This window comes from Microbulbifer sp. MKSA007 (assembly GCA_032615215.1).
Classification (GTDB): Bacteria; Pseudomonadota; Gammaproteobacteria; order Pseudomonadales; family Cellvibrionaceae; genus Microbulbifer.
In genome coordinates, this window is the sequence record CP128433.1 from 2,442,302 (window position 1) to 2,499,972 (window position 57,671).

Genomic DNA, 57,671 nt, shown 5'->3' on the forward strand with positions numbered 1-57,671 from the left:
TGGCGAAAGCATTGCGTATCAGCAGGGGTTTCTGCTGCCAGTATTCACGCATAAAAACTTCGATGGGCATGTCGCCAAGATGGGTAAGGGGGCTGGCCACGGTAACTCTCACTGTCAGAAGGCTGGGGTTGTATCTGGATATTCTGAGATTCGAAAACTATCCAGCGTACTTTTGTATTTCTTAAAAGATGACCAGCCGCACTGGGTGCGGCTGGTAGCTGGGCTCGGTTAAATTTTGCGAGCCTGTTCCACGGCATTACCGATATAGGATGCCGGAGTCATTTCCAGCAGATCGCTTTTGGCCTCTGCGGGAATCTCCAGGTTCTCGATAAATACTTTCAGGGTTTCACGGGTGATGCCCTGGCCACGGGTAAGGGCCTTCAGTTTTTCGTAAGGCTCTTCAATGTTGTAGCGACGCATAACCGTTTGGATCGGTTCTGCCAACACTTCCCATGAATTATCCAGGTCTTCCGCCAGGCGCTCGCGGTTGATTTCCAGTTTGCCCAGGCCTTTCATGGTGGCGGCATAGGCAATGGCGGAGTAGCCCGCACCCACCCCCATATTGCGCAGCACGGTGGAGTCTGTCAGGTCGCGCTGCCAGCGGGATACTGGAAGTTTGGCGGCCAGGTGCTGGAATACGGCGTTGGCGATACCCAGGTTGCCTTCGGAGTTTTCGAAGTCAATGGGGTTAACTTTGTGCGGCATGGTGGAGGAGCCAACTTCACCGGCTACGACTTTTTGCTTGAAGTAACCCAGGGAGATGTAGCCCCATACATCGCGGTCAAAATCGATCAGGATGGTGTTAAAGCGGGCAACAGCGTCGAACAGCTCAGCAATGTAGTCGTGGGGCTCGATCTGGGTGGTGTAGGGGTTCCAGCTAAGGCCCAGAGAAGAAATGAATTCTTCAGCATTTTGCTCCCAATCAATATTGGGATAGGCAGACAGGTGAGCGTTGTAATTACCTACCGCACCGTTAATTTTACCCAGCAACGGTACCGCTTTAATCAGGGCTACCTGGCGGCGCAGGCGCGCGGCCACGTTGGCAAGTTCTTTACCAACAGTAGACGGGCTGGCAGTCTGGCCGTGAGTACGGGACAGCATGGGGACGTCGGCAAACTCCTGGGCCAGGCCTGCGATAGCGTCAATCAGGGCTTCCATCGCAGGCAACATGACGTTGTCGCGGCCGGCGCGAAGCATCAGGGCGTGGGATAGGTTATTGATGTCCTCAGAGGTGCAGGCAAAGTGTACGAATTCACTCACTTTTGCCAGCTGGGCATTGCTGCTGATTTTATCCTTGAGGAAGTATTCAACCGCTTTTACATCGTGGTTCGTGGTGCGCTCGATTTCCTTGATGCGCTCAGCATCTTCCAGGGAGAAGTCGGCCACAATGCTGTCGAGCAGCTTGTTGGCAGCTTCGTCGAACTGCTCAACTTCGGCGATCTCTTTATGTGCGGAAAGTTTTTGCAGCCAGCGTACTTCCACTTCAACGCGGGCGCGGATCAGGCCGTATTCACTGAAAATTTCACGCAGGGGGGCAGTCTTGCTCTCGTAGCGACCATCAATAGGGGATACCGCTGTGAGTGCGGAAAGCTCAACTGTCATAGTAAATCTCCGGGATTAGTGTTCTATAGATTCGATATGTGCGATCAATTCGTTGGTCGCATTCAAAAGCTTTTTGCGCTGGAACAGAAGGTGCAGGCGACGCCCACCCAGCTGTCGCCATAGGGTTGCCGAGCGGATGCCGGCAAATAGCATGGAGCGAATTTGATTGGCGATACGCTGCTGTTGCAGGTAATTGAAGTCACCCAGTACTTGAATCCGGAAGCGGAAGGTACCTAGCGTATCGCTGTAGATGCTGGCGAGGTTGGAAAATACATTCTCGTGAGTCAGCTCGAAGTGCTCTGCTTGAGTCTTGGCCTTATCCAATCGGCTGCCAATGATTGATAGCAGGTCATTATTCTTGCTGAGTTGTCGCTGCAGGTAGATCACCGAGAGGGCGTAGCGTAGACCGTCGGTATATTCCGGGTGTTGCCGGGTCTTTAGTATTTGCTGCGATACTTTTAAGCCGGGCAGCAGCTTGTCTGCACCGGCGAATATATCTTCAGTGCGATCAGGGTTTAGTTGGAAGAGGCTATATACCCCGGTTTCCAGCTGTTCCTGCGGTGCAGAGCCTGTTTTGGCCAGGCGCTCCACCAGTGTTGCGGATTGGAATATTCCTGCCAGTGCCAGTGCCTGATCCCGCCAGTTATTCAAAATTACTCCTTAATCTTTCTTGTATTTTTCCGGTACTGCGGCGCCAACTCCCGTGGCTTTCTCGATCACCGCACCACCTAGACAGGTTTCTCCATCGTACAGTACCAGAGATTGTCCCGGTGTGATTGCGCGTTGTGGCTCGTCGAACTCTACAACCAAATCGCCATTGTCCTGCAGGTGCACGGTGCAATCCTGATCTGGTTGGCGATAGCGGGTCTTGGCCTGGCAGCGGAAAGTTTTGTCCGGTGCTGCGCCATTAATCCAGTGGGTTTGTGTTGCTTCCAGCCCCGTTGCATAAAGCAGGGGGTGGTGTGCTCCCTGGGCCACAATCAATACATTGCGCTCCAGGTTTTTTCCGACAACATACCAGGGCTGTTCGCCTGCACCTTTGACGCCACCAATACCGAGCCCCTGGCGCTGGCCAATGGTGTGGTACATCAGGCCCGCGTGGCGCCCCATGACTTCACCCTCTGGGGTTTCCATATCGCCGGGCTGGGCGGGCAGGTACTGCTCGAGGAAATCCTTGAAGCGGCGCTCGCCGATAAAGCAGATGCCGGTGCTGTCTTTCTTGTTGTGGGTGATAAAGCCGTTTTCTTCAGCTATACGGCGAACCTCGGGCTTCTCCAACTCTCCTAAAGGAAAGAGCGAGCGGGCAAATTCGGCTTCCCCCACCGCGTGCAGGAAGTAGCTCTGGTCTTTGTTGCCGTCGAGGCCCTTCAATAAATAGGTGCGGCCATCGATATCGCGGCGACGGGTATAGTGCCCGGTGGCTATTGCATCGGCACCCAGCACTTCGGCGTACTCAAGAAAGACCTTAAATTTGATTTCCCGGTTACACAGGATGTCCGGGTTGGGAGTGCGCCCGGCTTTATACTCTGCCAGGAAGTACTCGAATACGTGATCCCAGTACTCGGCAGCAAAATTGGCGGTGTGCAACTTGATGCCCAACTTCTTACAAACTGCCTGGGCATCCGCCAGGTCCGCCTTGGCGGTGCAGTATTCTGTGCCGTCGTCTTCATCCCAGTTTTTCATAAACAGGCCTTCCACTTGATAGCCCTGCTGGATCAGCAGGTGTGCGGCTACAGAGGAATCCACACCGCCGGACATACCGACGATGACGCGCTTTGGCTGTTTGTTGTGGGTGGAATCAGGCATAAGAAGGACAGTCACTACTTCACTGGTATGAAAGGGGGCGAATTTTACCTGCGAACGCCCCATTTGACCAAGACCGCTTTGATCTTCCGTTATAGATTATCGCTTTCGGCGCGGTCGATTGCGGTTGTTTGCCGGCTTTGTTCGGGGCTTGGGAGCGCTAAAAACCTCCTCCGTTCGATACTCGCCAGGCTTTAATGAGTCGAGCTTCCAGCTGCCTATCGCCACCCGGATTAGCCGCAGGGTAGGGAAGCCTACCGCCGCAGTCATCCGCCTTACCTGGCGATTCCGCCCCTCAGAGATAGTCAGCTCCAGCCAGCTGGTTGGGATCGATTTGCGCTCGCGAATTGGCGGTGTGCGGGGCCAAGGCTCCATATCAGGCAGGCGCTTGGCCTTGGCAGGTGCGGTTCGGCCATCCTTCAGGTCGACCCCTTGCCTGAGCATATAAAGGGCATCATCAGTAATGTCACCCTCCACCTGGGCCCAATAGGTCTTGGGCATCTTCCGCTTGGGGTGACTGATTTGATGTTGTAGCGCTCCATCATCAGTCAGTAGTAGTAATCCTTCAGAATCGTAGTCCAGGCGGCCCGCCGCGTAGAATCCCTTGTGCTGGATAAAGTTAGCCAAAGTGGCGCGATCCTGATCATCTGTAAATTGGCTTAATACGCCAAAAGGCTTGTTGAGGAGAATAATCTTTGCCATAAGAAAAATTGAGTATTGTAATCCAACTACAAAAATTAGCCGAGGCTGCTATAATCCCGCCGTTTTTCATCCCCGCCCTAAGGTCCCGGGGGAGCGGTGCAAGCAACGCTGGACCTAAAAAGTCATAGAATTTTGGGAGTTTACGCAATATGGGTCATATCCAAGTGCCGGCAGACGGCGAAAAAGTTACAGTCAATTCCGACGGTTCGCTGAATGTTCCGAATCGCCCGGTTATTCCTTTCATCGAGGGTGACGGCATCGGTGTGGATATCACCCCGGTAATGCGCAAGGTGATCGACGCGTCTGTAGAAAAAGCTTTCGGCGGCGAAAAGAAAATCGAGTGGATGGAAATCTACTGCGGTGAGAAAGCGGCAGAGACTTACGCTGGCGACTGGTTCCCGGCTGAAACTCTGGAAGCGATCAAAGACTACGTTGTTAGCATCAAAGGCCCCCTGACCACTCCAGTAGGCGGCGGCTTCCGTTCCTTGAACGTAGCCCTGCGTCAGGAGTTGGATCTGTACGTATGTCAGCGCCCGGTGCGCTGGTTCAGCGGTGTACCTTCTCCGGTTAAAGAGCCGAACAAGGTAGACATGGTTATCTTCCGTGAAAACTCCGAAGATATCTACGCTGGTATCGAGTGGAAAGCTGACACTGACGAAGCTAAGAAAGTTATCAAGTTCCTGCAGGACGAGATGGGTGTTAAGAAGATCCGTTTCCCTGAGAACTGTGGTATCGGTGTTAAGCCGGTTTCTGCAGAAGGTACCAAGCGTCTCGTGCGCAAGGCCATCCAGTACGCTGTGGATCAGGATCGCGATTCTGTAACCCTGGTACACAAAGGCAACATCATGAAGTTCACCGAAGGTGCCTTCGCTGATTGGGGTTACGAGCTGGCTCGCGACGAGTTTGGCGCTCAGCCGCTGGACGGCGGCCCCTGGCACAGCTTCAAGAACCCGAAGACTGGCAAGGAAATCGTTGTTAAGGACGTAATTGCTGACGCTATGCTGCAGCAGATCCTGCTGCGTCCGGCTGAGTACGACGTAATTGCTACCCTGAACCTGAACGGCGACTACCTGTCTGACGCACTGGCTGCACAGGTTGGTGGTATTGGTATCGCTCCGGGCGCAAACCTGTCCGACGACGTTGCCCTGTTCGAAGCAACCCACGGTACTGCGCCTAAGTACGCTGGCCAGGACAAGGTTAACCCGGGCTCCCTAATTCTTTCCGCTGAGATGATGCTGCGTCACCTGGGCTGGAACGAAGCTGCTGACCTGGTAATCAAGGGTATGGAAGGTGCTATCGAAGCCAAAACTGTAACCTACGATTTCGAGCGTCTGATGGACGGTGCTGAGCTGAAGTCCTGTTCTGCGTTTGGTGACGAAGTTATCAAGCACATGGCTTAAGCTACATCCGTGAGGCTGGGCTGGCTTTAAGTTGGCCCGAGTCCCATGAAAAAAGCCCTTCACATTGGTGAAGGGCTTTTTTATTGTCTGTTTGCTGGACTCGCTTAGCCGACAGCTTCCGCTTCCTTCTCCCGCGACTTTTCTGTGTGTACTGCATCAGATTCGCTTTTGCTCGAAGTGTTGGGTGAAGTGGTTTCGGAGGTCAATGCGGAGATATTTGCAGCGTGGTAGCCCTTGTCTCCTCGAATAATATCGAAGGTGACTTGCTGGCCGGCCTTCAGGGTTCGGTAGCCTTCCATCTGAATTGCGGAATAGTGCGCGAACAGATCCTCCCCTCCCTCATCTGCAAGAATAAACCCATATCCCTTAGCGTTGTTGAACCACTTTACAGTACCGGTAGGCATAACGATTCCCTCTAATTGCCTGAGTGGCCCCTGGCCACCTTACAGAGTTTTTATATTTATTTGACCTGCTGGTTAGTCGGCTGCGATCCTATCTGCGACTAACGTTTGATGTAGCGGTCACTACCTCTTGTAGTCAACAGCTGGGGGATTGTCAAGGTTCCCCGCTGACCGCTGTGTCAAAGGTCAAATAAGGTTACAATGTCACGTCATTGAAGGTTGCATTGGGTGCAATTTTCAGGCTCGATAGAATTCATTGATAATTGTTATGAGTACTTCGCGAATCATTAAACTAAGCTCCAGTGACTCCGATGGAGACAACCCGTACTTCGATGATTTCGATGGTGGGTTGGCCCTTGAGGAGGCGCCGCCGCAGCTGAAGCGGCCGCCGATGTATAAAGTCGTTATGCTCAATGATGACTACACCCCCATGGATTTTGTTGTTGAGACTTTGGAGTTGTTTTTTTCAGTAAACCGGGAGCGCGCCACACAGTTAATGTTGCAGGTTCACACACGGGGAAAAGCAGTGTGTGGTGTCTATACTCGGGATATAGCGGAGACAAAGGCCGCACAGGTCAATCAGTTCGCTCAAGAGAATGAGCATCCCCTGTTATGTGAAATTGAAGCGGACGAAAGCAAAGAGGATTGATTCTGACAAAAACTGCTTTGAACAAAGGGTCCCGTCACCTGAAGGGAATCAGCCAGGATATAAACGCCGGCGAAGGGTGCGCGCCTACCAGCGGAGTCGGCGGGAAATATTGGCGATTAGGGTTTGAGGTTTAGATGCTCAGCAAGGACTTAGAGGTAACGCTTAATCTAGCGTTCAAAGGTGCTCGAGCGAAACGGCATGAATTCATGACCGTTGAGCACCTATTGCTGGCGCTCTTGGATAACGAATCCGCAGCAGATGTTCTACATGCGTGCGGGGCGGATTTAAGTGCATTGCGCCGTGAACTCCTGGAGTTTGTGGACTCCACAACACCGTTGATCCCGGAGGCCGATACAGATCGAGAAACCCAGCCGACATTGGGTTTTCAGAGGGTCCTGCAGAGGGCCGTATTCCATGTCCAGTCATCCGGTAAAAAGGAAGTTACAGGGGCTAATGTCCTGGTCGCCATTTTCTGTGAGCAGGAGAGCCAGGCTGTTTACTACTTGAAGCAGCAGAGTGTTGCCCGGATAGACGTAGTTAACTACATCACCCACGGAATTTCCCGCGTTGGCTCCAGTGGTAATAATCACCATCACGGTTCCGATACTGCACCTGAGCAGGTAGATGAGGAAATTAGTGGGGGCGCTGAGCCAGGTGGTTCCGACCCCCTGGAAAGCTATGCCACCAACCTCAATCAAGAGGCAATTCTTGGTCGTATTGATCCGCTTGTGGGGCGTGCACCTGAGGTGGAGCGTGTCACGCAGGTTCTCGCTCGTCGCCGCAAGAACAATCCACTGTTGGTGGGTGAGTCCGGTGTCGGCAAGACGGCAATTGCTGAGGGCTTGGCACGGCGTATTGTCGATGAGGATATCCCCGAACCTTTGAAAGAGAGCACTATTTACTCTCTGGATCTCGGCTCCCTGCTGGCGGGGACCAAGTATCGCGGTGATTTTGAGAAGCGCTTTAAGGCGCTGCTGGCGGAGCTCAAGAAGCGTGAGCACGCCGTACTGTTTATTGATGAGATCCACACCATCATCGGGGCCGGCGCCGCTTCAGGAGGCGTCATGGATGCCTCCAACCTGCTTAAGCCGCTACTTTCCAGCGGTCAATTGCGCTGCATAGGCTCCACTACTTTTACTGAATATCGCGGTATCTTTGAAAAAGATCGCGCGCTGTCGCGCCGTTTTCAAAAGATCGATGTCAGTGAGCCCTCAGTGGAAGAGACCGTGCAAATATTGCAGGGGCTCAGAAGCTGCTTTGAGGATCACCACAAGGTCCGCTTTACCGATGGAGCTTTGGATGCTGCTGCGCAGCTATCCAGTCGTCACATCACCGAGCGATTCCTCCCAGATAAGGCCATTGATGTAATCGATGAGGCGGGAGCCTACCAATCTTTGCTGCCTGAAGAGGACCGCAAAGAGGTTATTGGGGTTTGTGAGATTGAGATGGTTATCGCCAAGATGGCGAGAATACCTGCCAAGAGCGTGTCTGCTTCTGACAAGGAGCAGTTATCACGCCTGGATGACAACCTCAAAATGGTGGTGTTTGGGCAGGACAGCGCGATTGATGCCCTGGGTACTGCGATTAAGCTGAGTCGCGCCGGCCTGGGTTCTGAAGAGAAACCCATCGGCTCCTTCCTATTTTCGGGCCCCACCGGAGTCGGCAAGACAGAGCTCTGCCGCCAATTGGCGAAGGTGATGGGTATCGAGCTGATTCGCTTCGATATGTCTGAGTATATGGAGCGCCATACGGTTTCCCGCCTGATCGGCGCGCCCCCTGGGTATGTAGGTTTTGACCAGGGTGGTTTACTGACAGACTCGGTAACCAAGCACCCTCACAGTGTTGTGCTGCTCGATGAAATTGAGAAAGCACACCCCGAAGTATTCAATCTGCTTTTGCAGGTGATGGATCACGGTACCCTAACTGATAACAACGGCCGCAAAGCGGACTTCCGCAATGTCATCCTGATTATGACAACCAATGCGGGCGCTGAGGTGATGAGCCGTCGTTCAATTGGTTTCTCCCATCAAGATCACTCCACCGATGGAATGGAGGAGATCAAGAAGATGTTTACCCCGGAGTTCCGCAATCGCCTCGATAATATTATTCAATTCCGCTCTCTGCCTCTGGATGTCGTGAAGACGGTGGTGGATAAGTTTATCGTTGAGTTGCAGGCCCAGTTGGATGACTCCAAGGTGACACTGGTTGTAGATGATGAGGCTCGAGAGTGGTTGGCGGTGCGGGGTTATGACGAGAAGATGGGTGCGAGGCCTATGTCCCGTCTGATTCGCGACAAGCTGCGCAAGCCTCTGGCAGAAGCCGTGCTCTTTGGTGAGTTGGCAGAAGAGGGTGGGCGTGTTTGCGTCACTATTGAAGATGATGAGCTGGCGATTAAAACGGCGGTGCCCGCCTAAAGTAAATTAGCTTCAGTCAAGCAATAAAAAAGCCACCGAGAGGTGGCTTTTTTATTTCAGGTCAAATTGCCTTGCGGAATTTGGCCTCTGAGCGAATTAGCGCGCGCGGTACGTAATGCGGCCCTTGCTCAGGTCGTATGGAGTCAGCTCCACTTTCACCTTGTCGCCGGTGAGAATGCGAATGTAGTTTTTACGCATCTTTCCAGAGATATGCGCAATTACCACGTGTCCGTTTTCCAGCTTTACGCGGAAAGTGGTGTTCGGCAGGGTGTCGATCACCTCGCCTTCCATTTCAATATAATCGTCTTTTGCCATGCGGCAGCAACCTTACAATAACTTGATCAGACCTTTACCCCGGAGGCTCTTTGGCCTAGCCGCGGCTTGACGGGCGAGCATTTTGCACGAAAAGGCAAGATAGAGCAAAGGGAGAGTGTGTTGAACTAGAGCGATTTAAGGCTCCAGCGGTTTTCTTTTAACATTTCGATGGGGCGAAATTGGCTTTTATAGGCCATTTTGTGGCACTTCTCAATCCAGTACCCCAGGTAGAGATTAGGTAGTCCCAAGCGCCGGGCCCATTCGATCTGGTAGAGGATGCAGTAACTGCCCAGGCTCCGTTTGTCCTCATCGGGATCGAAGAAAGTATAGATGGCCGATAACCCGGCAGTCAGGATATCTGTTACCGCCACTGCCACCAACTTGCCGCGGGCTCTCAGCTCAATATAGCGAGTAGACCCCCAAGCCTGGCTTAGGAAGCTGCGGTATTGTTCCCGGCTGGGTGGATACATCTCCCCATCGGCGTGGCGCTGCTCGATATAGCGGGCGTAGAGTTCGTAATGCTCATCTGTATCGATGGACTCGATATGGAATATGTCCAGGTCCTTGTTGCGCTTCCAACAGCGTCTCTGGTTGCGGTCAGGGACAAACAGGCTCACAGGCACGCGAGCCGGTATACAGGCGCGACAGGTCGCGCACTGGGGGCGATAGAGGTAGGCACCACTGCGCCGGAACCCCAGCTCTGACAGGCGGTTGTACAGACGCTGATCCACTTCTGTTTGCGGATCGACAAACACCGTTGTTGCCTCCCGATCCGGCAGGTAACCGCAGGGGTGGGGCAGGGTGGCCAATAGGCGCACTGAATCCAGCTGAGAGTATTTACCCATAAGTCCACGAAAGCTTCCAGGGCTGCGGGAAAGGCGGCTGCTTAACGCCGTCTGCCAGCAGTTGTTCGAAATCCTTACGACACATTTCCACCGCCCCAAGGCTGCTGAGATGAGGATTGCTCACCTGGCAGTCGATCAGTGGGCAGCCCCACAATTCTAATTGCCGAACGAGGTGGACAAAAGCGACTTTTGAAGCGTCTGTCTCCCGGTGAAACATCGACTCCCCAAAGAACACTCGCCCCAGCGCAGTACCATAGAGTCCGCCAACGAGTTGACCGTCGCGCCAAACCTCCACTGAGTGGGCAAACCCCTGATGGTGCATGTCGATATAGGCGTCGCACATCTCATCGGTGATCCATGTGCCGGTTTCATCCGCCCGGGGGGCACGGCAGGCCTCAATTACCTCGGGAAAGGCTTGGTCGAAGGTGACCGAAAAGGTTCCTCGGCGCAATACTTTGCGCAAAGTGCGGCCAATACGAAAGTTTTGCGGGATAACCACGCAGCGAGGGGAGGGGCTCCACCACAAGATCGGCTGGTCATCTGAATACCAGGGGAAGACCCCTCTTTGATAGGCTTCAACCAGCCACTCGGGAGTCAGGTCTCCTCCGGCCGCCAGCAAGCCATTGGGGTCATCCAGTGCGAATTCAGTTGGGGGAAAATCAACAACGGTGTGGTCGAGCCACATCAGGCGGCTTTGGGTGTTCCCTGCCACGATCTGACTCCTGTCGGTAGAGGGGGATACCGGGCAGAAAAGCTCTGCCCGGGGATTTGACTTACTTCTCGGCGTCGAGGAAGCGCTCGGCGTCCAGGGCGGCCATACAGCCGGTACCCGCAGAAGTTACCGCCTGGCGGTAAATATGGTCGGATACGTCACCTGCGGCAAATACACCGGGAACAGAAGTCTGAGTGGCATTGCCGTTCAGGCCGCTCTCCACAATGAGGTAACCACCATTCATTTCAAGCTGGCCTTCAAAGATACCGGTATTCGGTTTGTGACCGATAGCAATAAATACACCGGAAACGTCCAGCTCTGTAGTGGTGTCGTCCTGGGTGTTGCGCAGGCGCAGCCCAGTTACACCGTTGTCGTCACCGAGCACTTCGTCCAGGGTGTTGTGCCAGCAGACATTGATATTGCCGTTTTCCACTTTATCCATCAGGCGGTCCTGAAGGATTTTTTCTGCGCGAAGCTCGTCGCGGCGGTGAATCAGGGTCACTTCACTGGCGATATTGGAGAGGTACAAGGCCTCTTCCACGGCGGTGTTGCCACCACCGACAACAGCAACTTTCTGGTCGCGATAGAAGAATCCGTCACAGGTCGCACAGGCGCTGACACCGCGTCCCTGGAAGGCTTCCTCAGAAGGTAGGCCCAGGTACTGAGCTGAGGCGCCAGTGGCGATAATCAGCGAGTCACAGGTGTAAGTTTCGTTGCCTTTCAAGGTGAAAGGGCGCTGTTTCAGATCAACAGATTCGATGTGATCGAAGATGATTTCTGTCTCGAAGCGCTCTGCGTGCTGCTGCATTTGCACCATCAGGTCCGGACCTTGAAGCTCCGGAATACCGCCCGGCCAGTTCTCGACTTCAGTGGTGGTGGTCAGCTGCCCACCCTGTTGCATACCCGTGATAACAACCGGGTTCAGGTTTGCCCGTGCAGCGTAGATAGCCGCGGTGTAGCCGGCAGGGCCTGAGCCGAGGATGATCAGTCGATGATGGTTATTGCTCATGAAGTACTCTTTAAAACTCTCAATTTGCGAAGTTTACCCAATGGGCTGGGAGTCCATATGCCCGTCCATTTTTTGATCAGGCGAGACTATTAAATTGGGCGATATAATAGGCGATATTTACCATTCGGCGAAATAGTTTGCCTTAATTTGTTCGATTGATCCTACCTATTCAACTCTCTTTGACCTTGCTAGAGCTTTGGCTCAAATCGGAGTTTGCGCCAAAGCTGGCCGTAAGAGCTGGAAAAATGTAAAAAAGTTCCAATCTGAGGTAACTGCTGCTGGCTTTGATAGGGGGAGAATGGAGTGTCACAAATTAGAATTACGGATTGTTAGATGTATTGAGTGTGTGAGCGTCATAGAGGCCAGTGACTTCGAGTAAGTGCCCAAACCCTAGTGGGTTGAGGATCGTTATGCGCTATAAAAGAAAGTTCATACCCTTAAACCTGAAGCGAGAGCAGTTGGGGCATCCTAAAACTTTTCTGACCCTTAGTGAGGAGGCCCAGGCTTTCGTAGCCGAAATTATCGACGATAGTTATTCGTTGCGTTTTTCCATTGATCTGGAGCCCGATGGCGATCACCGGGCGAGCTTACATGGCCCACCCCACCTGCTGGATCTATTTACCGCGCTTAACTTGCAAATACGCTGTGAAATTGTCTCTGATGGATATGGTGATACAGGAGGTGGGGCGGTTACTTGCGCGGGTGAGCCAGAAGAACTCGAGAAGTTTGCTATGGCGCTGGGCCTCAGCAATGGTTGTCGAGTTCTCGACTTGATGTGTGGCAGGGGAGTCCTGAGTAGCTACCTGCTTAAGTTTGCCAAAGCTCATGGGGTTATTATTCAATGTAGCTTGTGCGATTCCCACCCTTCGCAGCTTGAAAACCTTGACCCAAATATTCAATTGCTAGCTGCCGATATCACTATAGGTGACGGAAGAAACTTGCCATATCCCAGTGAATTATTTGATGCTGTGGCAATCAGAATGGGCCTGCACGAAGTGCCTTATAAAGATCAGCCCCTGGTTCTCCAGGAGTGTTATCGGGTTTTGAAGCCGGGAGGTCCGCTGTTGGTTTGGGACTTGATGCCGGCGTCTGCCGGGGTCCAAGATTTACTGTGTGCCCAAAAGCGAAAATTGTCAGCGCTGACACACCGTGAATCGTTGCTCTTGGATCGGTTCTTTTTGCGGGAAGACCAGTTGTTACAATTGCTCAGCGATGCAGGCTTTTCGCAAGCAGAGCGGGTATCCAGAACCTATTACCGAGATAGTACTCAAGACAAATTAAAAACAGAGTTGGGCGGGGATCAATACAAATTGGAAATTCTGAATAGTTACCTCCGCGAGAGAGTTACCCAGGCGATTATTGATGAGGTTTGCTGGGAGGATTCAGGGCAGGATATCTCGATGATGATTCCAAATTGCATCTATCGCACGTACAAACCGATAAATTTAGAAGAGAATACTGGCTAGGAAGCGCTCCAGGTTTTTCGATACTGCCGCCAAACAACAAAAAACTACTTGGCGTCAGGGATCGTAAGGCGCAATCTGAAAGCGTAGATTGTAAAATAGCCTGATTGAGTTGCTTTCTTCTGTAAGCAATACAGAATTTTGTCGGGCGGCATGGGGATTCAGGTCCCAGGTAGACATCGCCAAGTTCATGTGGACATAAAAAGTACAGCATTATTGAGGTAAGCCATTGAAGGCCGAAAGCGCAACTGAAAAAAGCCCTGCAGAGAGCAATGCATTGCCAGACTCATTGATCGCCCGACTCGTTCGCGAGGGGGCCCTGATCAGTTTGCTGGCTGGTGCCCTGTTGCTCGCCATTAGCCTGTTAAGCTTTAGCGCAGAAGATCCGGGCTGGTCGCAAACTGGCAGTACCCAACAAGTGCACAATGCCATTGGGCCAGCCGGTGCTTGGCTGGCAGATGTGTGTTTGTCTTTGCTCGGATGGATGGCTTACCTGTTCCCCTTGCTGATTGGTCTGCGGGCCTATCACATTCTTCGCGATCGCAATGCCCGCTTCCATTTGCCGCTATTTGCTTTGAGGATATTTGGCTTGCTGCTGGTTCTTGTCAGCGGGGCGGCAATGGCGACTCTTTGTTTTGATCCCGCAGAAAACCCATTGCCGTTTACCAACGGAGGCATCATCGGCAGTGCGATGGCGTCTGCCCTGGGTTCTAGCCTCGGCTATGTAGGGGCAACCATTTTACTGCTGGCGATATTTGCTATCGGTGTCACTGTTTTTACAGGTTTGTCGTGGCTCAAATTGGCAGAGGCAATCGGCAAGAATGTGCTCGGCTTTTTTGCCTTACTGGGCAGTTTCTATCAACGCTGGCGCCAAAAGCGCAATGAGCGGAGGGTGGCCAGAGAGGCGATTGTCGTGCGCAAGGCGGCTGTGGAGGAAGAGAAACAGCGAGTTGCCAAACGAATTCCCCCGAAGATTGAGCCCACTGCCCCCAAGCCGAAGCAGAGTCCTCGGGCAGCAAAGGAAAAACAGCGAGAGCTTTTCAAGAGTGGCCCGGTTACTGGAACCCTGCCGCCGTTGGGTCTACTCGATCCAGCAGATCAAAACAAGAAGGCCGGCTTCTCCCGGGAATCCCTGGAAGCGCTGTCACGCCTGTTGGAACTTAAGCTGAAAGACTTCGGCGTTGTTGCCGAAGTGGTATCTGTGCTGCCGGGACCGGTAGTAACCCGCTTTGAAATTCAGCCAGCTCCCGGTGTAAAGGTGAGCAAGATTTCCAATCTGGCAAAAGACCTGGCGCGCTCACTGGCGGTGATCAGTGTGCGTGTGGTCGAGGTAATCCCAGGCAAGTCGGTTGTGGGTATCGAAATCCCTAACGAAAATCGACAGATGGTACGCCTCAGTGAAGTGTTGTCGGCAGATGTCTACGATAATGCCAAATCGCCGCTGACTCTGGCGCTCGGTCACGATATTTCCGGTCAGCCGGTGGTGGCCGATCTGGCCAAGATGCCTCACTTGCTGGTAGCGGGTACCACCGGTTCGGGTAAATCCGTGGGTATCAACGTTATGTTGTTGAGCCTGCTGTACAAATCCACGCCCGATGAGGTCCGCCTGATTCTGGTGGACCCAAAAATGCTGGAGCTCTCGGTGTACGAGGGCATTCCGCATTTGTTGACCCCGGTCATCACCGATATGAACGATGCCGCCAATGGTTTGCGTTGGTGTGTTGGAGAAATGGAGCGCCGCTACAAGTTGATGGCAGCAATGGGGGTGAGAAACCTCGCAGGCTTTAACCGCAAAGTGAAAGAGGCGGAAGAGGCCGGGGAGCCGCTGATCGATCCTATCTGGCAGCCAGATCCCGCCTCCAGCGTGCCGGAAGATGAACAAACCGCACCGGCCCTGAAAGCACTGCCTGCCATTGTTGTCGTGATTGATGAATTTGCCGACATGATGATGATCGTCGGTAAAAAGGTCGAACAGCTGATCGCGCGAATCGCACAAAAAGCCCGTGCAGCTGGGATCCACTTACTGCTTGCAACCCAGCGTCCGTCGGTGGATGTTATTACCGGCTTGATTAAAGCTAACGTACCTACTCGAATCGGTTTTCAGGTTTCGTCCAAGGTGGATTCCCGCACAATCCTCGACCAGGGCGGTGCGGAGCAGCTGCTCGGTCATGGTGACATGTTGTACTTACCGCCTGGAAGTGGTGTTCCTGTTCGTGTCCACGGCGCTTTTGTCGACGATCACGAAGTGCATAAAGTTGTCGCCGATTGGGGCCGTCGCGGTGAGCCTGATTATATCGATGGTATTGTCGACGATAGTAATAACAGTATCCCCGTGCCTGGATTACAGTCTGAAGGCGGTGAGGATGAAGATCCTGAAGCCGATGCGCTCTACGACGAAGCCGTAGCTTTCGTCACTAAATCCCGCAAGGCGTCAATTTCCTCTGTGCAGCGTCAGCTGCGGATTGGTTACAATCGCGCGGCTCGAATTATTGACGCCATGGAGGCTGCCGGGGTGATATCTGCGGCGGGCCACAACGGCAATCGAGAGGTGCTGGCACCGCCGCCAGCCTGATAGGAGTTTGGCCCTTGGAGCAGTGGCGGGTTAAGCCTCCGTTCACTTAGTCGGGGTTAATCTTTAAGGAAATCAATACGTTGGGACTCCACTATGAAAAGAATTCTGCAGGGTCTGCTGCTTTCAATCAGTGTTACCGCCAGCGCGGCCTGGGCTGATGCCACCGATGACCTGAGCGATTTACTCAAGCCGTTGGAAGCGATTTCGGGTAATTTCAAACAGACATTGATCGACGAGCGTGGCGAGGTCACACAAAAGAGCAATGGTAGCTTCTCTGTGCAGCGCCCGGGCAAATTGCGCTGGAAAACCGGTGAGCCTTATCCCCAGTTACTGGTGACAAACAACAAGACACTCTGGCTGTACGATCCGGATCTGGAGCAGGTGACAGTTCGCCCAGTGGATGCCCGTATTAAGGATACCCCAGCCCTATTGCTGGGGGGCAAAGTAGAGGAAATACGGGGCTCGTTTAATGTGAGCCAGAAAGAAGGGGTTTATCACCTGACCCCCAAGAACCCCTCGGCCCCTTTTAAAGCCATGGAAATTCGATTTGCCAAAAATGGCTTGCCGTCGGCAATGACCGTGCGCGATGGTATGGGACAAACCACTGAAATTCAGTTCAGTGGTATGGAGGCGAATCCAAAACTATCCGCTTCTATATTTGATTTTAAGCCCCCGGCCGGTACTGACATTATTAAAGATGAGTGATCTGTTCGATACTCCCAAAACCCACCAACCCCTCGCGGCCCGTATGCGGCCGAATTCCCTGGCCCACTATGTGGGCCAGTCGCATTTATTGGGGGAGGGCAAACCTCTGCGGGAGGCCGTAGAGCGCGGCCAACTGCACTCAATGATTTTGTGGGGCCCACCCGGTGTTGGCAAAACCACTTTTGCGCGGTTGCTAGCTGAAGAGTGCGATGCTCGATTTGCCACTCTGTCTGCGGTACTCGCCGGAGTGAAAGATATTCGCCAGGCGGTGGCCGAAGCTGAACAGCACCGGATACAGTCGGGCCGACACACTATTTTATTTGTCGATGAAGTGCATCGATTTAATAAGGCTCAGCAGGATGCCTTCCTTCCCTACGTGGAGGAGGGCACTGTGACTTTTGTCGGGGCGACTACGGAAAACCCGGCTTTTGAGTTGAACAATGCACTTCTGTCCCGGTGTCGCGTCTATCTTTTGCGCAGCATTCCTGAAGAGGAGTTATTGGGGTTGCTGCGCTACGCCCTGCAAACCGACCAGCAGTTGCGCGAGCGGAGCGTCAACATTCCCGAGGAAGTGTTGGGCAAGATTGCTAGGGCTGCCGATGGAGATGCCCGCAGTGCTTTGAACTTGCTGGAAGTGGCCTGCGATCTGGCCAAAGAGGAGGCCGGGCGACTGATTGTCGATGAAGACGTGCTCGCCGAGGTGCTCAGTGCCGATGTTCGCCGTTTTGATAAAGGCGGCGATTATTTTTACGATCAAATTTCCGCCATGCATAAATCAGTGCGGGGGTCTGACCCGGATGCGGCGCTCTACTGGTTTGTGCGGATGCTGGATGGAGGCTGCGACCCGTTATATATCGCTCGCCGTGTCGTGCGTATGGCTAGTGAAGATATCGGCAATGCGGACCCGAGGGCTTTGCAGTTGTCGCTGAATGCCTGGGATGTGCAGGAGCGCCTGGGGAGTCCCGAGGGCGAGTTGGCAATTGCCCAAGCCATTACTTACCTGGCGGTTGCGGCAAAAAGCAATGCAGTTTACTCCGCTTACAATCGTGCCGTGGCGGATGTTCGTCGCGAGCCCAGTTATGAAGTGCCAGTGCATTTGCGCAATGCCCCTACCAAACTGGCAAAAAGCCTGTCCCACGGTGCGGAGTATCGCTACGCCCACGACGAACCCGATGCTTTTGCTGCGGGAGAGAATTACTTCCCCGAAGAGATTGCTGAGCGCGAGTACTACCAGCCGGTTCCCCGAGGGTTGGAGTTAAAAATTTCAGAAAAATTGCAGACTCTGCGCCGACTAAATCGCGAGAGTGACAAGCAGCGTTACAGAAACTCTAAATAGATAGAAAGGAAGCAGCTAAATGCAGTGGCTGGCAGTCGCCTTGGGCGGCGCACTTGGGGCAGTTCTTCGCCACCTGGTGAGTATCTGGAGCTTTCCGGTATTTGAGGGCCGGTTTCCGCTAGGAACCATCATTGTCAATTTAACAGGCTCTTTTTTGATCGGTATTGTTTATGTACTGATCGCTCACCGCGCCATGTTGGGGGAGGAATGGCGTCTTCTGTTGATGACCGGTATGTTCGGCGCACTGACAACCTTTTCCACTTTCTCCCTCGAAAGCCTGATACTGTGGCACAATGGCCAGCCGCTGGTGGCCCTTGGCTATATTGTCGGCAGCCTTGTTGGTTGTTTGTTGGCCACCGCTGCTGCTGTCGCTTTGGCGACACGGTATTTTTAATTTAACTTCTCTGTTGTAGGAGCCTGATAACAGGCGAACTGGAAACGATGCTCGATCCCAAACTGATTCGCACGGATATGGACCAGGTGGCCGCTGCCCTGAAAAAGCGCGGTGTAGAACTGGATACTGCCAAACTTGAAGCCCTTGAAGAACGCCGCAAAGAATTGCAGGTGCGCACCGAGAGTTTGCAAAACGAGCGCAATAGCAAGTCGAAAAATATCGGCCGTGCCAAGGCGAATGGTGAAGATATTGCTCCGCTTTTGAAAGAAGTGGAGTCCCTCGGTGGTGAGTTGCAAGATGCCAAACATGCACTGACAGAATTGCAGGGAGAGTTGGATGCAATCTTGTCTGCGATTCCCAACTTGCCGGATGCCTCAGTGCCTGAAGGCGAGAGTGAAGACGATAATGTAGAGGTTCGCCGCTGGGGCCAGCCGCGTACTTTTGACTTTGAAGTTAAAGACCACGTAGACCTGGGCACACACCTTGGTGGCCTCGACTTCGAGATGGCAGTGAAGCTCACCGGCTCCCGCTTTGCGGTAATGAGCGGTGATGTTGCGCGTCTGCATCGCGCGTTGGCACAGTTTATGCTGGATACTCACACCGAAGAGCATGGTTACCAGGAAACCAATGTGCCGGTTGTTGTGAATGCTGATTCCCTGTACGGCACTTCCCAGCTGCCTAAATTTGAGGAAGACCTGTTTAAGCTCGAAGATGATCGTGGTTTCTACCTGATCCCGACTGCGGAAGTGCCCCTCACCAATATGTATCGCGATCATATTGTTGAAGACAGTGCTAGCCTGCCGCATAAATTGGTTGCTCACACTACCTGCTTCCGCTCTGAAGCTGGCTCTCACGGCCGCGACACTCGTGGCATGATTCGCCAGCACCAGTTTGAAAAGGTAGAACTGGTTTGGGTGGCGCGCCCGGATCAGTCTGAAGAGGCATTGGAAACCCTGACGCAAAATGCGGAGACCATTTTGCAGAAGCTGAACCTGCCATACCGCACAGTGATTCTCTGCGGTGGCGATATCGGTTTCTCTGCTCGAAAGACATACGATATTGAAGTTTGGATTCCGTCCCAGGATAAGTACCGCGAGATATCCTCTTGCTCCCTGGTAGGTGACTTCCAGGCGCGCCGAATGAAGGCACGTTGGCGCAACCCGGAAACCAATAAGCCCGAATTGGTGCATACACTGAATGGCTCCGGCCTTGCCGTGGGTCGTACCCTCATCGCTGTTCTGGAAAATTACCAGCGCGAGGATGGCAGTATTGAGGTGCCGGAAGTATTGCGGCCCTATATGCGAGGCCAGGAAGTGATCTCAGCTTCCTGAGCGTAGCACTCCAAAAGGGCGAGCGTAGAGTTCGCCCTTTTTTGTTTGTAGTCATGAGTTTCACTTTGCCCGCTATTTGATGGAATAAGAAGTTGCGTTATTTACCCCTCGCATTTGATGTCAAAGATCATCCCTGTTTGATTGTTGGAGGCGGCTCCATTGCCACCCGTAAAGCTCGCTTATTGCACAAAGCGGGTGCACGGATATTGGTGGTATCCCCGGAAATTACCGATGAGCTTCAGCAAATGGTGACTGATTCTGGTGGGGAATGGTTTCAATCAGTTTATTCGAGCGAGTATTTACAGAAAGCGGGGCTGGTCGTTGCTGCATCTGATAGTGAGTCGGTGAATGCACAGGTTTCAGCCGATGCCCAGGCTCAGCGCCTACCTGTCAATGCGGTGGACGCGCCAGAGTTGTGCACGTTTACTTTCCCGGCCATTGTGGAGCGGGGAGATCTATCGATCGGCATCAGCAGTGGTGGCGCGGCTCCAGTACTGGCGCGCAGAATCAGGGCCCAGCTCGAAGCCCTGCTATCGCCGGGGCTGGGACCGCTGGTAACTTTGGCGGCACGGATGCGCGATAGGGTTAAGGCAGCGCTGCCAGAGTCTCGGCGCAAGAATTTTTGGGAGTGGGTTTTTGCCGGCCCCGTTGCCAACCGCATGGAGGCGGGGCAACCAGCAGATGCAGAGCAGGCGCTGGTGGATGCGCTACAAGACTGGCAGGGGAGCCCCAATCCGGTGGGTGAGGTTTACCTGGTAGGTGGAGGTCCGGGAGATCCAGACCTGCTGACTTTTCGCGCACTGCGCTTGATGCAGCAGGCAGATGTGGTGCTTTACGATCGGTTGGTTTCACCGGAAGTGATGGAGTTGGTGCGTCGGGATGCAGAGCGGATCTATGTGGGTAAGCGCAAGGCTTTCCACGCGGTGCCACAAGACGATATCAATCAGCTGTTGGTAGATCTGGCCAGCCAAGGCAGAAAAGTTTTGCGGCTTAAGGGAGGCGATCCCTTTATTTTTGGTCGAGGCGGTGAGGAAATAGACAAGTTGTCAGAGGCGGGGATTCCCTTTCAGGTGGTGCCGGGAATAACAGCGGCCTCTGGTTGTGCCAGTTACGCTGGTATCCCACTGACTCACCGGGATCACGCTCAATCTGTGCGCTTTATTACCGGGCACCTGAAAGAGGGTGAGTTGGACCTCCCTTGGCAAGAACTTGCGGGCCCAGCACAAACCCTGGTTTTCTATATGGGGCTTACGGGGTTACAAACTATTTGTGCTGAATTGATTAAACACGGGCTCGATGCGAATACGCCGGCGGCCTTGGTTGAAAAGGGCACTACGCGAGACCAGCGAGTAGTTGTCGGTGACTTGAGCAGCTTGCCGGCCCTTGCTGAAAACAGTGAAGTTCGAGCGCCAACACTCACCATCATTGGTGGGGTAGTGAGCTTGCATGAAAAGCTTCAGTGGTATCAGCCAAATCGAGAAGATTAAGGCAGGGACCCAATGACGCCGAGAGTACCTATACTGAAAAGGTACTCTCAGAGTGGTGTTCAATATGCTGCTTGCATTTATTCGCTTTTATTGCACCAATGCTGTGCGCTTTTTTCTCCCACCGGTCCGTGAAATAGCAATTCCTGCACAGCTAGACAGTCACACCCGGCGCTACACCTACCACTACCAGCAAAAGAAGAGTTGGGTGAGAAACCTCTGGATTATATCGGCGGCACTGATGTTGTGCTTTCCAGTGCTGCCTTTCGTTGTGAGTCTTGCCTTCTTCACCACGTTTCTGTCTTTTGCAATTCTCGATGAGACTGCCTGACTTTAGCGTCCCTGCGGTACCTCTAATTTAACGTGAGTCGGTAGCGAGGCTCGCGTTCAATAAATGATGAAGTGTTTCCCTTTACCCAATCCTGATGGCCGTTGCCGAAAAATGGTGAGAGTGGATGAGCACTCTGACCTGTGGCCATATGGAAAATACCGTCTGCATCCCGGCCCGGTGAAACCACTAAGCGCTGGGATGCGCCATGAGTGGGAGACTGGAAGCGGGGCATATGGGTATCTCCAGCGAGAGGCTCCGCAGGCATTGCCAGGAACCAATTCAGCGGTGGTATTGCTTTGCCCAGTGGATGCTGGATCTTTGCCGTATTTTCAGCACCCCAGGATTGACGCTTAAGGGGTTGATTGCTGCGATTCATTTTTTCCAGTACTTGATCCAGAGCGGCGAGCTTTATCGCCTTCCAGGATTCAAAATCCGGGTTGAGAAGCTGTTTTGGCTCTTGCTGAGCCATTTCCCAAAGTGGGTATTCAAATTGGCGCTTGAGTTGGCCGAAAGAAAACTTAGGCTGATAGCGGCGCATGTAAGTCAAAATGGGCGCTGTCGTAAGCTCCATCAACTTCAGGCGATAGTTGCGAACGATGCGATAGCCTACGGAGTCGATGGCGGCTCGGCCTCCCCAATTTTGAATCTGTGTATATACCTCGCGGTAGTCTTGCTGATCTTCAAGTAAGGTGAGGAGGTGTTGCTGCCACCGCTCGAGAAAAACTGCCTGATCGTCGAGCTGGATATTTAAAAGGTCCTGCTCATTGAATTTTTCTTGAGCGAAAAGCCGTTCGCGAATTTGTTGCTGACGTGCGCCGAGCGCATAGCCGTGGTTGCCCATGAGTTTGAGATAGTCCCCATCAACGATACGAGCGTTGGCACTCCAGATTCGGCCGGACTCCGGGTTATACAGGCGGGGGTGCTCCTGGGGGCTTAAATAGCCGTCCCAATAGGCACTACCATCTGCCCAGCTGATTGATCGACTGCCATCAAACCCGACTCGCTTGGGAATAGCGCCAGCCACAGTCCAACCAATATTGCCGTTACTATCGCCAACCACTAGGTTCTGATGAGGGATGCCTATGGTGGGGCCAAGCTCCAGAGCTTCTTCGGCGGTGCGAACAACTTCCATATCAATCAAGTTCATATTGCCGCCCAGAGTGTCGTGAGCAACCCAGCGGAATGCGAGAGGAACGCCATCGTGGTTTGTACCGATAACGGGACCCCAGATAGTTGTGCGAACTTCTATGGTTTTTGGGTCGCTGCCTTTGACGGCGATAGATTCTGTTTCATAGGCAAAATTCCTCCAGCCTTCAGGCGTTTTATATTGATTGCCGTCTTCGCTGAGTTCCAGTGGAATCAGGTCACTCCAGTCGCCACCGGTGTTGGTAAATCCCCAGGCAACTAATTCGTTGCTTCCGGCAACCATAATTGGGCCGCCTGGAAGGGTTACGCCACGAACAAATCGGTTGGTGCCTGGTATGCTCCAGCCTGCTCGGAACCAGATATTGGGAACACTCAGCCCGAGGTGCATATCGTTGGCAAGAATGGCTCCACCGTGCGCTGTTAAATTACCGCCGACCACCCAGTTATTACTGCCGTAAATCTTGTCATCACTCTCCATCGCCTGATAAACGATAGTGTCCTGTTCATCTAAAAGTGCAGAAATCGGTGTTTCTGGGAGGCTAACCTTTTCTCGTGCTTCTCCAAATAGTGGTGCGTCCCACCGCCCGCCTTGGGGAAAATAGAAAGCGTAGAGATCTGATGGAAGCAATTCGGCTAAAGCGGTGTCGCGAAGTTCATAACTACCGCGTTCACTTTGTAGCGTCAGGTACATGCTGTAGATAGTTAACAGGCTGTCGGCAGAATTCCAGGGGCGCGGTTCCTGACCCAATAACAAATACTCCCAGGGTTTTGCGGGAAGCTGGTTGAGGCCAAAATTAATACCGTTGATATATTGATCCAGAAGGGCCTTTTGTTCCGCCGGCATCGCAGCAATGTTTCGCTCTGCTCGCTGGCGAAATTGATGCAAACGTACCTTTTGATCGTGTTTTATAGTGGACGCGCCCAGTAATTCTGATAATTCCCCGGCAGAACTTCTCCGCAACAGATCCATTTGGAAAAAACGTTCCTGCGCGTGTAAAAAGCCCAATGCGAAGGCCGAACTGTTTCGGTTTTCAGAATGAATTAATGGCACTCCCTGTGAATCGCGCTCGATAACAACTGGGTCTTTTAATTTACCCGTGGTAATGGTTCCATCGAGAATAGGCAAGCTCTGTCGGAGCCAGATCCAGGAGCCAATTAAAAATATAATTATCAAACCCAATAGGCTGATAATTAGTGCTGTCATATACCGCTTGAGAAATGGAAATGTTGTCATTGTGGTGGCCGCAAAATCTCTGAGTTAATGTCGGTAGCACTTTATTGTGCAATTTTAATTTCACTCGCAAAGTTACTAAGCGATACAAGGAGTAACTTTTAGTGACAAAACCCAAGCTTTAAATTATAGGATTTTCCTGTCATTCACTGCTATTTCTCGAAGAACTGACTGGTCACAAGAAAAAAGTCATCGCAGGGTTTTCAATATGAAAACGCAACCGTAAGATGGCGTGCAATAACAAAAACAACAATAAATCGAAAACATCAGGCTGTATAACAATAAACGCGAGGACGCGATGATGCACGATGTTGGTAGAGATGTAACAAACCGTAGATTCAATCTTTCCATTCTTTCTGGAACCATTGCTTTCCTCACCGCTGTCGGCTCTCACGTTCACGCTGCGGAAATTGAGGAGGTTGTCGTTACTGCGCAGAAGCGAGCGGAAAACCTACAGGACGTACCTATCGCGATTTCCGCCTTCACCGGGGAAAATATAAAAGAAGCCGGTGTCAAAAATTTGACTGACTTGGGGAAATATACGCCGGGCGTGGAAATGCACAATGATACCGCCCTGCAACCAACGTACAGTATTCGCGGCGTGCAAACTAATGACTGGACCATAGGCTCTGATCCAGCAGTGGCGGTCTATGTGGATGGGGTTTATACCGGCCGCAGTGCAGGTGCCGAGATACCGCTGACCGATATTGAGAGGGTTGAAGTCCTCAAAGGGCCTCAGGGTACACTATTCGGTCGCAATGCCACCGGTGGTGCGATCCACATTATTACCACCAAACCGCAGGCGGATGATTCTACGGAATTAAATCTAACTGCCGGTAATTATGGGCGCCAGTCGTCGGATCTTTTGGTTAATCGCCAGATTAGTGACAACCTGTATGGCCGTTTTTCGGCGTCGACAAATCGTCGCGATCCATTTGCTGATAATTTAGCAAATGGATTCTCTGTAGGGGATCAGGATACTCAGACCTACCGCGCCTCTGTGTTGTGGGAGCCGGCGACGGATACTGAGGTGCTGTGGCGCGCCAATTACGGGATTATGGATCAAGGCAGCGCTTTGCGAACAACCATAGTGCCCAGCCTTAAAGATGAAACGGATGTTTTTGGCGACTACGCCCTGGATACCCCGACCATAGAGGATCGTGATTCCTTTGGCACATCACTGACAATTACCAAAGATTTCGATAATTTCACTTTTACTTCGATTACTGCCTACAGCGAATTCGATGCCCACCTGCAGCAGGATGAGGATGGTACCGCCAACCCGGACTATATGTTTGGGTCGGCAAATACTGATGATCAAAGCCAGTTCTCTCAAGAGTTCCGTCTCAATGGTGCTACAGATACTATCAAATGGACTCTGGGAGCTTCTTACTCCGAAGAAGAGGTGGATCACACCACTTATGCCAATTTCACTACCGGATCGGTGGAGTCCTTTGCCGTTTATGAAGGGGTAAAGGCTGCCTATCCGGACCTGACCCAAACCGAGCAAGAGGACTTAGCGGTTATCACCCGTGCGCAGCTACAGCAGGCAGGGTTGGAGGGAATTGCCAGCGCTTCCTTTGTCTATGACCTGATGCTGCAAACAGGCCAGGTGGATGCGTTACTCGCTCAGTTAGGCGCTGCTGGTATAACTGGCGATATGCTCTATGCGGAAGATGTAGTCGGACAGATGATGGCGGGCTTCAATCCCTGGATAGCCTCGGATGCACATTGGGGGGAGAGCGTTCGCAACACAGGTGATTACCGTTCCAGTGCTATTTACGGCGACATGACCTGGAGCCTTACCGATAAGATGGACCTGACTGTCGGTGCTCGTTATACCTACGATCAAAAAGATTTCACCATCCAGACGGCTTATGGCAACAGTATTCCTCTGTCACTGTCCGGCGGAGATGTGCGCTTGGTTGACGGAGATGGCAACGTAATCGGCACTGTAACCCTGCCTGAGGTCGATTTGGGGTCCCAGTTGTTTGGCATTGTGTTTTTCAACAATGGCCAGCCGGTTTTGGACTCCAAATTGAGTGATAGCTGGAGCGACCTTTCCGGTCGTATAGTGCTGGATTACCGCTGGAATGACGATGTGATGACCTATGTCTCCCTGGCGGATGGTTTTAAAGCCGGTGGATTCAATAGCCTGAACTTTGGTCCCGGGGTTGAGTCGTCTTTCGATCAGGAAGATGTCGTTAACCTGGAGGTTGGTCTTAAGAGCAGCCTGTTCGACAACCGAGTACGCTTGAATACCTCTATTTACACCTACGAATACAACAATTTGCAGGAGTTGGATCTGGTGGGTACTCCTATTCCTAGTTATAACCTGCGGAATTCGGATGCAGAGGGTACTGGGGCGGAGATCGAAGTGCAGTGGGCAGTAACAGAGAGCTTGTTTATTGCCGGTAATTACTCCTACCTGGATACAGAGTTTACTGACTACCAGATCATCGAAGCCATTGGTGAGACTGAAGAGGACTCGAAAGTAGGTCAGTCTCGGGTATCAACGCCAGAGAATAAATTCAACCTAATGGCTGAATACACAGTGGACCTTGCATCTGGCGGGGAGTTTATTTTCCGTGGCGATTATAACTGGACAGATGAGCGAATTGGTTCGATTACTGATCGGACACGTATCGTGGAAGACTATCAGTTGTTCAACCTGCGGGCGGCCTGGAACAGCCCTTCAGATAGTTATTCTTTAGCGCTCTGGATACAAAATTTGACGGATGAAGAAATTGCTGGCGGTTATGGTGGTACCGGTGCAGCCATTGGTGCCAGTCCCGCTTGGCGCTTTATGCCGAGAATGTACGGTGCGGATTTAACTGTCCGATTTTAATTAACCCATGGGTTAATACGGCACAGGGATGTGCTGTTGTCGACCTTGGGAGGGCATTTAAAGGCCACAAGAGTATTGTGGGATTATTTAGAGTCCCTTATTCCGGCAGTAGCCTATAAAAAACGTTTAGATTGAGAAAATTGCGTCTAAATTTTGAAAGAAATATTACATAAAACAATTTTTGCTCTATTTTATTAAGTTATTCCTGTCAGCATGACGAGAGAGTGGGCCGGTTTATCCGGCCCTTTTTTTTATTGACCCTTCAAGAGAAAAATAAACTGGCGCATATACCCTTCTGTTGAATAGCTAGCCTCTAGGTTTACACCTAAAACTGCGTATGATGATTTCAATAGAGAAGAAATGTGTCGCAGTTGATTACTAATATGGCAATACACGTCGGTGAAGTAACTTTAGAGGAAGTACAACATCAACTTCTCAGTGATTACCAGAAAGTTCGTGCAGAGACAGAGGATCTTGCGTTGCCGTTATCCCCGGAGGATATGCAGCTACAGTCTATGCCGGATGCCAGTCCTACCAAATGGCATTTAGCACATACGAGCTGGTTCTTTGAGACCTTTATCCTTGCCAACCGGTTGCGGGGATATCAAACATTTAACCCACACTTCAACCACCTGTTCAACTCTTACTACAACAGTTTGGGTACCCCCTTTGCACGCCCTAACAGGGGGCTAATTTCGCGTCCGGATAGTGCCCAGGTTTATGAATATCGAAAGTTTATCGATGACTCCATGCACCGGATGCTCAGTGAGTACCCGATTCCTGAAAATTTGGCCGCGTTGGTCCAGCTGGGGTTGAATCATGAGCAGCAGCACCAGGAATTGATATTGACCGATATCAAGCATGCGCTGTCAACTAACCCCATGGCACCGGCATACAGGGATATGTTTCCTGAAGATGAAGACGGGGCGCTGGAACCTTTGCGATGGTTGAGCATACCCAAGGACCTCTATGGGATAGGGAGTGATGGGGATGCTTTCTGCTTTGATAATGAAGGCCCTGAGCATCAGCAGTTTATCGATGACTTTGTGATTGCCTCCCGATTGGTTACCAATGGCGAGTATCTTGAATTTATAGAGGATGGTGGCTATGAACAGCATCGGCTGTGGCTTTCGGATGGTTGGCTGCATTTGCAGAAAAATCAGCAAAAGCACCCATCCTATTGGCGGCTGAACAGTGATGGTTGGCATCAGTACTCCCTCTATGGGTTGCTACCCTTAAATCCAGCTGAGCCTGTCTGCCATCTTTCTTTCTATGAGGCAGATGCTTTCGCAACCTGGGCTGGAAAACGATTGCCTACTGAATTTGAATGGGAGGCAGCTGCTTGCCATTTACGCCAGCCGAATCAGATGGCATCAGCTAATTTCCTGGAAAAACGTCACTTTAGGCCATTGCAGGCGCAGCGGGGGCAAACGCAGTTCTTAGGGGATTTGTGGGAGTGGACTTCCAGCGCTTACTTACCTTATCGGGGCTTCAGAGCCCGGGAGGATGCAGTAGGGGAGTACAACGGAAAGTTTATGTGTAACCAAAAGGTTCTTCGCGGTGGATCTTTTGCAACCCCGGCTGACCATATCCGGATCAGTTACCGCAACTTCTTTTATCCACACCAGTCGTGGCAATTTACCGGTATCCGTTTGGCAGGAGACTAAATGTGAAAGCAGCCGTATCATCGATGCAGGAAAGTTCACAACAAGACCATGAATTTCTCAATGATGTGTTACGGGGGTTGGCCGGAGATCAGAAAACACTACCGTGTAAATACCTATACGACGAACTTGGCTCTCAGTTATTCGAGAAAATATGTGATGTAGACGATTATTATTTAACCCGTACTGAGGCGAAGATATTCAGTCAGTATCTACCGGATATTGCTGAGGAAATTGGCCCAGGGGCGCTACTGGTGGAGCCCGGTGCAGGCAACTGCGAAAAAGTAGAGGGCCTACTGCATCTATTAAAAAGCCCTAGCGGATACTATCCCATCGATATTTCCCCGGAGATTCTCTATCTGGCGGGGCAACGAATTAAAAAAGGCTTACCTCATATTTCTATCTGGCCGGAAGTGGGTGACTTTACTCAAGCCGAAGTATGGGACAATCTGTCGAATATTGAGTCAAAAAAACGTGTGGTGTTTTTTCCTGGTTCGACAATTGGAAACTTTGAGCCGGATAGGGCGGAGCAATTGCTGGAGACGTTTGCGGCAAATTTGAGAGCGGGAGACGGCCTGCTTATCGGAACTGATTTAGTTAAAGATTCAGTTGTGCTGGAGAGGGCGTATCACGATAGTGAGCATATTACGGAGCAGTTTAACAAGAACCTCCTGCAACGAATTAACAGTGAGTTGGGAGGCAACTTTGATTTGTCATCTTTCTCTCATCGCGCCTTCTATCAGCCATTGCGACAACGCGTAGAAATGCATTTAGTTAGCCTCCGGGATCAAAGCGTCGCAATCGCTGGGGAACAAATCGTCTTTTCGGAAGGGGAGACTATTCATACCGAGAATAGCCATAAATATAAAGTGAGTAGTTTTAATACCCTGTTGATGAAAGGCGGCTTTAAACCTGTTCGCCACTGGACTGATTCCTCTGAATCTTATGCTATTCACTATGCCCAGGCTATCTAGGGAGGTTTTAGGTCTCCTTTTCTCACTGGTGATATTGGCCGCACCAGCAAGTTTTGCTGGTGCGGAGGAAAAAAACAGTGGGATGCCGATAGTTTTATTGTGTATAAACATCCGCTTTGCTTCTGTTGTAACAAATGGGTGGATTATCTACGGGGTAACGACATTGCCGTATCTACCAGTTCTGAGCTGAATATGGCCAAAATTCGGCAGCAATGGGGTGTTCCTCGGGGGATGGAGGGTTGCCATACGGCGGTGTGGCACAACAAATATGTTTTTGAAGGCCATGTTCCCGTCAAACATATCCTGCAATTTATTTCCTCTCCTCCAGAGGATGGAATCGGTCTATTAGTACCCGGGATGCCCGTTGGTAGCCCAGGAATGGAAGTGGATGGAAAGTTTGAACCTTACAATATTTATCTGCTGCTGGAAGGGGGAGACTATCGCCCCTTTGTCCGAGTCGAGAAGCCCCAGAGTTAGCTCTTGTTTTTAGGTCTGTAGCGAGCTGTACCAAATAATATAGAGATAACTCGCTGCCACACTGATAACACTTACCGGCAACATCAATAAAAAGAACTGCCAGAAGTTAAATGGTTGCACACCAAATTTTTCCGCCTGCTGCAGCACTATTACATTGCTGGCTGCGCTGATTATAAATAGGTTACCAGCAACTGTAGATATGGCTGATAGCATCATAAGTGTTTGAGTGTCGTGTTCATGTAGCAGATTCAGGTAGATTTCCACTACGGGAACATTGGAAAACAGTTGGCTGGCAAAAAAACTGACAAAAGTTACGGTTTCAGGTTCAGCCAGATTAATCCCGCTCTTGTGCAGAAAAAACTGTAGTGATCCGGACTTGAGTAGTGAGCCGGTCACAATAAACATAGAAATAAAGAAAAAGAGGGTGGGCCAGTCTACTTCTCTCAGTATTCTTCTTCTTTCATGACTCGCCAGATAAATGGGTGAGCAGGCGACCAAGCCTATTTGACCCAAGGTTGGGTGGTAAATACCTTCTACGTTATGAAGTACACTGCCTAATGCAATTAGAATTACCAGAAGGGCTGCCGACAATAGAGGTGGCCATTTTTGTGCTATCTCATTGTCCTCTCGATGCTGAATGCCTACATTGTGACTGGGTTCGTCAACTTTAAGAAACCTTTTTAACCAAAGAATCGACAGCAGCATGGTGATTGCTGCCGGGATAAAGATCCACTCGGCAAATACCAGAAACATATTGTCAAACTGCCCTGCGTTGGCAATCAAGATATTTTGTGGGTTGCCGACTGGGGAGATCATGCTGCCGATCGTTACGGTGGCACAAAGTAAAATAAGTAGGGGTACAACACCCCAGTTCATATCCCGAGCCATCAATAGAGCGATGGGTACACCAATCACTGCTGCAGCATCATTGGTGAGAAGGGCGGCGCAGACGGCCATGATCAGGACATAGCTTGCCAGTATGGTATTGGGGTTTTTACGGGAGAGTATTCGCCTGCTGATTTGTGCTGAAATCCCTGTGTCGTACAGAGCGGATGCAATCGAAAATACAGAGAATAAGTAGAGGATTAAGTCCCAATCCACTGCAAAGAATGCATCTTTAAGTGTGATTTGCCTCAAGGCCAAAAGTGCTACTGCGCCAAGGGTCATGATGTGCCAGATACGAACGGCAGATGGTAGCCATTGGCGCACGGCTATTAGGATAAAGATGATTGCCGAAACGGTTAAGCTGATAGACATCTATCGTTATCCGAGTGTCGCTAGTCCCAACTGCTACTCTGGTTTTCAGCATTGCTATTTTTCTGAGGCTCTATCCAGTGCAGCAGAGTGCCAACAAGGCCATTCATAAGAGTTTAAACAAACCTCTTCTCTTTACGAATTTCTTTGCTGGAGATGTGGTTGCGGGTTTGGGACCATACCTGGCTATTTACCTGCTCTCAGCCATGCACTGGAAGCCGGGAGATATTGGGGTTGTCCTGGCAATTGGCGGGGTAACCACTGTACTGCTGCAGACACCTGCTGGCGCATTTATCGATAGTACTCGCTTTAAGAGAGGGCTTATTGCCACTTGCGGGATCATTATCGGTATTGTTTCTATCACTATTGTGGAATTTACCAGCCACAAGCCATTGATTTATCTCTCTCAGGTTTTGATGGGAGGCGCAATTGCTTTCGTGGCTCCTTCTATTGCGGCAATCACACTCGGGGTTACCAGCGATAAGAACTTTACCTATCAAACCAGTGCCAACCAGGCCTCCAATCATGCGGGCAATGTCTTTGCTGCTGGGCTTGCAGCGATTCTTGCCCTGACTATTTCCGGGCAGGGGGTGTTCTGGTTGATGGCGGTTATGGGTGCCCTTATGGCGATCTCGGTAGCCTTTATTCCGGGAAAATCTATCGATCATATCCGTGCTCGGGGCGGAGAGCACAAGGATCTAGAGGGCAAAGCACAGCCGTCGGGCTTCAAGTCACTGCTGTCTGACAGGCGCCTGGTCGCTTTGGCTGTCAGCGTGTTTCTATTCCACTTTGGCAATGCCGCGATGTTGCCCTTGGTGAGTCAGAAACTGTCGATTAACTCGAATGCCGATATAGCTATTGCCTTTACATCAGCTTGTATCATCGCCGCCCAGTTTATGATGATGCTGATGTCCTTTCTGTGTGCGGCCAAAGCGGATACCTGGGGGCGCAAGCTAATCTTCCTTATCGGTTTTTTTATCAATCCGGTACGGGCGCTGTTGTTTATGTCTACGGACAATCCGTACTTCCTGGTAGCAATTCAATCCCTGGATGGCGTGGCTAATGGTATATTTGGCGTCATTATTATTTTAATGTGTGCCGACCTGACACGTGGTACGGGCCGTTTCAATGTTACTCAGGGCGCTATGGCCGCCTTGGTGGGAATTGGTTCGGCATGTAGTAATTTTTCTGCGGAATATATTGTTCAGTATTTTGGCTATGGCGTTGCTTTTCTTACTTTGGGAGCTATTGCTCTGATCGCCGGTACATTTTTTCTGATTTTTGTCCCAGAAACGAAAGGGGCAACAATCCCTAAACCATCAGCAGGAAACTGATAGCCCCGGTTGTTTCGACTATTGATAGAAATCTATGGTTAATTCTTTTTCTCCAGCCCCAGGCCTTGGCAATCGACATATTCAGACCGTATTCAGTCGTTTTCACCGCGCCACCCCCTGGATTGAGACAGATTGCCGCTGGTACGAAACGCCTGATGGCGATCGCCTTTCTTTGCATTTTCCCAGGCCGCTACGCAATGATCCCGATTATCCTCTGGTATTGATACTTCACGGTTTGGGAGGTTCGGTAGAGTCGCCCTATGTGCAGGGGCTGATGGAAACCCTTCTGGCATACCATTATCAGGTCGCTGTAATGCATTTTCGAGGTTGTGGTGGTGTGCCTAACAAGTTGCCGAGGGCCTATCACAGTGGTGACACTGAAGATCCTCGCTGGCTGGTTAGTGAACTTAAGAAACAGTTTCCATTAATGACGATTGCCGTGGTTGGCTTCTCATTGGGCGGAAATGTTGTTCTGAAAATGTTAGGTGAAGATGGTGGCCGCGGGCAGGTAGCCGCTGGGATTGCTGTCTCGGCGCCAATGGACCTCCATGCCTGTAGTCGCTACATCAACACTGGTATATCCCACCTTTATGAGCGCCACCTGATTAGCGGGCTTCGTTTGAGCCTGCTTCATAAGGCGAAAGACCCACAGTTGGCTGCGGCCTTACCCGATCTCAATTGCAGTGAGGACTTTGTCGATTTCAGGCATTTCGACAATGCTTTCACTGCGCCGTTACATGGTTTTCGTGATGTGGATGAGTATTACACCCAGGCATCCAGTAAGCCTTTACTCAAAGATATTCGCACGCCGACTTTGATTATCAACGCCGTTGATGATCCTTTTATTTGTCCATCAGCGATACCTGTAACCAGCGAAGTTAGTTCTGCTGTCGATTTGGCGGTGAGTGATCGAGGGGGGCATGTAGGGTTTATAGATGGGACGGTATGGAGCCCCAGTTATTGGCTGGAGAAAAAAATACCCTACTTTTTGGGGGCAGTCGTTGGGTTTCCAAAGGGAGCCCGTTAGGGGGCTCCCATTTCCAGGCTCAGGGTTAACAGCACTGGGTACTCGATTGATCCGCTTCGGGAGTGTCGCTGGCAAATGGCATTTCCTTGCCGCAGCCGGGAAACAGGCCAAAGTGCCGCGAAAAATCGCCAATAAACTCGAAGTGGGGTGCGAGACGGGTCTCTGCGAGCATTCTCCAAGTATTACCGCACACAGGGAATACTCGTCCGGTCTCAATAATGTGGTGTCCATCGAGAACGAATTGATCGGCAGAGCCCGGTAGTGTGCCTTTGTAAATCACTGCTTGGCCGTAATCCTCACAGTCTTTTTCCAGTTGCGCTAATTTGAACAATCGATAAGTGGCGGAAAAAAATCGAATTGATCTACAGCGCTGGGCCAGGGTTGGGTTGGTGATAAGTAATGGCCGACTCTCCACCAGGCGTGGATCGCGGAAGCCGCTGCCCTGAGCAATTTCCAGAAAGTCATTCCAGTAGAGTGCGCCCCCAAGACACTCGCCAAACAGTTCGGGGTCAGAGCTAATTGCGGGGGGAATGCGGCGGTCGGCATAGACATCGGAGAAGTAAAATTCTCCCCCTTGTTTCAGCAGCCGGAACAAGCCTTTGAGAACAGCATCTTTGTCTGTGGAGAGGTTAACCACACAATTGGAAATGATCACATCAAAGCTTTCAGGCTCTAATTCCAGTTCCTCCAGCTTTTCGATGTAGCCGTGCAGGAAGCGGACATTGTCATAGCCAAACTTGTCGGCGTGATGGGCTTGGTGCTGCCTGGCCACAGCCAACTGCTCTTCCGTCATATCGACACCAACTACTTCACCTTTTGGACCTACCAACTGGGAGAGCAAGTAAATATCCCGGCCTGAGCCACAGCCAAGATCCAGTACCCGGCAGCCTTCCAAAAGTGGAGGGCAGACAAGTCCACAGCCGTAATAGCGGGATAGGACATCGGGATGAATATTGGACAGCAATGGTTTTAGCCACTCTGGCATATCGCTGGGATCACAACAGGCATTGGTCTTCAGGTCTGAAGAGTTCTTTAGTTGGCGTCCGTAGTAGTCCTGTACTAAATCGTGCATTGGCTCTTTACCTATTGCGGGGGTTAACCAAAAAGGCGCAGTTGCGCCGGTATTGGCGCTCTTTGTAATTTTGCTGTGGAAGTGTAACAAGTCTGTGGTTCCCTCGACTAAAAACCAGAGGAATCACGGAAGAGTTGAGGAGTTAGAGGTTCTTCTGGCCAAAGGTTTCCGCTTTCGAAACTGATGCAGAGCTCTATACTGGCATGATATTTCACTCATTCTGGCTCGAGAGGCGGGGTAAAGCAGAAAAGTCTCAATTGGCACAAAAATACCAGCATGATGCACTAGATATTTCAGAATCAGCAAAATTGCCTTTTGGCGCCAGTGGGAATTGGTTTGTAGAGAATCGCATTATTTTCGTTAATATCGACTCTCTCCGCTTCGATATTATGAGGGAACGTAATTGAGCGATCACCTAGCTCCCAGTGCTTCGACAGCCTCCGCCGAGGATTCCTTACAGAATTCGCAGTTCCTGGTGGATTTGCGCCAGCAGATGCTGCGTTTTGCCAGTTTGCAGTTGCAGGATACACAGCTGGCTGAGGATGCTGTTCAGGAAGCATTGATGGGTGCCCTAAAGAACTCGCGCAGCTTTTCCGGTCGCTCGGCTTTGAAGACCTGGGTCTTCGCCATTCTCAAGAACAAGATTGCCGACATATTGCGACAGAGACAGCGCTTCGTAGATGCGGATCAATTGGTTCGTGGGGACAGGGAAGAATATGATCACGATGAGCTGTTTGATCAGACGGGGCACTGGCAGAAGGATGAAAAGCCCAAACGCTGGGCTGATCCTGAGTCGGCAATTCACGATAAGCATTTCTGGCGGATCTTTGAGGCCTGTCTCAGCCATCTTCCCTCGCGCCAAGCGCAGATCTTTATGATGAGGGAATTTATTGAGCTGGAAAGCCATGAGATCTGTGCTGCCATGGAGATTACCGTTAGCAATTTAAATGTCACATTGCACAGGGCGCGCCTTCGCTTGCGCGAGTGTCTGGAAGATAACTGGTTTGGTGTGGAGAAGTGACAATGATGAAGACCTGCCGGGAAGCCACGAAGCTGATGTCTGAGTCCCAGGAGAGGGACCTGCTCATTTCCGAGAAGGCGAGCCTGAAGTTACATCTGGCGGTTTGCACACCTTGCCGCAATTTCGGCAAGCAGATGAAGACCCTCAGGCATATCACCAAATCTTATGCTCAGGGTGGCCCCGAGAAAGCTGACAACGAAAAATAGCATTTCGCACTTGGGGCCACTTATCCAATATTGGCGTTCCTAGCGGGGAGGGCGAACCGGGCGGTAGGCGATATGGCCACCGACAAAGTGCGGTTCATACCAGTAGGACCCGCAGTGCTCATAGGTAACGTTACCAACAGTTACTGCAACACAGCTGCGAGGCAACGTATATAACCACCCGCCGACACCTACGGCTGCTGCCGTACCCCAAAATGCTGGTCCCGGGTAGGGCCAGTAGTGGGGGCGCCAAGGGGGCGGTGGGTAGGGTGGATGATGGGGGTGAAATGGGGGGTGATTGGGAAAGCGCCTTGCAAACTCCCCCGGGGCATAGCCACCGTGGAAGCCTCCACCCATCGGACGCATCCCATTAAAATGTCCCCCAATATTGAAATGAGCCCCACCACCACCAAACCGACCAAAGGCTTCGGCTGAGGGACTGGCCAATGCAGTCAGTAGTGCCCCCGTGACCAGAGCAGGCACAACCAGTTGTGCAAGGAAACCCGTCTTTTGACCGTTGCGATGCATCATGGTGTGGCCTCCTTATTGGGTTCCGCCTTCTTAAACTGAATCTGCTTGAGCTTGTCGATGGAAGGGGTAAATTGCCCGGCGGCACCAGGTTTGGCTTCCATCCATTTCAAGGTGGCAATAAAGCGCGGCTTGGCGGGGTCGCGGGTGTTTACTGTTGAAATACGCAGGGGCAGAGGCTTGTCACCAGCCTTGATCCAGATTTCCCAGTCCAGGTTTTCAGAGCGAAATGCCCAGTGCTCGGTTTTTTGGCCGTCAACCATAGGCCGATTTACCAGAAAGCCTTCTTTGATACCGGACCAAACATTTTCCTTCCTTCCCCATTCGAGGAGGTCGGCAAAAGGAATCTCAATGCCGTAATCCTTGGCGGCTTTGGTTAAAACTTCCGCTGTAGGCTGGGGTGCTTCCATTTCTGCGAAGTAACCATCGCGGGGAGCAATCACGGTGAACTTGTCGCCATTGTGAATGAATTGACGGGTAATAGAATCTGTTTTCAGGTCTACACGCAGTTGCTTGGGTGGCATTGCCATGTATTTGACGGTACCGCCAATCAGGAGCTTTTCCTGATTCTCCAGAACGACCTCAGTGAATATATCGGCGTTAAACATCATCATTTTGAGGCTGGCGAGGTAGTCACCCATTCGTTTCAAGGTTGCCATCGCCTTGGGGTCTAGGGGCTCGTTTGATTCCATGGCCCCCATTTGGCCTTGAGGAGGTTTGCCTTGCTGCATTTGCCCTGGTGGCTGGGGGGGATTGCTGTCATCGGTCGATTGAGTGGGGTGCCCTGGTGGCGGGGTTTGGCCTTGGGAGCCAGTGCTATCGGATTGCGGGGGTGGTGTCGGGTTTTGAGCGACAATCGCAGGGGCTAATGCCACCGTCGCTGCAAGAATCAGCGCCCTAGCCAAGCCACCAAAGGGTTGAAAAGCAAGCATTTACCGGTACCTCCCAATACATAGCCATAGTTGTGGCATCTGAATCAGTGTAGAGGAGAACCTTCGCGCCTGCTGTTGCGTAAAAACGAGTATTGAAACGAGACTGGCTATCCAGAATTGCTGGTCAATAAGCTGTTGTTTTACAAAACTTTTGCCGTATTCAATTGAGGCTCTGGGTTATGTTTGCTAGAGTCGATCCATTATTGATACTAGCCTGCTCCTATGAATGTGGTTCGTCTGTCATTTTTACTGATTGCGCTGCTGATTTTCCAGACAGCTGGCGCCTTCTATGACAGTCATGATGAGCTAGAAGATATCACCATCCACTTCTCTTCAAATCATACAGATCAACTCCCGGGGGTAGCTCCTACTGACGAGCCTGATGGGGGTTCCGTCACTTTCTCGCTGCCTTCCTCCGGTGAAGAGCAATCTACACCGACGTTGGATTTCTGTAATCACTGTTGCCATTGTCACGGAATTAATGCAACCGGGCTTTTGGGGCAGTCTTATCAACCTCTTCTTCGGGGCACTATCAGTTACAGTGACACAATCAGTGCAGCTGTGCCCTCAGGTTATTTTTCTCCACTTTTACGCCCACCTATAACCCAAGTCTGATTAGTTAAATACTGCGTGTGCCGCTATAGAAGTATGTAGCTTTTGCTCGCACACGATGATCGAGTTGTGACTTGGGAGAATTCCATGGATTTTTTTCCACGCTCTCGCTGAGCGTGATTGGTCGTACATCCTTTAGATTTTTGTTGACGACCGCTCTACTTATGTCTGCGCAAGCTACCTCTGCGCAGAGGGGAGAAGTATTGACGTTGCCAGAGGCAATACAGAAAACTCTGGCACAAAATCCCCAGATTGCAGTTTTTCCACTCCAGCAATGGGCATTGGATGGTGCTGAGTTCACAGCCGGCCTACGTCCTGCATGGGATTTTGGTTTCGAAGCTGAGTATGCGGTATACGGAGATGATGGTTCATCAAGCTCAAGCTCAAGCTCCCCGGCCGGCCCGGTCCGCCAAGTGACGACGATGATGATGATGACAAGGAACTTGAGCTGACTGCTTCTTTGTCATCAGTTATTGAGTTGGGGGGCAAACGCCAGGCTCGAATCGATGTTGTCAATGCTCAGCGGGACCTCTTAATTGCCGATGAGCAAGCGACAGCACTGGATGTCTTGGCCGAGGTGGTTCGTGGCTATGCGCAAGTACTCGCTGCCGCAGAATTACTGATTCTGGAAAAAGAGAAGGTCTCGCTGGCGCAAGAAGCGTTGGACGCTGTAACTACAAGGGTCAATGCTGCTGCGTCCCCCATAGCTGAACGCATGCGGGCTGAGTCTGCACTGGCGAATGCCATTTTGGCCGCCGAGGCACAGGAGCGAATGCTGAGCTACTACAAGTACGCACTATCCGCGCTGTGGGGGCAACCTACCCAGGACTTTGCAGTTGACTCCAGCGTGCTCTTCCGATTTGAGCCAAATGCCAGCTTTGATGTTCTGTACGAGCGGGCTCAGGAAAACCCTTCTATTGCCCGTTTTGCCTCTGAAGAGCGCTTGCGCGCATCTCACCTGCATCTGACACAAGCGAAGTCGATACCTGATATTGGTTGGTATGCAGGCTATCGGAACGACAAAGAAGATGATGAGAATGCTGTCGTTGTTGGCTTTAACGTGCCGCTTTTTACCGGGCGACGTAATCGGGGTAAAGAGATTTCTGCAATGGCTGAGCTGGAACAGGTTCAGTTGGATAGAGAGGCGGCATTGCTAAAGCTCTATCCCCAGCTTTTCTTGGCGGTAACGAGCCGTGAACAAGCGCTGGCCATTGTTGACGAAATGCAAAATACCGTTATTCCCACATTGCGCAAGGCGCTTTCTGAGGTTGACCGGGCCTATCGCCGGGGGCGCTATTCCTATGTTGAGTTGATCTCTGCCCGCGAGGAATTGCTCGATGCTGAGCGCTCGAGAATTGTGGCGGCACGCTCTGTTCATGTGTACGGAGCGGAAATTGAGAGATTAACTGCCCGGCCATTAGGTGTCGTGGCTGTCGAGAGCAGTAGATGAAGTTGAGTTTAAAAATGAGCAGATTAAATAGAACTTTAAAGCTAGCGATGCTGTTCCTAATCCTTTTGGTACCTCAAGGGTGGGTGGCAAATTTTAGTTATGCCAGTGGCTCCCACGGTGGAGAGCATCATCAAGAAGAAAGTAAAGGGCCACATGGGGGCCGCCTCTTAGAGCAGGGGGATCTTGTGGTTGAGCTGGCTCTGGTAGAGCGGAGTGGTAAGGCTGAGTTTCGCGCATGGATTCAGGAAGACGGAAAAGCGCTGGACAATGCAGAATTGACCCTAACTCTGGTTCGACTTGGGGGTGAATCGCAACATATTGCCTTATACCGTGATGCAAATATTGATTACTGGCGCAGCCAAGAACATCTGGCTGAACCCCATTCATTCGACATTGAGCTCTCTTTGATTCACAAGCGAGGCCGTGCCAAATGGCAGTTTGAATCACATGAAGGAAGAGTAAAGATAGATGAAAGCACGGCGGAAAAGGCCGGCATTAAAACTGCGATAGCCGCACCGGGAGTTATTCAAGAGCGTATTACCCTTTACGGTAAAACTACTATCGATCATCGCAGCCTCAGTCATGTTCGTGCTCGTTATCCAGGCACCGTTGTCACGATTGAGAAAGCGTTGGGAGATTCAATACAGAAAGGAGAAAAGCTTGCAACAATTGAGTCCAATGACAGCTTGCAAACTTACTCCTTGATAGCGCCTATCAGCGGTCAGATTATCGATAAGCAGGCCAGTCGAGGGGAGTTTAGCGGTGACCGGGTACTGTTTACGATTGCGAACTACAAGCAAATATGGGCAGAGCTTCAAGTATTCCCCACTCGCCGGGGACAAATTGCTCGCGGACAAAAAGTTTCTATTACCGCCGATGGGCTCTCATTTGATTCGACAATTGTCAGCTTGGCACCGGGGGGCAATGGCACGCCTTTCGCAATAGCCCGCGCGATGATTGAGAATCCAGAGGACATTTGGACAACAGACCTGATGGTTCAAGGAGATGTGGTCACCCATGAGAGTCCTGCGCCCTTAGTGGTGGAAAATCAAGCGCTACAACCCTTCCGCAATTGGACCGTTGTGTTTGTAAAAGTAGGGGATGCTTATGAGATTCGCCCACTGGAACTTGGGCGGACCGATGGCAGGGTTACAGAGGTATTAAGTGGACTCAACCCTGGAGACCGCTACGTCACTGAAAACAGTTACTTAATCAAGGCGGATATAGAGAAATCCGGCGCTGCTCACCACCATTAATTGAGGCCAGAAGATGATTGAAAGCATCCTGCGCTTCTCCATTGAGCGGCGTTATTTCGTATTGTCCCTAATTTTTATTCTGGTGGGGCTCGGGGTTTGGAGTTACCAGAAACTCCCTATTGATGCGGTCCCCGATATCACCAATGTTCAGGTGCAGATTAATACTGAAGCACCTGGTTACTCGCCTTTAGAAGCTGAACAGAGAATCACCTATCCGGTAGAGGCGGCACTTGCCGGACTTCCCAACTTGGAGTACACCCGTTCGATTTCGCGCTACGGGCTATCCCAAGTGACCGTGGTTTTCAAAGAGGGGACAGATCTCTATTTTGCGCGAAACTTAATAAACAGTCGTCTGGGTACCATCGAGAGCAATCTGCCCCCGGGGTTGGAGCCGGAAATGGGGCCCATTGCCACCGGGCTCGGTGAGATCTTTATGTATACCGTGGAGGCTTTACCCGGAGCAACCCAGCCCAATGGCCAGCCCTACGACGCCACTGCACTGCGGGAGATTCAGGATTGGATTATTAAACCGCAATTGTCTCTCGTTCCGGGGGTTACGGAACTAAATACTATCGGTGGCTATAACAAGCAATATCACGTAACACCGGACCCCCGCCAGATGCTTAACTTCGGCGTATCTATGGAGGATATTGCCGAGGCTTTGCGTCGCAACAACGAAAGTCGAGGTGCTGGCTATCTGGAAAATAATGGACGCCAACTGTTAGTGCGTTCACCGGGACAACTACAGAATATCGGAGAAATTGAAGACGTAGTAATTACCAGCCGATCCGGGGTGCCGGTTAAAATTTCTGATGTTGCTGAAGTGGCTATTGGTAAAGAGCTGCGTACCGGTGCTGCTACGCGAGATGGTGAAGAAACCGTTTTGGGCACCGCTATGATGCTGGTGGGGGAAAACTCCCGCGAGGTGGCGCGCAATGTGGCGGTAGCTTTGGAGCAAGTAAAATCCACTGTACCTGAAGGTGTAAAGGTGGAAGCGGTTTACGATCGCACGACGCTCGTGGACAAAGCCATCGCTACAGTACAGAAAAACCTTATTGAAGGTGCGTTGCTGGTAGTCGTCGTGCTGTTCTTGCTACTTGGAAATATTCGGGCTGCCTTTATTACGGCCGCTGTGATTCCGCTGTCCATGCTTGCCACTATATTTGGTATGGTGCAAACCGGTGTTTCTGCCAACCTGATGAGTCTCGGTGCGCTCGATTTCGGTCTGATTGTCGATGGGGCTGTAATTATCGTAGAAAATGCGATTCGCAGGCTCGCCGAAGCCCAACAGCGCAAGAGCGGTAAGTTACCTCTGCAAGAGCGACTGGAGCTGGTATTCCAGGCCACCAATGAAGTGATTCGCCCGAGCCTTTTTGGAGTGTTGATTATCACGGTGGTGTATATTCCTTTGTTCACACTGACTGGTGTCGAAGGAAAGATGTTTCACCCTATGGCCGCTACTGTGGTTATGGCGTTATTGGCTGCATTGGTTCTTTCTCTCACCGTAGTACCTGCAGCAGTTGCTGTTTTTCTCACCGGGAAAGTCAGTGAAAAAGAAAATAAGGTGATTGTTGCTACTAAGTCACTGTACAAGCCGCTTTTAATTGCCGCAATGAAAGTGCGTTGGCTGGTACTATCAGGGGCTCTTGCTTTAGTACTGTTTTGTAGTTGGCTAGCTACTACTCTCGGTTCTGAGTTTATCCCTCAGCTTAATGAGGGCGATATTGCACTACACGCTTTACGTATTCCGGGGACTGGCCTTGAGCAGTCGGTGGAAATGCAGCGTCTACTGGAGCAGCGCATTAAGGCGTTCCCCCAGGTAGACAAGGTATTTGCAAAAATTGGTACTCCAGAGGTAGCTACAGATCCAATGCCTCCGAATGTGGCTGATAACTTTGTGATCCTGAAACCCAGAAATCAATGGCCCAATCCAAAACTGCCTCAGGAGCAATTGGTGGCAGAAATCGAAGCAGCCGTTCGAGAGCTTCCAGGTAATAACTACGAATTTACCCAGCCAATCCAGATGCGTTTCAACGAGTTGATTTCTGGTGTGCGTGCAGATCTAGGCATCAAAGTATTTGGTGATGACCTGGACCAGCTGGTCGCTTCGTCTAATCAAATCCTGGGAGTGTTAAATGGGATTGAGGGTGTAGCCGATGCTCGAGTAGAGCAGGTTGAAGGTCTGCCAGTTCTCTCTGTAGTCCCCAAGCGTATAGCGCTTGCCCGCTATGGTATCGACCTGAAAACCCTACAGGACTTGGTATCAACCGCAATTGGTGGGGAATCTGCAGGGCTGATTTATGAGGGTGACCGTCGCTTCCAATTGGTAGTAAGGCTGCCGGAAGGTCTGCGCCGGGACTATGAAAACCTTGGTGACTTACCTGTACCTTTACCCGCTGGTAGCCCGCTAGGTAGCTATGTGCCCTTGTCTGAAGTAGCCAATCTTGAAATGACACCGGCTCCCAATCAAGTCAGTCGTGAAAATGGCAAGCGCCGTGTAGTGGTAACCGCGAATGTACGCGATCGCGATTTAGGATCTTTTGTAGAGGAGGCAAAAGCCCGAATCCAGCAACAGGTGTCTTTGCCTGCCGGTTACTGGTTGGTATATGGAGGTACATTTGAACAACTGGAATCTGCAAGTACGCGTCTTTCTATCGTTGTCCCGCTGACGCTTTTGGTAATCCTCGGTCTTCTGGTAATGGCTTTCGGCTCATTCAAGGATGCCTTGATCATTTTTACAGGAGTTCCCTTAGCGCTAACTGGCGGGGTGCTAGCTCTATGGCTGCGCGGTATGCCTCTATCGATTTCTGCAGGGGTTGGGTTTATTGCCCTTTCTGGTGTTGCGGTTTTAAACGGCCTGGTAATGCTGTCATTTATTCGTCAGCTGCGGCAACAGGGCGGTGAGCTTTTGGTTTCGATTATTGACGGAGCAATGATTCGTCTTCGTCCTGTACTGATGACTGCTCTGGTCGCCAGCTTGGGGTTCGTGCCTATGGCATTGAATGTGGGTACCGGCGCAGAGGTACAAAGGCCCCTGGCCACGGTTGTGATTGGGGGGATTATTTCTTCCACACTTCTAACTCTGTTTGTACTTCCGCTACTGTATCGGATTGTGCATGGCAGGGGAGGGGAAGAGATGATTAAAAACGCTATTAAGTAGATGTTTCTGCCTACTTCACCTCACAAAAGAGGTGAAGTAGGTGGAGAACCAATGAGGCAAGATTCAGTTAATTTATTGCCTCCTAGTGACGCTCTAAACAAAAGGTATGAGTGCAGGTCGTTCGGCGTCCTAATAAACTCCCCTATGAGTCTGTAAGATAATCATAGTGTCTAATATATAGCCTGCGTATGGTTTAAATGTATTGCTTTTATGGGGCTGTGTTTTTTTGGGGAGTGGTACATACTGAAAGTGATTCGATAGCTTGAGACGCCTAGTTTATGTGGAGCTGATTCATATCAAATTCTTTAGAGTGTTGATATATTTTTCAGCAAAATTTAAAGCGTTATTTCTTTTTGTCAGTGGCTCACAGTATGAAAAGACAAAAACGGAACTTTTTTCTGTTGAATAAGTGCTCAATGATATTGGATGGGCGCCATGAGTTTGGAGTGAGGTACCTATGATGGGTTCAAAAAAATCATGTGCACACCCAGGGATTCCAGGTTACCCAAGTTGGATACACATAACCCTTCAAGAAAGTAGGGGTTGTTGGTTTCGTACTTTTCAACCCACTCTATAATACTCCCTAAATCATAGTTCTTGTGAAAGTTAAACTTACAATATTCACCGGACGCTGCCTGCCGATCAAGTTCAGTCTGTAAGTGCTTTGCCAGCTCCCAGGTGTTCTCGATATCGATATCTGGTGTAACCTCAAGAGTAGTAACTGCAGAAAATGTACCAATAACGCTTAATTCGATTCCGGTACCGCATAGGTCGCGGACATCCATGGGTAATAAGATTTTGATCCACTCTCTGTGATTTGGCAGTATGTTTGATGCCTGGATGGCAATAGCACAAAAAAGCGCACTAGGTCTTACTTTGTGTTTTCTGCCAATAGTTGCAACGTGAGAGAGTTCCTCCATAGGAAATTTGCGATATAAAATATGGCCCTCCCTTTCAGTAACAAAAGCGGCTTCTTCTACTGGCCATTTAAATAAATTTTCTTTAATTCCAGATTTTTGCTTGTTTGAGAAATGCTTGCTTGAATCAAAGTAGGTCTCAACTGGGTTGTATAACAGCTGTCTATCTAACCTGAATCTTCCTTGATCCAAAAAATACAAATCTAAAATATAGAATATGATCCCGGCAGACCGGCCGTCCAATGCAGCATGATTGCTGACCATAGATATGTAGCCGACTTTACCGAGTGAATTTAGATAGAAGGAAAGAGTATATGTACATGCTTCAACATTGAGTCCTGTTTTACCTCTGCGAGTATATTCATACTCAATATTAATGGGTGTTGAAAGCTCTTTTATTTCTATAGGGATATCCTCAAAGGGTACATCGCAATACCAGCGCAGTTGCTCAGTTGACTCAACACGAGCCTGTAGAAGGGGGTAAATTTTATGGATTAAAGAAAAGGCAGTTTTAAGTTGCTCAACACTCAGTGGAATTAGAACTTTATAAAAGGAAACCAGCAAGGTTCCCCCGCAAGTTCTCCTGGCTAGCTCGGTAAATAATGCTTCTTCAGGCCCCAGCACCCTGGATAGTTCTGGGCTGGACATAGGTTCTCTTTCCAAGAACAGATTGACTTAATGTCAAACTTAATAAAATAGAAGTTAAGATGCAAAAATATTGATGCCTAAATGTTGCTTGCTTATCTACATATAGATGTTCGGAATACATAAGTGTTGGTTAAGATTTGTCGTGGTTTGATCTAATTCTGACTGGTTTGAGGTGCATTGCTTGAGTGGGGGTGTGGGGCAATAGTTCCTTTAGAATATATGTGCGCCTTTCGATAAAGCTAGTAAGGTCGTCTCCTTTTGGTAGGTTACATTATGAAAGATAAGTGCTGAATTCTGGATGGTTTATTAGGTTAAAATTGATGATTGGAGAAATTCGGGAGATTCATGTGATATGACTGGCTGTGCTTGGTTGGCGTTACTAATATTTCCTTGCATTGATTTTTGGTGGTCACTTGTTGTGACCAATTGATTCTTTGTTGGAGAATCGTACATAAGGTGAAATTGTTTGGGTGTAGCCTCGGCTGATTAGGGAGTAGTGGGCGCCTTTGCTTTACTTTTGCTTTTGTTCGTTTTTTCAAGTCAAGGGTTAGTTCTCAGGTTCTAAAAGCCTCTTGATCGTGTTGATGAATTTTTCTGCAAAATTCAAAACGCTATCTCGTTTTGTGAGTGGGTCACAGTATGAAAATATAAATACAGAATTACGTACCGTTGAATAGGTTAGTAGTGAGATAGGGTGAGCCCCATGTGTTTGAAATGGAATTGCCGTGATGATTTCGAAGTGCTTCATTGCCGTGCCAAGCGCTTTCATACTGCCTACATTAGATATACACATTCCTTCAGAAAAGACAGATTTCTTTTCCTCGTAGTCCTGAGCCCATTCAATAATATCCTCGAGTTTATATTTCTTGGGGAACATGAACTTGAATGGTTCTCCTTCTTCCGCCTGTTTATCAAGCTCAATCTGTAAGTGACGCGCTAGTTGCCAAGTATCTTCTATATCTATATTGGGCATGATTTCAAGAGTGGTTGCTGATGAAAAAGCACCTACTGCACTTAATCCAATTTCAGTGCCGCAGAGTTCACGAACATCCACGGGTAGTAAAATCTTTATCCAATCTTTATGGTTGGGTAATATTTTGGATGCTTGAATTGCAATGGCACAAAACAGGGCGCTTGGCCTTACCTTGTGGGTTTTCCCTATTTTTACCAGTTGTGAAATTTCTGCAATCGGAAATTGTCGATATATAGCGTGACCTTCACGTTCTGCTGCAAAAGCAGGTTCCTCTACGGGCCAATTAAAGAGTTCATCTTTTTGAGGTGATGGTTTTTCATGGGCAAAGTATTTAGAGGAACTAAAGTAGCTTTCGACAGCTTCGTAAAGTGGTTGCCCGCCCAACCTGAATGTTCCTTCATCTTTAAAGAATATGTCTAAAATACAGAATAAAGTCATCACTGATCGGCCATCCAAAGCTGCGTGGCTGCTGACCAGTGAGATCCATTCAGCTTCGTCATTGGAATTAATATAGAAGGAAAGTGTATATGTGCATTTTTCAACATCAAGGCCCGTCTTCCCCCGACGATTGAATTCAGCCTCGAAATCAAGAGGCTCCTTCAATTTTCGAACCTCAATTGGAATTGACTCGAATGGTACGTCGCAGCGCCATCGAAGCTTGTTGCCGGACTCAACTCTTGCCTGTAGAAGTGGGTAGATTTTATGTGCCGATGCGAAACCACTTATTAATTTTTCAACGCTAAGAGGGGTGAGTACTTTGATAAAGGAGATTACTAATGTCCCCCCGCAAGTTCGCCTTGCCAACTCGGTGAACATAGCCTCCTCTGCACCTAATACTCTGGAGAGCTCTGTAGCCAGCACAAAGTACCTCCTTTTTAAAGCCCATCCATATCATGTAAAGTAACTTGAATAGGCTTGAATCGCAAAAAACAATTGCTTAAAGATAAATGACTGTAGATTTGATTTTGGATACTTTGTTGCAGAAGAATAGTTAAGTGATGGTAAGTTGTACTAACAATAGTTTTATTGGTGCGGGTTTTAATTTAAGGGTTTTTCCAGAAAAATTGTTGTTTATTGGTCTGTAGCGGGTTTAGTGAAGTTCTTTACATTTGCTTTTACCCTACTGGGGGGTAGTAGACTTACAGTTGGGTTTTGGACAGTAGCTTTGTGGCCAGCATGTTGTAGTTGATGTAAGCTGTGGGTGAATGCTCTTAGTATAGTGGGTATATTTGCGTATCCATTGGTTACCCCTTGCTGAATAAGAGAGTTTGCACATCTTATATAATTTATTCTGACTGGATTTTTAAAATATGCCGGAACAACTCTTTCCCCTTTTACTTTTTTGGCCTGCGATACTTGGAGCTGTAGTAATTTTTTTGTTAGCTAAGTCCATTGTGATAGTGGAACCGAAACAGTACCACTTTGTGCTATTTCTTGGTAAATATTGGAAAACTGCTACCCCTGGTTTCAACTTGATTATTCCCTACCTTTCCTGGGTAGACAAAAAAGCTTCAACGGCTCTACATGAAACCCCCGTTGAGTTGAGTCTAAAGACCAGTAATCATGTCACTTTTGGTTTGATTCTTAAGGTTCAGCACCAGGTATCGTCGGATGTGCAGCTTGCATACAAAGCTCTATATGATTTAGAGAATTACCAGGCACAACTGAAGTCTTTTGCGACAGATGCAGCTATCCCTGTTGCCAACGGCATTGAACTTGAAGACGTTTATAACAAAAAAGAACATATAGCTGATAAAGCCAAGGGGCGCCTTCGCCAATTTTTCCACGACTTTGGTGTAGAGATTGTCGATGTATTATCAGATGAGCCGCGGCTACCCAAGTCGGTAGAGGTTCAGGCTAACAAAGTTATGGAAATGCAGCGGGAGAAGCAGGCCGCTACCTACGAGGCTGAGGCGATTCGGGAGCGCGAAGTGGGTAAGGCTAAAGCTGATGGCGAGTCCGTAAAGATTCGTATGGAGAAAATGGGGGAGGCACGACGGGTATATGCACAAAGTGCAGCCGAGGCTATTAAGGTTCTTACCAGCGCTGGTACCAGCGCAGACGAAGCGTTGCGCTTTATGACTGCCATTGCAGATAATGATGCGCTGGTAACTGCTGCACGCCATGGGAGTACTGTAGTCATGGCTACTGGGCAAACTCAACAGGCACCCATCGCGCTACCAGTACATGAAAAGGCTAGAGCAAACGCTCAATCCAGGGTGCATGGTGAAGTAGAGTCTGCCTGATATAGCTTTTTTTCAGAAAGAAGATCTAGGGAACCTCTGAATAATTCTGAGTCAATTTGGTAATATTCACCTACCCATCAAGACTACGATGAATCATGCACCAAGTCACCTTTGCCGAAGCAGAATATAAGCTAAAGCGTCGTATAACTCGCCGAGAGAAGTTTCTTTCTCAAATGGAAACCCTCGTCCCATGGCAGCGACTAGAAGCTCAGATCACTCCTTGTTACCCACAAGGTAAACGTGGCCGACAGCCATATCCATTGAGTGTCATGCTTCGTATTCATTGCATGCAGCTATTTTACAATCTCAGTGATCCCGCTATGGAAGATGCACTGTATGAAATTGAATCCATGCGTAGTTTTGCTGGATTGACTTTGAGTAGCCCAATTCCCGATGAAACAACGATTCTTAACTTTCGCCACTTACTGGAGCTCAATCAGCTAGGTGCAGCTCTTTTTGATGAAATCAACAAACACCTTGCTGAGAATGGGATGGTACTGCGTGAAGGCACGATTGTAGATGCCACTATTATCTCTGCGCCAACTTCAACTAAGAATGAAAAGAAAGAACGTGACCCGGAAATGCATCAAACAAAGAAAGGCAATCAGTGGCATTTTGGGATGAAAATGCATATCGGGGTTGATGATGTGCTCGGAGTAATACATAGCATAGATACAACAGCAGCGAATTCGCATGATGTCACAACCACAGAGCGAGTTCTCCACGGGGAGGAGAAAAGAATCTGGGGAGACTCTGGGTACATTGGTGCGGAGAAACGTGAAGAGTTGAAAGAGCGGGAGGCGGATTGGTATATAGCAATGAAGCCGAGCAAGCTAAAAACTCTTCCAGGGCGTGATGCACTCCGTAAAGCGGAAAAGATCAAGGCGCAGATAAGAGCGAAGGTCGAGCACCCCTTCCGCTACATCAAACGGGTATTTGGTTATGACAAGGTCCGCTATCGGGGACTGGTAAAAAATACTGAGAGGCTGTGCTTACTGGCAGGCTTTACCAACTTATTAATAGGGAGAAAATACTTGGCTGCCTAGGGGTGGTTCGCCTGAAACCCACCTATTGAGGGTTTCAGATGAAAAATTAGGGGACTATTACGCGAAAATTACGCGTTTGTGCGTAATAAAGTGAATTTTTCAAGCAGCTCAGCTTAATTCTGGAAAAATGCTTCGTTGATCAGAGGATCCCTAGATCTTAATCCGGGGATTTTATAAAAGGCATCACCTAGAAGGTGACGCCTTTTATATCAGAGTCAGAAATAAATATTTAAATTGAGTTTTAACTATTGTGCTTCATTTATGGTCTCTGTAACTTCCACTCGGCTTTCAATAGCTAGGCCAGATTCTTTAATTACATTAAAGGCTTCCAGTAAATCATTGCCTTCTTTAACTTTCAGGATGGCAATGTCAGTACCAGGAAATACTGATAACACTTCCATGTTAGCTACAGAGGCTACTTCTGATGCGCTTACATTTTTGTCTAGTAAAATTGTTATATTGCCAGTTAATGTTGTTAACTCATTAGTCATAGTGTTTCGTACTACCGTACCTTTGCCAACAACATCAGTTGTAGAGTCGTCAGCAATATCCACTATAGCCATTTCACCTTTTGTTGAAACAATACGTTCTGGCGCAGCAATCGCTGTGGGGACGCTTGACAGTGATCTTTCGATTTTAAAGATGCCAAAATCAGCAGTGCTAGTTCTTAGCTTTGTGACCTTGATCTCTTTGCTTTCTACATTTAACTCTTTGTCAATATCGCTAGCTTGTACTATGCCAGATAAACATACCGCAGCTGTTAGTGTCATTAATATATTAAGCTTCATTGTGTTGTCCTTCTTATTGTACAGCGCGTCCAAAGGTTCTTAGTGATACTCCCTCTAACACACTTTCAACTGGATTATTGATAAGGCCGGTAGCCCCCCAGTAGTTATCTGTATTTGAGAAATCGATATTTGTTTCACCGGTATCTAATGCTCTGATAGTCCAGGTTCCTTTAGCATTTTCCCCGTAGAAGGCATTAGAAAGAAGCACGGCACCATCTAAAATATAGCCATAGCTATATCCAGTTTCAAAGCTGTAAGAGGCATCTAGTAACGCCTGTTTAGAAGAAAGTAAAACACTTCTAGTACCTGAAGGAGAAACTACCTCAAGAGCCAAATCGTTACCAGCTGATGTCAATAGGCTATCATTTAATATAGCGCCCATGTGGTCATTGCGAACAACAAATTCGAACTGCATTGCTTCGATAATAATGTCTTCAGTCACTTCGATTTGCTGGCTAATACCTGTTGCGCTATTGTCTGGAATTGTTGCTCCCAGTGCTGAATCACTGATGGTTGAGCCTACTCCTTGCCAATCAGTGACAATTTGCTCACCAAGATTCTCTGAGTAGCTTAAAGCCATAGCAACAGCTGCACCTGCATCAACGCGACCAAAGCCATACAAATTGTTAAAGTAATAACCAGCAGCGTTTTCAATCCAGCCATCATGAGCAACAAAAGTTCCTTCTCCAATCGTAAGCTCAACTTTTGCATCTTCTGTATCAATTACAGTACTTGTCGAGGCCAGGATGTGCCTGACATCTCGCCAAGTCAGCTCTGGATTTGCAGATAGGATCAGAGACACAACACCTGATGCGTTTGGCGCAGCAGAAGATGTTCCATTGAAGGTTGAGGTATAGTTACAGCTTGCATTCTCTGGGTGGCCCGGATAGTTGAATGGGAATTGGCTGGCTGCGAAGTCCTCACCGTAGTATTCACTCCAGGCGCTTATTGTCCCACCATTAAATCCAGAATAACCATTAATGCATGTCATTTGATCCGTGGTTACCATGGCGGGAGCGTAGCGACCAAACTCTCCTGCAGGAGCTGATACCATCATGCTTGCCCCGGCTGTCGAGTAGCTCGTATGCTTTCCGTTAGCGTTTACTGCTGCAACATTCAGGTAATAAGGGTGACCGTGACTGGGCTGGAATGCAGAGTTGTAACAGGTTAGACCCAGCTCATTGGCCCCATTATCAGCGCATAATGAGCCCTCACCACGGCCGTCCTCAAAAGAGTTGCCACTTGACTTCATGTTCAAAGCGCCTTTTCCGCTTCGAAGAGTAAGGTTGGGGTAAGACTCAATGGCTTCATCTAAAGCAGAGTAAGCAATAGAAGCTGGGTAGGTAATACCATAGCTGCGGTTAAACGCTGAAATTTCCTCATCTATAGAAATACCACTACCAGGAAATCCGTGCGCCAATAGATCAGTTTGCTCTATTTTATCACTACCTAAGTAGTTCATGCCGATAAGCCCAGTATCTGGGGCCACCCCACGGCTACCTATATTGTTCCAGCCTTTAGCTGCGATGAGACCGGCAACACTAGTACCATGATCTCCGCTATTGGATAGGCTTGTCGGGTCTGTTCTGTCAGCTGCTGATTCATCTAGGTTGAGAGAGCGATTTGCCAGCACGTTATCGATCAGATCTTCATGGCGAATTTCTAAGCCTGAATCCACAACAACAGCCGTTACGCCTGCACCAGTTACACCTTGAGAGTATGCTGCTAAAACATTCATATCTTCGCCGGCAACTAGCTCTTCAGCTTCAGCTTCTTCAAATCTGTCATCAGCTTCCGCAGCTGTATAAATCTCTAAATCTACAAGGCCTTGCTTCATTTCATCGCTGAGGGAGTAAGCTTTTTGGCCTGTGTTTCGTAAGTGCCATTGCTGATAGGCTAAAGGGTCGTTTGCGACATTTGTTATTTCAATTGTCGCAGAGGCAGATGCACTATTTGCGGTTACCGTATAACCAATTGAAACCTCTTCCCCCGAGAATGAAGTATATTCAAATTCATTGCCATCTAATGTCATCTGACCATGACTGAATGTATAGATACCCTCAACTGACTCGATAGACTCATCACCCTCATAAAAACTATAGGTTAAAGAATCCCCATCTTGATCGTACCCTTGTAGATTACCGGATGCGGGAATCCACTGCTTTGCCCCTTTAATCGTTACATCTTTAGCGGTTGGCGGAACATCTTCAGGTTTAGACGACTTGTTATCGTTCACACACCCTGACAATGTTAATAAAAAAGCCGCTTGAATTGCAGAAAGTTTAAACATCTTTTTGTTCATTAAAAAATACCCTTTATCCCCATTATTTGTAATTTTCGGGTCCGGAAATTATAAACCACTTAAAAGTTGTTTAGCCAACAAAAATTGGTCTCTTGATTTTTGTGGAATCTAGGGTTAGCCGATCTAAACCCTGGTACCATTTGAGCTAGTTTCAGGGTTTAATCTCATGAATTAGTGATTTTTTGATAGATTTTTGGTGTTTCTAATCTCAGCTTCTCCCTATCACTTGAATGGAGTTGCGACTGAATTGGTTATGAAAAGTTGAGCTTGAATATTAATTTGTCAATTTTAAACCTTCTTCCTAAAAAGCAATTCGAAATTTGACTATCCTTTCGAGTCTGATTTTGTATCAAAAGCAATCAAATCGTTGTGATGTTATAGGTTCAAGTAAGTTATATTTGACGAGAATATAGTTTTTGTAGCCTCGAACTAATGGGGAACATTAATGTGACTTTCTTGACTTAACTTGGTGGGAGTCAAGTAAAATTTGGAAAATAACTCAAAGAAAGAATATATCTTTATGTTTTTCGTGCTACGTCTAGCTTGAGTAGAGTTAAATGACTGAATGTTGGCATTCTAGGCCAAAATATACAGTATTAATTTTATCATTTGAAGACTGCAGGTAACTAATATTAGTGGCAAGTACTTTGTCTGAAGTGGTTATCAGCAGGCATTTGCAGTGTCGTATACGGATTGGTTTGCAGGAGGAGTGCCTACAGCAAACAAAGAAGAATATATTGAGTATGCAATAATTGCTGCTGGGGTGTTTAAAGAGTAAGGGGCGTTAAAAATTGTTGAGCTCTGAGGGGGTAATGTATTGGATGGTGAAATGATCATCATTTCAGGTGCCTATAAAATGTGCAGAGAATGAAGTTGTAGTGCTCTCCTGGGTTGCTTGGTTATCCAAACATGTTCGAGATACTGGGGTGATCATAGATGACCCAAGGGTGACTTCACGGCTAAGCCCTATGTCATTTGATGGTAAAAGATTGATCTATGGTGGTTTTAATATAATTTTGGATGAATAAAGAATGTTTGTAGGTTATTGCGGAATGTCAACATTAGTGATCTAGAGCAATGTCAATAGCTTAGTTTGAGTTGCCTTTGAGGTGGTATTTTATCGTGAATTGAGTAGTGCGAAGGTTCCGTTAATGATGGATACGCAGTTATATTTGGAGTGCGGCCACACCTGAAGAGGGTGGATATATTCTGCAGCTCAGTTGGGCTTTGGGATTCTCGAAGCTGGAGGCGACTATCCACTGCCTAAAGAAAGTGAAATTTCATTTCACGATTTCGAAGCTGGTCCTAATTTCTTTAGTTTGGTATATTCGTCAAAAGCCCAATTTCGCAATGTGGTATTGTTTAGGTCCCTCCCAGAAAAATTGGGTAATCCTGGGTAATCGTATGACTATAATTCCCTCTAACCTTGCACTATTTATCCTGGTCATTTGGGGTGGATAATGTTCGGCTGGTGGCTTTAGTAGAGATGTTTCTCTCTTAAAGAGTATATGTTTGTTAAGCACTTGCCTCCTCTACGGACCTGACGACCTTGGTTACAAGTCATGCCGCCATGGTAGCCCCACGACGGACTTGTCAGGTTGGTGTTTGGGAGATGGTAGGAGTTTGTTCTCCATATCGAATGATCCGGAACATGTGGTTAGTGTTACAACTATATTGCACGGTTGTGTATTTTATTCAATGCCAGTAGATTTAGGGTGATTATTGTTATCGGTTTTATTCGGTTCATTATCGCTCTTTTGGATTTGAATGTACCTATATTTAGGGGGTAGGCTTGTCTAATATACATAACTCTGGAAGTTGCCAATCCACGGCTATTAAATTTCTTTTTTCCACTGCCTACCCCCATGATCGATCGCCCACGCTGTAAATGTAGGACTTATCTACAAGTACAGTTATTTGATACGCTAGAGAAATCGAAGACAGTCAGGGTCGGAAGTATTGGCTGTATTGGAGCTCCAAGTATTATTTAAATTAGTGCAGGTGGGATCGGCAAATGGGTCCAGCAAGTCGAAACCAACATTATCTGTAGATATATTGCCTCGAATTACATTGTCGACACTTCCTGACTGCTCTATATATATTCCCTGGTCACCATTATATTGGACTGTGTTTTGGAGGATTGTGTTGCTAGAGCCGCTGTCGGAGATCTCAATACCATCATCACCATTATTGGAGGCAATGTTTTGGGATATATAAGAGTTGTTTCCATTAATGACGATTCCGCCACCATCATTGTTTTCAGAAATATTGAATGATATGGTTGCTCCTGATCTGTTTAGATCAATTCCGTCATCGTCACTGCCTGCAGTATAATTTTGGATGATAGAGGCTGAGGCGCCATTAATTTCGATGCCTTCGTCACCTGCCCCATTAATTATATTTTGTGTTACTGTAGTGAAGTCGCCACTGGCATCTATGCCATCATCACCATCCACCCCATTACTAGTAATAATATTGCCCTGTATTAGATTGTTATTACTCTCTGCTCTGATTCCGTCATCGAGGAGAAAATTAGTGATTTGTGTGTGAAGAATTGAGTGTAAGCCGGAGCCGGCTACCAGAATGCCCCCTGGACAATTCTCTACGCTCCCACCGATAACTTGACGAGAGGTACCCTCAACCATTATACCAAATTGTCCAGTTTCTCCAGCTTCGCCGATGCATGTGATTCCGCCATCACCTGACATATACAGGTTTCCTGAGGGGCCGGTAATGGTTAAAGCGTAAGGGTTTTCTGGCGTTAACTCACATAGTAAATTTTCTGTAAGAGTGGTAGGTGAATTAATAGTATCAAAACATTCAACGGCAAGTGATTGAGGGGAAAGTATAACGGCTGAAGTGCTTACCATTAAGTAGATGGGCGCAGTCAAAGACTTAGAAAATTTGATATTCATTGATGATTTCTTCCATATAATAGGGTATGAGTGGGTTTAGTTTATCCTTGTTTTTTAGGTATCCTGAAATGGTTTTTTTAGAGTCTTCAATGCAGTTTTGTGGTTAAAGTGGACGGCTGTTATTGCAGTAACAATTCTGCTTTGTGTGGTTGTTTTTTTCAAATATTTTTTTGGAGTTTTGAGATTATTGTAATTATATTTTTTTATAAGTCTTTGGGTGTTTCCCTTGGTCTATGAGGTTAGGTTTGTCCGGGAAGTACTGGTGTTGATTTTTAATATTTATATGGAGATGTTTAGTGTCGGTTGTCCTATATAGATATTGAGAATTAGTGGGTGTAATTATCTTGTCTGATACTTGTCACCTCAGGTAATACTTTTTGAATTCCTTTAAGGTCAATACTCCGGGTAGTTTTAAGTGGCAATCTGGGTAGGGACTATGATCAAGTACTGGGAGTGATAGGCTCTAATAACCAGGTGGTTCAGTACTTCCACATGAATATCTAGGGGGTGGACAATTTTGTGATGCCTCGAAAGTCCCATAGGGAAGCCTTGAAGACCGCAGTTGCTCCACTGTGACCCTGATGGCATTCGTTGCATGCTGCGCCTAATGTCTGCGACCATCAATACCTACAATATACTGTAGAATTATTTTGAGGCCCCTATTAAAAATTGAATTATGGCGCTTTAATAATAACTTTTCCCAGTTGTATCTCCTCATTTGATTAGTGTTGTTTGACCTTCTGGTACCTTTCTGCCAATTTCGTGATCACGATTAGAGGTGCCTTATGCCCTGAATTGGCTAAGAAGGTTAAACGGGGTGTCCGGAAATCCGTCGCTGACCAAGCAATAGTGATCCACTCAGTATTTTGAGTGTTAAGCCTAATACCGGCCTCCTTTTTTAAATATAATGGAATGGAGTGCTACCATCTTGCAATGCAATCTTTCGTGCTTTGGCTCTATATCATGTTCTCACTGGAATAGTTGACAAAAATGTAATTACTCATAATGGAGGTGGCTGTAATCTCCATAAATAAAATGCATCTTCGATGTTTTCATTGTTTCGCCAATGTACCGATAAATGTTTCTCGGATTGGATTGCAGTATTTGATAATAATTATAGGGAGTGGCTTATTAATTGCTCCTTTTTAAAGCTGTATTTAATTGCTTATTAATATATTTTGCCTGTAGCTGATGGCCTCTTGTTCGTAGAATGCTGCCAGGATAGGAGCAGGTATGGTTAGTGTTTCAAGCAGGGAAAGTACGTCTGACTCGCGAGTTAATATACTCAGGGGTACTTTTATTAATCTATTTGCTAAAATAGTTACCTGGTTTAGCCGAGCTCTGAACTTAGGCTGACGTGATTTTTATATTTTTGTAGGAAAGGGGCTGATAGGTACGAGTTTGAGTGCTGAATAATGGTTATTTAACGATCATGCTTGAAAGTATTCGCTTAGGCAGCGGATAAAATTTGTGATCACCCTGAGTAATAATCGTGCTTGCAAAGAAAAACCTCTCATATTTTTGTCTATATCCTCCTTTCTTCGTGGGTTAATTATTATTGAGTGTTATCTCAAAAAAATCTCGCTAATGGTTAAATAACTCGAATAAGTTGATGTATCTAAAATTGGAGGAACTGCCCCCCTCGAATGGCTCCAGAGCAAGGTGTCTAATGACTTATGACGTGAAAGTTAATCTTTTTTGGCTTCTGTTGACTTTCCGGTACCTTTCCACTAGTTTCGCGATCACGATTAGAGGTGCCTTCTGCCCTGAATTGGCTGAGAAGGTTAAACGGGAAGTCCGGAAATCCGGCGCTGCCCCCGCAACGGTGATCCACCTGTATTCTGAGTGGTAAGCCCGATACCGGCCTCTTTTCTAAACACGATGGAGCGGAGGGCTACCATCTTGCAATACGATCTTTCGCGCTTCGGCGTGCCGCATTGCTATTCCTCCCTCGATCCCATGTGCTTTTGTCTTAGGGGTTGAAACTTGAAAAAATCTATATTGAGCCTGGCTGTACTGTCAGCCGTGAGCGCGCCGTCTTTTGCTGAATCCACTGTTACCGAATCTTCAATTCCAGACCTGGAAACCGTGGTTGTTGTGAGCTCCCGTCAGGGCGAGCCGCTGCGCCAGGTAGCTACTTCAGTAACTGTATTGGATGAAGAGCAGCTAAAAGAGCGGG

47 protein-coding genes, 1 pseudogene and 1 riboswitch (2 of these 49 running past the window's edge) are annotated in these 57,671 nt (G+C 49.0%); of the genes and pseudogenes, 28 read left to right on the forward strand and 20 right to left on the reverse strand.

Going from position 1 to position 57,671, the window contains the following annotated elements:
• The 5 genes from QT397_13780 to QT397_13800 all read right to left on the reverse strand — a co-directional run.
• Positions 1–100, reverse strand: partial view of a cupin domain-containing protein gene (locus QT397_13780; protein ID WNZ58360.1) — the 5' portion only. The gene continues 1,055 nt to the left of window position 1, outside the view; only the first 100 of its 1,155 coding nucleotides appear in the window; its start codon is at positions 98–100; its stop codon lies beyond the left edge, outside the window.
• A gap of 128 nt (positions 101–228) precedes the next feature.
• Positions 229–1,602, reverse strand: coding sequence for an adenylosuccinate lyase (gene purB, locus QT397_13785; GenBank protein ID WNZ58361.1), 1,374 nt, complete (start codon positions 1,600–1,602; stop codon positions 229–231).
• Positions 1,603–1,617: 15 nt separating this feature from the next.
• Positions 1,618–2,253: a high frequency lysogenization protein HflD gene (gene hflD, locus QT397_13790; protein ID WNZ58362.1), complete on the reverse strand. Its 636-nt coding sequence runs from the start codon at positions 2,251–2,253 to the stop codon at positions 1,618–1,620.
• 9 nt (positions 2,254–2,262) lie between these two features.
• Positions 2,263–3,408, reverse strand: coding sequence for a tRNA 2-thiouridine(34) synthase MnmA (gene mnmA, locus QT397_13795; GenBank protein ID WNZ58363.1), 1,146 nt, complete (start codon positions 3,406–3,408; stop codon positions 2,263–2,265).
• Between the two features lie 96 nt (positions 3,409–3,504).
• On the reverse strand, positions 3,505–4,107 hold the full coding sequence (locus QT397_13800; GenBank protein ID WNZ58364.1) for a pseudouridine synthase: 603 nt from the start codon (positions 4,105–4,107) through the stop codon (positions 3,505–3,507).
• Between the two features lie 149 nt (positions 4,108–4,256).
• On the opposite strand from QT397_13800, the gene icd reads away from it, so the two are divergent.
• Complete coding sequence (gene icd, locus QT397_13805; protein WNZ58365.1) at positions 4,257–5,507, forward strand: NADP-dependent isocitrate dehydrogenase; 1,251 nt, start codon at positions 4,257–4,259, stop codon at positions 5,505–5,507.
• A gap of 104 nt (positions 5,508–5,611) precedes the next feature.
• On the opposite strand, the gene cspD is transcribed toward icd, so the two are convergent.
• Positions 5,612–5,911 (reverse strand): cold shock domain-containing protein CspD, encoded by a 300-nt coding sequence (gene cspD, locus QT397_13810; GenBank protein WNZ58366.1) that lies wholly within the window; start codon positions 5,909–5,911, stop codon positions 5,612–5,614.
• A gap of 265 nt (positions 5,912–6,176) precedes the next feature.
• Here cspD and clpS point away from each other — a divergent pair, with 265 nt between their 5' ends.
• A complete protein-coding gene (gene clpS, locus QT397_13815; GenBank protein WNZ58367.1) occupies positions 6,177–6,557 on the forward strand; it encodes an ATP-dependent Clp protease adapter ClpS in 381 nt (126 codons plus the stop codon).
• Positions 6,558–6,691: 134 nt separating this feature from the next.
• Positions 6,692–8,971, forward strand: coding sequence for an ATP-dependent Clp protease ATP-binding subunit ClpA (clpA, locus tag QT397_13820; protein WNZ58368.1), 2,280 nt, complete (start codon positions 6,692–6,694; stop codon positions 8,969–8,971).
• A gap of 96 nt (positions 8,972–9,067) precedes the next feature.
• Here clpA and infA read toward each other — a convergent pair whose 3' ends face one another.
• The 4 genes from infA to trxB all read right to left on the reverse strand — a co-directional run bounded on the left by infA (position 9,068) and on the right by trxB (position 11,852).
• On the reverse strand, positions 9,068–9,286 hold the full coding sequence (infA, locus tag QT397_13825) for a translation initiation factor IF-1 (protein ID WNZ58369.1): 219 nt from the start codon (positions 9,284–9,286) through the stop codon (positions 9,068–9,070).
• 125 nt (positions 9,287–9,411) lie between these two features.
• Positions 9,412–10,131, reverse strand: coding sequence for an arginyltransferase (locus QT397_13830; protein ID WNZ58370.1), 720 nt, complete (start codon positions 10,129–10,131; stop codon positions 9,412–9,414).
• Complete coding sequence (gene aat / locus QT397_13835; protein ID WNZ58371.1) at positions 10,124–10,843, reverse strand: leucyl/phenylalanyl-tRNA--protein transferase; 720 nt, start codon at positions 10,841–10,843, stop codon at positions 10,124–10,126. The genes QT397_13830 and aat overlap by 8 nt, the downstream gene beginning before the upstream one ends.
• Positions 10,844–10,904: 61 nt before the next feature.
• Positions 10,905–11,852 carry a thioredoxin-disulfide reductase gene (gene trxB, locus QT397_13840; GenBank protein WNZ58372.1) on the reverse strand — a complete coding sequence of 316 codons (948 nt, stop codon included), beginning with the start codon at positions 11,850–11,852 and terminating at the stop codon, positions 10,905–10,907.
• Positions 11,853–12,262: 410 nt separating this feature from the next.
• Between trxB and QT397_13845 the strand changes: the two genes are divergently transcribed.
• The 8 genes from QT397_13845 to QT397_13880 all read left to right on the forward strand — a co-directional run bounded on the left by QT397_13845 (position 12,263) and on the right by QT397_13880 (position 21,468).
• Positions 12,263–13,318: a methyltransferase domain-containing protein gene (locus QT397_13845; GenBank protein WNZ58373.1), complete on the forward strand. Its 1,056-nt coding sequence runs from the start codon at positions 12,263–12,265 to the stop codon at positions 13,316–13,318.
• Between the two features lie 226 nt (positions 13,319–13,544).
• Complete coding sequence (locus QT397_13850; protein WNZ58374.1) at positions 13,545–15,887, forward strand: DNA translocase FtsK 4TM domain-containing protein; 2,343 nt, start codon at positions 13,545–13,547, stop codon at positions 15,885–15,887.
• 93 nt (positions 15,888–15,980) lie between these two features.
• Entirely contained in the window at positions 15,981–16,592 is a 612-nt protein-coding gene (gene lolA, locus QT397_13855) for an outer membrane lipoprotein chaperone LolA (GenBank protein WNZ58375.1), read from the forward strand.
• A complete protein-coding gene (locus tag QT397_13860) occupies positions 16,585–17,928 on the forward strand; it encodes a replication-associated recombination protein A (GenBank protein ID WNZ58376.1) in 1,344 nt (447 codons plus the stop codon). The genes lolA and QT397_13860 overlap by 8 nt, the downstream gene beginning before the upstream one ends.
• A 19-nt stretch (positions 17,929–17,947) precedes the next feature.
• Positions 17,948–18,322 carry a fluoride efflux transporter CrcB gene (crcB, locus tag QT397_13865; protein ID WNZ58377.1) on the forward strand — a complete coding sequence of 125 codons (375 nt, stop codon included), beginning with the start codon at positions 17,948–17,950 and terminating at the stop codon, positions 18,320–18,322.
• A gap of 47 nt (positions 18,323–18,369) precedes the next feature.
• Positions 18,370–19,653: a serine--tRNA ligase gene (serS, locus tag QT397_13870; protein ID WNZ58378.1), complete on the forward strand. Its 1,284-nt coding sequence runs from the start codon at positions 18,370–18,372 to the stop codon at positions 19,651–19,653.
• Between the two features lie 92 nt (positions 19,654–19,745).
• Positions 19,746–21,140, forward strand: coding sequence for a siroheme synthase CysG (cysG, locus tag QT397_13875; GenBank protein WNZ58379.1), 1,395 nt, complete (start codon positions 19,746–19,748; stop codon positions 21,138–21,140).
• 64 nt (positions 21,141–21,204) lie between these two features.
• A complete protein-coding gene (locus QT397_13880; GenBank protein ID WNZ58380.1) occupies positions 21,205–21,468 on the forward strand; it encodes a hypothetical protein in 264 nt (87 codons plus the stop codon).
• A gap of 22 nt (positions 21,469–21,490) precedes the next feature.
• Here QT397_13880 and QT397_13885 read toward each other — a convergent pair whose 3' ends face one another.
• Complete coding sequence (locus QT397_13885) at positions 21,491–23,818, reverse strand: penicillin acylase family protein (GenBank protein WNZ58381.1); 2,328 nt, start codon at positions 23,816–23,818, stop codon at positions 21,491–21,493.
• Positions 23,819–24,143: 325 nt separating this feature from the next.
• Here QT397_13885 and QT397_13890 point away from each other — a divergent pair, with 325 nt between their 5' ends.
• The 4 genes from QT397_13890 to QT397_13905 all read left to right on the forward strand — a co-directional run bounded on the left by QT397_13890 (position 24,144) and on the right by QT397_13905 (position 29,808).
• Entirely contained in the window at positions 24,144–26,693 is a 2,550-nt protein-coding gene (locus QT397_13890) for a TonB-dependent receptor (protein ID WNZ58382.1), read from the forward strand.
• Between the two features lie 362 nt (positions 26,694–27,055).
• Positions 27,056–28,360: an ergothioneine biosynthesis protein EgtB gene (gene egtB, locus QT397_13895; protein WNZ58383.1), complete on the forward strand. Its 1,305-nt coding sequence runs from the start codon at positions 27,056–27,058 to the stop codon at positions 28,358–28,360.
• Between the two features lie 2 nt (positions 28,361–28,362).
• Positions 28,363–29,331: an L-histidine N(alpha)-methyltransferase gene (egtD, locus tag QT397_13900; protein WNZ58384.1), complete on the forward strand. Its 969-nt coding sequence runs from the start codon at positions 28,363–28,365 to the stop codon at positions 29,329–29,331.
• A 192-nt stretch (positions 29,332–29,523) separates the two neighbouring features.
• Positions 29,524–29,808 carry a DUF411 domain-containing protein gene (locus QT397_13905; GenBank protein ID WNZ58385.1) on the forward strand — a complete coding sequence of 95 codons (285 nt, stop codon included), beginning with the start codon at positions 29,524–29,526 and terminating at the stop codon, positions 29,806–29,808.
• 9 nt (positions 29,809–29,817) lie between these two features.
• Here QT397_13905 and QT397_13910 read toward each other — a convergent pair whose 3' ends face one another.
• On the reverse strand, positions 29,818–31,065 hold the full coding sequence (locus QT397_13910) for an SLC13 family permease (GenBank protein WNZ58386.1): 1,248 nt from the start codon (positions 31,063–31,065) through the stop codon (positions 29,818–29,820).
• 77 nt (positions 31,066–31,142) lie between these two features.
• Here QT397_13910 and QT397_13915 point away from each other — a divergent pair, with 77 nt between their 5' ends.
• A complete protein-coding gene (locus tag QT397_13915; protein ID WNZ58387.1) occupies positions 31,143–32,396 on the forward strand; it encodes an MFS transporter in 1,254 nt (417 codons plus the stop codon).
• A gap of 34 nt (positions 32,397–32,430) precedes the next feature.
• Positions 32,431–33,423, forward strand: a complete 993-nt coding sequence (locus tag QT397_13920) for a hydrolase (protein WNZ58388.1) — start codon at positions 32,431–32,433, stop codon at positions 33,421–33,423.
• 25 nt (positions 33,424–33,448) lie between these two features.
• Here the strand turns inward: QT397_13920 and QT397_13925 are convergent, their stop codons facing one another.
• Positions 33,449–34,495, reverse strand: a complete 1,047-nt coding sequence (locus QT397_13925) for a methyltransferase domain-containing protein (GenBank protein WNZ58389.1) — start codon at positions 34,493–34,495, stop codon at positions 33,449–33,451.
• A gap of 403 nt (positions 34,496–34,898) precedes the next feature.
• Here QT397_13925 and QT397_13930 point away from each other — a divergent pair, with 403 nt between their 5' ends.
• A complete protein-coding gene (locus tag QT397_13930; protein WNZ58390.1) occupies positions 34,899–35,516 on the forward strand; it encodes an RNA polymerase factor sigma-70 in 618 nt (205 codons plus the stop codon).
• A gap of 2 nt (positions 35,517–35,518) precedes the next feature.
• Complete coding sequence (locus QT397_13935; protein ID WNZ58391.1) at positions 35,519–35,722, forward strand: zf-HC2 domain-containing protein; 204 nt, start codon at positions 35,519–35,521, stop codon at positions 35,720–35,722.
• Positions 35,723–35,761: 39 nt separating this feature from the next.
• Here the strand turns inward: QT397_13935 and QT397_13940 are convergent, their stop codons facing one another.
• Positions 35,762–36,250, reverse strand: coding sequence for a hypothetical protein (locus QT397_13940; protein ID WNZ58392.1), 489 nt, complete (start codon positions 36,248–36,250; stop codon positions 35,762–35,764).
• Positions 36,247–37,179, reverse strand: a complete 933-nt coding sequence (locus tag QT397_13945; GenBank protein ID WNZ58393.1) for a DUF2092 domain-containing protein — start codon at positions 37,177–37,179, stop codon at positions 36,247–36,249. The genes QT397_13940 and QT397_13945 overlap by 4 nt, the downstream gene beginning before the upstream one ends.
• 222 nt (positions 37,180–37,401) lie before the next feature.
• On the opposite strand from QT397_13945, the gene QT397_13950 reads away from it, so the two are divergent.
• The 5 genes from QT397_13950 (at position 37,402) to QT397_13970 (ending at position 43,657) form a co-directional block, all read left to right on the forward strand.
• Positions 37,402–37,794, forward strand: a complete 393-nt coding sequence (locus QT397_13950; GenBank protein ID WNZ58394.1) for a hypothetical protein — start codon at positions 37,402–37,404, stop codon at positions 37,792–37,794.
• A gap of 161 nt (positions 37,795–37,955) precedes the next feature.
• Positions 37,956–38,243, forward strand: coding sequence for a hypothetical protein (locus QT397_13955; protein ID WNZ58395.1), 288 nt, complete (start codon positions 37,956–37,958; stop codon positions 38,241–38,243).
• 8 nt (positions 38,244–38,251) lie between these two features.
• Positions 38,252–39,241 (forward strand): TolC family protein, encoded by a 990-nt coding sequence (locus QT397_13960; protein ID WNZ58396.1) that lies wholly within the window; start codon positions 38,252–38,254, stop codon positions 39,239–39,241.
• A gap of 14 nt (positions 39,242–39,255) precedes the next feature.
• Entirely contained in the window at positions 39,256–40,497 is a 1,242-nt protein-coding gene (locus QT397_13965; GenBank protein WNZ58397.1) for an efflux RND transporter periplasmic adaptor subunit, read from the forward strand.
• A 13-nt stretch (positions 40,498–40,510) separates the two neighbouring features.
• Entirely contained in the window at positions 40,511–43,657 is a 3,147-nt protein-coding gene (locus tag QT397_13970) for a CusA/CzcA family heavy metal efflux RND transporter (GenBank protein ID WNZ58398.1), read from the forward strand.
• Between the two features lie 455 nt (positions 43,658–44,112).
• Here QT397_13970 and QT397_13975 read toward each other — a convergent pair whose 3' ends face one another.
• Together QT397_13975 and QT397_13980 are read right to left on the reverse strand one after the other, a co-directional pair.
• Positions 44,113–45,222, reverse strand: a complete 1,110-nt coding sequence (locus QT397_13975; protein ID WNZ58399.1) for a hypothetical protein — start codon at positions 45,220–45,222, stop codon at positions 44,113–44,115.
• A 547-nt stretch (positions 45,223–45,769) separates the two neighbouring features.
• Entirely contained in the window at positions 45,770–47,056 is a 1,287-nt protein-coding gene (locus tag QT397_13980) for a hypothetical protein (GenBank protein ID WNZ58400.1), read from the reverse strand.
• 449 nt (positions 47,057–47,505) lie between these two features.
• Here QT397_13980 and QT397_13985 point away from each other — a divergent pair, with 449 nt between their 5' ends.
• Together QT397_13985 and QT397_13990 are read left to right on the forward strand one after the other, a co-directional pair.
• Positions 47,506–48,441: an SPFH domain-containing protein gene (locus QT397_13985; protein WNZ58401.1), complete on the forward strand. Its 936-nt coding sequence runs from the start codon at positions 47,506–47,508 to the stop codon at positions 48,439–48,441.
• A 95-nt stretch (positions 48,442–48,536) separates the two neighbouring features.
• Positions 48,537–49,516, forward strand: a pseudogene (locus QT397_13990) (IS5 family transposase).
• A gap of 216 nt (positions 49,517–49,732) precedes the next feature.
• On the opposite strand, the gene QT397_13995 reads toward QT397_13990, so the two are convergent.
• Both QT397_13995 and QT397_14000 read right to left on the reverse strand, forming a co-directional pair.
• The gene (locus tag QT397_13995) at positions 49,733–50,275 is read right to left on the reverse strand and encodes a hypothetical protein (protein WNZ58402.1); all 543 of its coding nucleotides are present in this window, start codon (positions 50,273–50,275) and stop codon (positions 49,733–49,735) included.
• Between the two features lie 13 nt (positions 50,276–50,288).
• Positions 50,289–52,577 (reverse strand): S8 family serine peptidase, encoded by a 2,289-nt coding sequence (locus tag QT397_14000; protein WNZ58403.1) that lies wholly within the window; start codon positions 52,575–52,577, stop codon positions 50,289–50,291.
• 878 nt (positions 52,578–53,455) lie between these two features.
• Between QT397_14000 and QT397_14005 the strand changes: the two genes are divergently transcribed.
• Positions 53,456–53,605, forward strand: coding sequence for a hypothetical protein (locus QT397_14005; GenBank protein WNZ58404.1), 150 nt, complete (start codon positions 53,456–53,458; stop codon positions 53,603–53,605).
• 897 nt (positions 53,606–54,502) lie between these two features.
• On the opposite strand, the gene QT397_14010 is transcribed toward QT397_14005, so the two are convergent.
• The gene (locus tag QT397_14010) at positions 54,503–55,492 is read right to left on the reverse strand and encodes a right-handed parallel beta-helix repeat-containing protein (GenBank protein WNZ58405.1); all 990 of its coding nucleotides are present in this window, start codon (positions 55,490–55,492) and stop codon (positions 54,503–54,505) included.
• A 1,735-nt stretch (positions 55,493–57,227) separates the two neighbouring features.
• Positions 57,228–57,376: riboswitch (cobalamin riboswitch) on the forward strand.
• Between the two features lie 102 nt (positions 57,377–57,478).
• Between QT397_14010 and QT397_14015 the strand changes: the two genes are divergently transcribed.
• Positions 57,479–57,671: the 5' end (the start) of a TonB-dependent receptor gene (locus QT397_14015; protein WNZ58406.1), read on the forward strand. Its footprint extends 1,664 nt past the window's final position; the window shows 193 of its 1,857 coding nt (coding positions 1–193); the start codon lies at positions 57,479–57,481; the stop codon falls past the right edge of the window.

Excerpts from the sequence above, each read along its gene's own strand:
- purB (WNZ58361.1), bottom strand. The coding sequence starts at position 1,602 with ATGACAGTTGAGCTTTCCGCACTCACAGCGGTATCCCCTATTGATGGT.
- mnmA (WNZ58363.1), bottom strand. The coding sequence starts at position 3,408 with ATGCCTGATTCCACCCACAACAAACAGCCAAAGCGCGTCATCGTCGGT.
- QT397_13800 (WNZ58364.1), bottom strand. The coding sequence starts at position 4,107 with ATGGCAAAGATTATTCTCCTCAACAAGCCTTTTGGCGTATTAAGCCAA.
- icd (WNZ58365.1), top strand. The coding sequence starts at position 4,257 with ATGGGTCATATCCAAGTGCCGGCAGACGGCGAAAAAGTTACAGTCAAT.
- cspD (WNZ58366.1), bottom strand. The coding sequence starts at position 5,911 with ATGCCTACCGGTACTGTAAAGTGGTTCAACAACGCTAAGGGATATGGG.
- clpS (WNZ58367.1), top strand. The coding sequence starts at position 6,177 with ATGAGTACTTCGCGAATCATTAAACTAAGCTCCAGTGACTCCGATGGA.
- clpA (WNZ58368.1), top strand. The coding sequence starts at position 6,692 with ATGCTCAGCAAGGACTTAGAGGTAACGCTTAATCTAGCGTTCAAAGGT.
- infA (WNZ58369.1), bottom strand. The coding sequence starts at position 9,286 with ATGGCAAAAGACGATTATATTGAAATGGAAGGCGAGGTGATCGACACC.
- QT397_13830 (WNZ58370.1), bottom strand. The coding sequence starts at position 10,131 with ATGGGTAAATACTCTCAGCTGGATTCAGTGCGCCTATTGGCCACCCTG.
- trxB (WNZ58372.1), bottom strand. The coding sequence starts at position 11,852 with ATGAGCAATAACCATCATCGACTGATCATCCTCGGCTCAGGCCCTGCC.
- QT397_13845 (WNZ58373.1), top strand. The coding sequence starts at position 12,263 with ATGCGCTATAAAAGAAAGTTCATACCCTTAAACCTGAAGCGAGAGCAG.
- lolA (WNZ58375.1), top strand. The coding sequence starts at position 15,981 with ATGAAAAGAATTCTGCAGGGTCTGCTGCTTTCAATCAGTGTTACCGCC.
- QT397_13860 (WNZ58376.1), top strand. The coding sequence starts at position 16,585 with ATGAGTGATCTGTTCGATACTCCCAAAACCCACCAACCCCTCGCGGCC.
- crcB (WNZ58377.1), top strand. The coding sequence starts at position 17,948 with ATGCAGTGGCTGGCAGTCGCCTTGGGCGGCGCACTTGGGGCAGTTCTT.
- serS (WNZ58378.1), top strand. The coding sequence starts at position 18,370 with ATGCTCGATCCCAAACTGATTCGCACGGATATGGACCAGGTGGCCGCT.
- QT397_13880 (WNZ58380.1), top strand. The coding sequence starts at position 21,205 with ATGCTGCTTGCATTTATTCGCTTTTATTGCACCAATGCTGTGCGCTTT.
- QT397_13885 (WNZ58381.1), bottom strand. The coding sequence starts at position 23,818 with ATGACAGCACTAATTATCAGCCTATTGGGTTTGATAATTATATTTTTA.
- QT397_13890 (WNZ58382.1), top strand. The coding sequence starts at position 24,144 with ATGATGCACGATGTTGGTAGAGATGTAACAAACCGTAGATTCAATCTT.
- QT397_13905 (WNZ58385.1), top strand. The coding sequence starts at position 29,524 with ATGGCCAAAATTCGGCAGCAATGGGGTGTTCCTCGGGGGATGGAGGGT.
- QT397_13910 (WNZ58386.1), bottom strand. The coding sequence starts at position 31,065 with ATGTCTATCAGCTTAACCGTTTCGGCAATCATCTTTATCCTAATAGCC.
- QT397_13920 (WNZ58388.1), top strand. The coding sequence starts at position 32,431 with ATGGTTAATTCTTTTTCTCCAGCCCCAGGCCTTGGCAATCGACATATT.
- QT397_13925 (WNZ58389.1), bottom strand. The coding sequence starts at position 34,495 with ATGCACGATTTAGTACAGGACTACTACGGACGCCAACTAAAGAACTCT.
- QT397_13935 (WNZ58391.1), top strand. The coding sequence starts at position 35,519 with ATGATGAAGACCTGCCGGGAAGCCACGAAGCTGATGTCTGAGTCCCAG.
- QT397_13940 (WNZ58392.1), bottom strand. The coding sequence starts at position 36,250 with ATGATGCATCGCAACGGTCAAAAGACGGGTTTCCTTGCACAACTGGTT.
- QT397_13945 (WNZ58393.1), bottom strand. The coding sequence starts at position 37,179 with ATGCTTGCTTTTCAACCCTTTGGTGGCTTGGCTAGGGCGCTGATTCTT.
- QT397_13950 (WNZ58394.1), top strand. The coding sequence starts at position 37,402 with ATGAATGTGGTTCGTCTGTCATTTTTACTGATTGCGCTGCTGATTTTC.
- QT397_13955 (WNZ58395.1), top strand. The coding sequence starts at position 37,956 with ATGTCTGCGCAAGCTACCTCTGCGCAGAGGGGAGAAGTATTGACGTTG.
- QT397_13965 (WNZ58397.1), top strand. The coding sequence starts at position 39,256 with ATGAGCAGATTAAATAGAACTTTAAAGCTAGCGATGCTGTTCCTAATC.
- QT397_13970 (WNZ58398.1), top strand. The coding sequence starts at position 40,511 with ATGATTGAAAGCATCCTGCGCTTCTCCATTGAGCGGCGTTATTTCGTA.
- QT397_13975 (WNZ58399.1), bottom strand. The coding sequence starts at position 45,222 with ATGTCCAGCCCAGAACTATCCAGGGTGCTGGGGCCTGAAGAAGCATTA.
- QT397_13985 (WNZ58401.1), top strand. The coding sequence starts at position 47,506 with ATGCCGGAACAACTCTTTCCCCTTTTACTTTTTTGGCCTGCGATACTT.
- QT397_13995 (WNZ58402.1), bottom strand. The coding sequence starts at position 50,275 with ATGAAGCTTAATATATTAATGACACTAACAGCTGCGGTATGTTTATCT.
- QT397_14000 (WNZ58403.1), bottom strand. The coding sequence starts at position 52,577 with ATGAACAAAAAGATGTTTAAACTTTCTGCAATTCAAGCGGCTTTTTTA.
- QT397_14010 (WNZ58405.1), bottom strand. The coding sequence starts at position 55,492 with ATGAATATCAAATTTTCTAAGTCTTTGACTGCGCCCATCTACTTAATG.